The sequence below is a fragment of the Nocardia acidivorans NBRC 108247 genome (genome assembly GCF_001625085.1).
GTDB classification, from domain to species: domain Bacteria; phylum Actinomycetota; class Actinomycetes; order Mycobacteriales; family Mycobacteriaceae; genus Nocardia; species Nocardia acidivorans.
This window is the reverse complement of record NZ_BDAW01000046.1, coordinates 1-57,671: the sequence shown is the minus strand read 5'-3', so window position 1 is coordinate 57,671 and position 57,671 is coordinate 1. Positions and strand designations below refer to the sequence as shown.

At 65.5% G+C, this 57,671-nt stretch carries 42 protein-coding genes, 2 tRNA genes and 1 pseudogene (1 of these 45 running past the window's edge); 16 read left to right on the top strand and 29 right to left on the bottom strand.

Annotated features, from left to right (window positions below; all coding sequences use genetic code 11):
* Together NA10_RS23790 and NA10_RS23785 are read left to right on the top strand one after the other, a co-directional pair.
* A protein-coding gene (locus tag NA10_RS23790; protein ID WP_218021567.1) for a DUF445 domain-containing protein crosses the window boundary here: on the top strand, positions 1 to 1,196 show its 3' portion. It extends 19 nt beyond the left edge of the window; only the last 1,196 of its 1,215 coding nucleotides appear in the window; the start codon falls outside the window, past its left edge; it ends in the stop codon at positions 1,194 to 1,196.
* A 215-nt stretch (positions 1,197 to 1,411) separates the two neighbouring features.
* Positions 1,412 to 2,833, top strand: coding sequence for a short-chain fatty acyl-CoA regulator family protein (locus NA10_RS23785; RefSeq protein WP_067571648.1), 1,422 nt, complete (start codon positions 1,412 to 1,414; stop codon positions 2,831 to 2,833).
* 69 nt (positions 2,834 to 2,902) lie between these two features.
* On the opposite strand, the gene recG is transcribed toward NA10_RS23785, so the two are convergent.
* Positions 2,903 to 5,173 carry an ATP-dependent DNA helicase RecG gene (gene recG, locus NA10_RS23780; RefSeq protein ID WP_067571646.1) on the bottom strand — a complete coding sequence of 757 codons (2,271 nt, stop codon included), beginning with the start codon at positions 5,171 to 5,173 and terminating at the stop codon, positions 2,903 to 2,905.
* Positions 5,174 to 7,720, bottom strand: a complete 2,547-nt coding sequence (locus tag NA10_RS35885) for a DAK2 domain-containing protein (protein ID WP_245677715.1) — start codon at positions 7,718 to 7,720, stop codon at positions 5,174 to 5,176.
* 286 nt (positions 7,721 to 8,006) lie between these two features.
* Between NA10_RS35885 and rpmB the strand changes: the two genes are divergently transcribed.
* Both rpmB and NA10_RS23765 read left to right on the top strand, forming a co-directional pair.
* The gene (rpmB, locus tag NA10_RS23770; RefSeq protein WP_039799620.1) at positions 8,007 to 8,198 is read left to right on the top strand and encodes a 50S ribosomal protein L28; all 192 of its coding nucleotides are present in this window, start codon (positions 8,007 to 8,009) and stop codon (positions 8,196 to 8,198) included.
* A gap of 93 nt (positions 8,199 to 8,291) precedes the next feature.
* Positions 8,292 to 8,795: a GNAT family N-acetyltransferase gene (locus NA10_RS23765; protein ID WP_067571644.1), complete on the top strand. Its 504-nt coding sequence runs from the start codon at positions 8,292 to 8,294 to the stop codon at positions 8,793 to 8,795.
* Between the two features lies 1 nt (position 8,796).
* On the opposite strand, the gene NA10_RS23760 is transcribed toward NA10_RS23765, so the two are convergent.
* From NA10_RS23760 to NA10_RS23750, 3 genes are read right to left on the bottom strand one after another with little or no spacing between them, the layout of a single operon-like run.
* The gene (locus tag NA10_RS23760; RefSeq protein WP_067571641.1) at positions 8,797 to 9,060 is read right to left on the bottom strand and encodes a hypothetical protein; all 264 of its coding nucleotides are present in this window, start codon (positions 9,058 to 9,060) and stop codon (positions 8,797 to 8,799) included.
* 35 nt (positions 9,061 to 9,095) lie between these two features.
* On the bottom strand, positions 9,096 to 9,773 hold the full coding sequence (locus NA10_RS23755; protein WP_067571639.1) for a uracil-DNA glycosylase: 678 nt from the start codon (positions 9,771 to 9,773) through the stop codon (positions 9,096 to 9,098).
* A 47-nt stretch (positions 9,774 to 9,820) separates the two neighbouring features.
* Complete coding sequence (locus NA10_RS23750) at positions 9,821 to 10,783, bottom strand: thiamine-phosphate kinase (protein ID WP_067571637.1); 963 nt, start codon at positions 10,781 to 10,783, stop codon at positions 9,821 to 9,823.
* 212 nt (positions 10,784 to 10,995) lie between these two features.
* Between NA10_RS23750 and NA10_RS23745 the strand changes: the two genes are divergently transcribed.
* Positions 10,996 to 11,649: a DUF3515 domain-containing protein gene (locus NA10_RS23745; RefSeq protein ID WP_084515173.1), complete on the top strand. Its 654-nt coding sequence runs from the start codon at positions 10,996 to 10,998 to the stop codon at positions 11,647 to 11,649.
* 76 nt (positions 11,650 to 11,725) lie between these two features.
* On the opposite strand, the gene NA10_RS23740 is transcribed toward NA10_RS23745, so the two are convergent.
* The gene (locus NA10_RS23740; RefSeq protein ID WP_067571635.1) at positions 11,726 to 12,826 is read right to left on the bottom strand and encodes a D-alanine--D-alanine ligase family protein; all 1,101 of its coding nucleotides are present in this window, start codon (positions 12,824 to 12,826) and stop codon (positions 11,726 to 11,728) included.
* Positions 12,827 to 12,911: 85 nt separating this feature from the next.
* Complete coding sequence (locus NA10_RS23735; protein WP_067571632.1) at positions 12,912 to 13,907, bottom strand: NAD(P)H-dependent glycerol-3-phosphate dehydrogenase; 996 nt, start codon at positions 13,905 to 13,907, stop codon at positions 12,912 to 12,914.
* A 754-nt stretch (positions 13,908 to 14,661) separates the two neighbouring features.
* On the opposite strand from NA10_RS23735, the gene cofC reads away from it, so the two are divergent.
* The 3 genes from cofC to NA10_RS23720 all read left to right on the top strand — a co-directional run bounded on the left by cofC (position 14,662) and on the right by NA10_RS23720 (position 18,568).
* A complete protein-coding gene (cofC, locus tag NA10_RS23730; RefSeq protein WP_245677711.1) occupies positions 14,662 to 15,366 on the top strand; it encodes a 2-phospho-L-lactate guanylyltransferase in 705 nt (234 codons plus the stop codon).
* A gap of 62 nt (positions 15,367 to 15,428) precedes the next feature.
* The gene (locus tag NA10_RS23725; RefSeq protein ID WP_067571630.1) at positions 15,429 to 17,618 is read left to right on the top strand and encodes an RNA degradosome polyphosphate kinase; all 2,190 of its coding nucleotides are present in this window, start codon (positions 15,429 to 15,431) and stop codon (positions 17,616 to 17,618) included.
* Positions 17,615 to 18,568: an NUDIX hydrolase gene (locus tag NA10_RS23720; RefSeq protein ID WP_067571628.1), complete on the top strand. Its 954-nt coding sequence runs from the start codon at positions 17,615 to 17,617 to the stop codon at positions 18,566 to 18,568. Before NA10_RS23725 ends, NA10_RS23720 begins: the two co-directional genes overlap by 4 nt.
* 195 nt (positions 18,569 to 18,763) lie before the next feature.
* Here the strand turns inward: NA10_RS23720 and NA10_RS23715 are convergent, their stop codons facing one another.
* The 3 genes from NA10_RS23715 to leuC form a co-directional block, all read right to left on the bottom strand.
* Positions 18,764 to 19,399, bottom strand: coding sequence for an HU family DNA-binding protein (locus NA10_RS23715; RefSeq protein WP_067571625.1), 636 nt, complete (start codon positions 19,397 to 19,399; stop codon positions 18,764 to 18,766).
* 156 nt (positions 19,400 to 19,555) lie between these two features.
* On the bottom strand, positions 19,556 to 20,164 hold the full coding sequence (gene leuD, locus NA10_RS23710) for a 3-isopropylmalate dehydratase small subunit (RefSeq protein WP_067571623.1): 609 nt from the start codon (positions 20,162 to 20,164) through the stop codon (positions 19,556 to 19,558).
* 55 nt (positions 20,165 to 20,219) lie between these two features.
* Positions 20,220 to 21,644, bottom strand: coding sequence for a 3-isopropylmalate dehydratase large subunit (leuC, locus tag NA10_RS23705; protein ID WP_067571621.1), 1,425 nt, complete (start codon positions 21,642 to 21,644; stop codon positions 20,220 to 20,222).
* Between the two features lie 135 nt (positions 21,645 to 21,779).
* On the opposite strand from leuC, the gene NA10_RS23700 reads away from it, so the two are divergent.
* Together NA10_RS23700 and NA10_RS23695 are read left to right on the top strand one after the other, a co-directional pair.
* On the top strand, positions 21,780 to 22,481 hold the full coding sequence (locus NA10_RS23700; protein WP_067571619.1) for an IclR family transcriptional regulator: 702 nt from the start codon (positions 21,780 to 21,782) through the stop codon (positions 22,479 to 22,481).
* A 253-nt stretch (positions 22,482 to 22,734) separates the two neighbouring features.
* On the top strand, positions 22,735 to 23,235 hold the full coding sequence (locus NA10_RS23695) for a PPOX class F420-dependent oxidoreductase (protein ID WP_067571617.1): 501 nt from the start codon (positions 22,735 to 22,737) through the stop codon (positions 23,233 to 23,235).
* Positions 23,236 to 23,308: 73 nt separating this feature from the next.
* Here NA10_RS23695 and NA10_RS23690 read toward each other — a convergent pair.
* The 4 genes from NA10_RS23690 to NA10_RS23675 form a co-directional block, all read right to left on the bottom strand.
* Positions 23,309 to 23,381: transfer RNA gene (locus NA10_RS23690), tRNA-Glu, on the bottom strand.
* 75 nt (positions 23,382 to 23,456) lie between these two features.
* Positions 23,457 to 23,528: transfer RNA gene (locus tag NA10_RS23685), tRNA-Gln, on the bottom strand.
* Between the two features lie 167 nt (positions 23,529 to 23,695).
* Positions 23,696 to 25,156, bottom strand: a complete 1,461-nt coding sequence (gene gltX / locus NA10_RS23680; protein ID WP_067571615.1) for a glutamate--tRNA ligase — start codon at positions 25,154 to 25,156, stop codon at positions 23,696 to 23,698.
* Positions 25,157 to 25,169: 13 nt separating this feature from the next.
* The gene (locus NA10_RS23675) at positions 25,170 to 25,943 is read right to left on the bottom strand and encodes a fumarylacetoacetate hydrolase family protein (RefSeq protein ID WP_067571613.1); all 774 of its coding nucleotides are present in this window, start codon (positions 25,941 to 25,943) and stop codon (positions 25,170 to 25,172) included.
* A 326-nt stretch (positions 25,944 to 26,269) separates the two neighbouring features.
* On the opposite strand from NA10_RS23675, the gene NA10_RS23670 reads away from it, so the two are divergent.
* Positions 26,270 to 27,448 (top strand): MFS transporter, encoded by a 1,179-nt coding sequence (locus NA10_RS23670; RefSeq protein WP_067571611.1) that lies wholly within the window; start codon positions 26,270 to 26,272, stop codon positions 27,446 to 27,448.
* 241 nt (positions 27,449 to 27,689) lie between these two features.
* Here the strand turns inward: NA10_RS23670 and NA10_RS23665 are convergent, their stop codons facing one another.
* Both NA10_RS23665 and serA read right to left on the bottom strand, forming a co-directional pair.
* Positions 27,690 to 28,697, bottom strand: coding sequence for a 3-isopropylmalate dehydrogenase (locus tag NA10_RS23665; RefSeq protein ID WP_067571609.1), 1,008 nt, complete (start codon positions 28,695 to 28,697; stop codon positions 27,690 to 27,692).
* A 241-nt stretch (positions 28,698 to 28,938) separates the two neighbouring features.
* Positions 28,939 to 30,537: a phosphoglycerate dehydrogenase gene (gene serA / locus NA10_RS23660; RefSeq protein WP_067571607.1), complete on the bottom strand. Its 1,599-nt coding sequence runs from the start codon at positions 30,535 to 30,537 to the stop codon at positions 28,939 to 28,941.
* 218 nt (positions 30,538 to 30,755) lie between these two features.
* Between serA and NA10_RS23655 the strand changes: the two genes are divergently transcribed.
* Positions 30,756 to 31,838 carry an alkaline phosphatase family protein gene (locus tag NA10_RS23655; protein ID WP_067571604.1) on the top strand — a complete coding sequence of 361 codons (1,083 nt, stop codon included), beginning with the start codon at positions 30,756 to 30,758 and terminating at the stop codon, positions 31,836 to 31,838.
* A 167-nt stretch (positions 31,839 to 32,005) separates the two neighbouring features.
* Here NA10_RS23655 and NA10_RS23650 read toward each other — a convergent pair whose 3' ends face one another.
* From NA10_RS23650 to NA10_RS23640, 3 genes are all read right to left on the bottom strand, one after another.
* Complete coding sequence (locus tag NA10_RS23650; RefSeq protein ID WP_067571602.1) at positions 32,006 to 32,413, bottom strand: globin domain-containing protein; 408 nt, start codon at positions 32,411 to 32,413, stop codon at positions 32,006 to 32,008.
* 62 nt (positions 32,414 to 32,475) lie between these two features.
* Positions 32,476 to 33,177, bottom strand: coding sequence for a DivIVA domain-containing protein (locus NA10_RS23645; protein WP_067571600.1), 702 nt, complete (start codon positions 33,175 to 33,177; stop codon positions 32,476 to 32,478).
* A complete protein-coding gene (locus tag NA10_RS23640) occupies positions 33,168 to 34,403 on the bottom strand; it encodes an FAD-binding oxidoreductase (protein ID WP_218021566.1) in 1,236 nt (411 codons plus the stop codon). Before NA10_RS23640 ends, NA10_RS23645 begins: the two co-directional genes overlap by 10 nt.
* Positions 34,404 to 35,004: 601 nt before the next feature.
* Between NA10_RS23640 and NA10_RS23635 the strand changes: the two genes are divergently transcribed.
* The gene (locus tag NA10_RS23635; RefSeq protein ID WP_157556704.1) at positions 35,005 to 35,805 is read left to right on the top strand and encodes a nucleotidyltransferase domain-containing protein; all 801 of its coding nucleotides are present in this window, start codon (positions 35,005 to 35,007) and stop codon (positions 35,803 to 35,805) included.
* On the opposite strand, the gene NA10_RS23630 is transcribed toward NA10_RS23635, so the two are convergent.
* From NA10_RS23630 to NA10_RS23620, 3 genes are all read right to left on the bottom strand, one after another.
* The gene (locus tag NA10_RS23630) at positions 35,786 to 36,001 is read right to left on the bottom strand and encodes a cold-shock protein (RefSeq protein ID WP_067571596.1); all 216 of its coding nucleotides are present in this window, start codon (positions 35,999 to 36,001) and stop codon (positions 35,786 to 35,788) included. The two genes, NA10_RS23635 and NA10_RS23630, sit on opposite strands and share 20 nt — an antisense overlap.
* Before the next feature lie 498 nt (positions 36,002 to 36,499).
* A complete protein-coding gene (locus tag NA10_RS23625; RefSeq protein ID WP_067571594.1) occupies positions 36,500 to 38,536 on the bottom strand; it encodes an ATP-binding protein in 2,037 nt (678 codons plus the stop codon).
* Between the two features lie 169 nt (positions 38,537 to 38,705).
* On the bottom strand, positions 38,706 to 39,203 hold the full coding sequence (locus tag NA10_RS23620; protein WP_067571593.1) for a winged helix-turn-helix transcriptional regulator: 498 nt from the start codon (positions 39,201 to 39,203) through the stop codon (positions 38,706 to 38,708).
* A 102-nt stretch (positions 39,204 to 39,305) separates the two neighbouring features.
* On the opposite strand from NA10_RS23620, the gene NA10_RS23615 reads away from it, so the two are divergent.
* A complete protein-coding gene (locus tag NA10_RS23615) occupies positions 39,306 to 39,956 on the top strand; it encodes a dihydrofolate reductase family protein (protein ID WP_067571591.1) in 651 nt (216 codons plus the stop codon).
* Between the two features lie 486 nt (positions 39,957 to 40,442).
* On the top strand, positions 40,443 to 41,561 hold the full coding sequence (locus tag NA10_RS23610) for an MBL fold metallo-hydrolase (RefSeq protein ID WP_067571589.1): 1,119 nt from the start codon (positions 40,443 to 40,445) through the stop codon (positions 41,559 to 41,561).
* Here NA10_RS23610 and NA10_RS39550 read toward each other — a convergent pair.
* From NA10_RS39550 to NA10_RS23575, 7 genes are all read right to left on the bottom strand, one after another.
* Positions 41,522 to 41,980, bottom strand: a complete 459-nt coding sequence (locus NA10_RS39550) for a GNAT family N-acetyltransferase (protein ID WP_084515167.1) — start codon at positions 41,978 to 41,980, stop codon at positions 41,522 to 41,524. The two genes, NA10_RS23610 and NA10_RS39550, sit on opposite strands and share 40 nt — an antisense overlap.
* Positions 41,981 to 42,161: 181 nt before the next feature.
* Positions 42,162 to 44,366: a UvrD-helicase domain-containing protein gene (locus NA10_RS23600; protein WP_157556703.1), complete on the bottom strand. Its 2,205-nt coding sequence runs from the start codon at positions 44,364 to 44,366 to the stop codon at positions 42,162 to 42,164.
* 28 nt (positions 44,367 to 44,394) lie between these two features.
* Positions 44,395 to 46,119, bottom strand: coding sequence for an MrfA Zn-binding domain-containing protein (drmB, locus tag NA10_RS23595; protein ID WP_067571585.1), 1,725 nt, complete (start codon positions 46,117 to 46,119; stop codon positions 44,395 to 44,397).
* Positions 46,116 to 49,304, bottom strand: a complete 3,189-nt coding sequence (locus NA10_RS23590; RefSeq protein WP_067571583.1) for a helicase-related protein — start codon at positions 49,302 to 49,304, stop codon at positions 46,116 to 46,118. The genes drmB and NA10_RS23590 overlap by 4 nt, the downstream gene beginning before the upstream one ends.
* Before the next feature lie 8 nt (positions 49,305 to 49,312).
* Positions 49,313 to 51,121, bottom strand: a complete 1,809-nt coding sequence (locus NA10_RS23585) for an ATP-dependent helicase (RefSeq protein WP_067571581.1) — start codon at positions 51,119 to 51,121, stop codon at positions 49,313 to 49,315.
* A gap of 2 nt (positions 51,122 to 51,123) precedes the next feature.
* A complete protein-coding gene (locus tag NA10_RS23580) occupies positions 51,124 to 55,728 on the bottom strand; it encodes a DEAD/DEAH box helicase (RefSeq protein WP_084515165.1) in 4,605 nt (1,534 codons plus the stop codon).
* A gap of 248 nt (positions 55,729 to 55,976) precedes the next feature.
* The gene (locus tag NA10_RS23575; protein ID WP_084515164.1) at positions 55,977 to 57,176 is read right to left on the bottom strand and encodes a DNA cytosine methyltransferase; all 1,200 of its coding nucleotides are present in this window, start codon (positions 57,174 to 57,176) and stop codon (positions 55,977 to 55,979) included.
* Between the two features lie 183 nt (positions 57,177 to 57,359).
* Here NA10_RS23575 and NA10_RS38250 point away from each other — a divergent pair.
* Positions 57,360 to 57,671 (top strand): annotated as a pseudogene (locus NA10_RS38250) (hypothetical protein); the annotation flags it as partial.

The window sequence follows — 57,671 nt, the reverse complement described above, 5'->3', positions numbered from 1 at the left end:
ACCACTGGCTGCTCTACTGCTCGATTCCGGTGGTGGCCGCGCTCATCGGCTGGGGGACCAAGATCGTCGCGGTGCGCATGCTCATGTATCCGCTCGAATTCCGCGGCATCCCACCGTTTCTCGGCTGGCAGGGCGTGATCCCGCGCTCCGCGCCACGCATGGCCACCATCGCGGTGGACCTGATGTTCGGCAAGCTCATCGATCCGCAGGACATTATCGCCCGCCTCGATATCGCCGAGTTGACCACCCGATTGCGCGAACCACTCGACGCGGGCGTGGATTACATGGTCCGCGAGATGATGATGAAGCATCAGCCGCGGCTCTGGGTGAATATGCCCGTTGCGGCGCAGCGCGCGATCATCGAACGCGCACAACGGGATCTGCCGCGGTTGATCGAGGACATCGTCTTCGATCTGCGCACCAATATCGATCAGGTGATGGATCTGCGCGGTATGGCCATCAGCGCGCTGGTGGACGATAAGGCGCTGCTGGTGGAGATGGTGCGCCGGGTGGGCGCGAACGAACTGCGCTTCATCGTGCGCTCCGGTTTGATCTTCGGCACCGTGCTCGGATTCGTGCAGATGATCACCTGGGCGTTCACGCACTCCGCCTGGCTCATGCCCGCCTTCGGCGGTTTCACCGGGCTGGTGACGGATTGGCTTGCGCTGCAAATGATCTTCCGGCCGATCAAGTCGATCGGTATCGGCCCGCTGCGCTGGCAGGGGCTGTTCCACAAGCGGCGCGAACAGGTCTGCGCCGATTACGGCGATCTCATCGCCACCGAAATCCTCACCCCGGCACGGATTCTGGAGGCGGTGCTCAATGGTGAGCGTGCCGACCGGTTGGCATCACTGCTGAGTCATCACGTCGGCGAATTCCTCGACCTGCAGACCGGACCGGCGAAACCGCTCATGCTCATGGTCGCGCGCGACAGCTACACCGCCCTGGAACGCGATGCCGTGCGCTTCGTGCTGGATCACGTGCGCGCCGCCGCGCACTCGGGCCTCGACCGGCACGCCATGGCGGTGCTCGATGTGCGCAGTCTGGTGATCGAGAAGACCAAGCAGCTCAGCGATGACGCATACGAGGGCCTGCTGCGTCCGGCCTTCAAACAGGACGAGTGGAAGCTCGTCGCGATCGGCGCGGTGCTGGGATTCCTCGTCGGCGAACTTCAGGTTCACCTCATATTGGCCTGAGACGGCCGAGTGTCCGATCGATTGCCACCCCGGTTCGGCTCCCGCCGCGCGCGCTCCCGCGTACGATGAGGGCCTTGCGTCAAATCGCCCGAATCGCCGAATTCGCATGCTACGCAGACACGTCGCGACCGCGAAACGCCAAGCAGGAATAAGAAAAATTCGCGAGTCCCGCCAATTTGCGATGATTGCGAAGCGCGATCGGTAGCATCCTGCTCGTGCGCAAGATGTATGCGGGTGCCCGACTACGGCGGTTGCGCGAGGAACGGCGGATGACCCAGGCGGCCTTGGCCAAATCCCTGGATCTCTCACCCAGCTACCTCAACCAGCTGGAGCGAGATCAGCGGCCACTCACCATTCCCGTACTGCTGAAACTGAACTCGACATTCGATCTGGATGTGCAGTTCTTCGCCGCCGACTCCGATGCCCGCCTGGTCTCGGATCTGCACGAGATCCTGGTGGAGGCCGCGGGCGGTAATGCCGCGCCGGTCGCCGAGGTCGAAGACCTGGCCACCCGCATGCCGGAGGTCTCGAAAATCGTTGTGGCCATGCACCGCCGACTACGCGCGGCCACCGATCAACTCGATCTGCTCTCCTCCAAGGTGGCGACCCCGACGGGTGCGCCCGGCGTCCCCATGCCGTACGAGGATGTGCGGGACTTCTTCTACGACCACCACAATCACATCGCCCAACTCGACCTGGCCGCCGAGCGACTGTTCGAGGACTGCGGGCTCACGGTGGGATCGCTGGACCGCCAGCTCGCCCGCGTCGCGGAGGAACGCGCCGGGGTCACCGTCCTGGTGCGCGGCGACGGGGCCGATCCGAATGTGCCCAAGCGCCACTATGAACCGGAGACCCGCACGCTGACCCTCGCGCGGCGATTGCGCCCCGGGCAGCGCGCCTTCCAGATCGCCTCCACGCTGGCATTCCTGTTGCACGGCAATCTGCTCGACGAGGTGTTGGACGAAACGCCTTCCCTCGCAGGCGAATCCCGCACCCTGGCCCGGATCGGCCTGGCCAATTACTTCGCGGGCGCGCTCATCCTGCCGTACAGCAAATTCCTGCGCTCGGCGGAGGAACTACGCTACGACATCGATCTGCTCAGCCTGCGATTCGAGGTCGGCTTCGAAACCGTCTGCCATCGTCTGTCCACCCTGCAACGCCAAGGCCAGCGCGGCGTCCCCTTCTTCCTGATCCGCACCGACCGTGCCGGAAACATCTCGAAACGCCAGTCCGCCACCGCATTCCATTTTTCCAGAGTGGGCGGCAGCTGCCCGCTGTGGGTGGTGCACGAGGCGTTCGCCCATCCGGGCCGCATGCTCACCCAGGTCGCGGCCATGCCCGACGGCCGCCGCTACCTCTGGATAGCCCGCACCACCACCCCGACCCCCACCGGATTCGGCACGGGCGCAAAAGAATTCGCCATCGGCCTGGGCTGCGATATCGAATACGCCGACCGCCTCACCTACTCCCGCGGCCTGCATTACGACGATGCCGCCACCGCCACCCCGATCGGCGCGGGCTGCAAGGTCTGCGAGCGCTCCGACTGCGCCCAGCGCGCCTTCCCCCAAATAGGCCGCCCCCTGGCCATCACCGAAAGCACCAGCACCGACCTCCCCTACCCCCGCCTCCCGCACTAGCGACGTGCATGCGCTCACGCGGGTAAAGGTCGAGTGACCCCCTGCGTCAGTGCATGCACGTCCGAACTCTTACGACTTGGCGAGGTACTCGAGGCGTTCGCCGTCCACGGCGGCGTGCATCATGCTTGCCAGGCCGGGGTGGTTTTTCAGGCCGGGGTCGGATTCGGTGACCTCGCGGGCCAATTGCTGTGCGGCGGTGATGACTTCCAGGTCGTCCAGCAGGGAGAGCAGGCGCAGGCTGCGGGCGGTGCCGGACTGGGCCGAGCCCAGCACATCGCCTTCACGGCGCTGGCGCAGGTCCAGGACGGCGAGTTCGAAGCCGTCGGTGGTGGCGGCGACCGCCTCCAATCGCGCAATCGCCGTTCCGACCGGGCCGGATTCGGTGATGAGCAGGCACAGGCCGGGGTGCTTGCCCCGGCCCACGCGGCCGCGGAGCTGATGGAGTTGGCTCACGCCGAAACGATCGGCATCCATGATCGCCATGACCGTGGCATTGGGGACGTCCACGCCCACCTCGACGACCGTGGTGCAGACCAGCACGTCGATATCGGCCTCATTGAAAGCGCGCATGACGCGGTCTTTCTCATCGGAGGGCAGGCGGCCGTGCAGCAGTCCGACGCGCAGGTCCTTCAGCGGGCCGGTGGAGAGCATCTCGAAGACGTCGACCGCCGAATGCGTGGTCGGCCCCTCCTTCTCCTCCTCGGATTTCGCCTTGCGGCCCTTGGCTTTCGGATCGTCCTCCTGATCGCCGATGCGCGAGCACACCACGTACGCCTGACGGCCCGCCCCGACCTCCTCGTGAATGCGTTCCCAGGCGCGATCCACCCAGGACGGTTTCACCTTGGCGGGCACCACCTTCGAGGTGATGGGTGAGCGCCCGCGCGGGAGCTGGGTCAGGGTGGAGGTCTCCAGATCGCCGAGGGTGGTCATGGCGATGGTGCGCGGAATCGGGGTCGCGGTCATGACCAGCAGGTGCGGGCTGATCCCGTTCTTGGCCTTGGCGCGCAAGGCATCTCGCTGTTCGACGCCGAAGCGATGCTGTTCGTCGACGATCACCATGCCGAGATCGAAGAATTCGACATTGTCCTGGATGAGGGCGTGCGTGCCGATGAGGATGCCCGCCGCACCGGTCACCGCATCGAGCAGGGCCGCCTTCTTCTGCCCGGCCGACATGGATCCGGTCACCAGCACCACTTTGGTGGCATTGTCGGCCGCACCCAGTTCACCGGCGTCGCCGAGATCACCGAGCATGGCCTTCAGGGACCGATAGTGCTGTGCGGCAAGCACTTCGGTCGGGGCGAGCAGTGCGCACTGCTGACCGTTGTCGACCACTTGGAGCATGGCGTGCAGGGCGACGATGGTCTTACCGGAGCCGACCTCGCCCTGGAGCAGCCGGTGCATGGGATGGGTGCGGGTCAGATCGGCGGAGATCTCATCGATGACGGTGCGCTGGCCCTCGGTGAGTTCGAAGGGCAGCCGTTTGTCGAAGGCGGCGGCGATACCGTCGGTGCGCGGCGGACTGGATTTGGCGGTGCGGCCCTCGGTGCGGTGCCGACGTTCGGCCAGCACCAGTTGTAGTGCCAGCGCCTCGTCGAAACGCAGGCGACCGCGCGCCCGGTCGATATCGAGTTTGCTGTCGGGTAGGTGGATCAGGCGCAGCGCATCGGAGACCGGCATGAGCGAATGCTCGGTGCGCAGTTCCTCGGGCAGCGGATCGTCGATGGGGTCGAGCTGATCCAGGATCTGGCGCACGCAGCGCAGCAGATCCCAGCTCTGCACCTTCGCGGTCGCCGGGTAGACGGGGATGAATTCGCGTTCGAAGAACGAGATATCCACGCCGCCCGCGCCTTTCGCGCTCTGGGCGAGACCGCGCAGGGCGCCGCCGCCGCGCACCGAGGTGAGGTTCTCGATGGAACCGTCCCCTTTGCTGGGCAGGATCAGATAGTCCGGATGCGAGAGATTCCAGCGGTCCGGTCGCCACCAGTGCACGGTTCCGGACATCATGGCGCGTACGCCCTCCTTCACCAGGTGCCGCACCTTGTCGCCGTTGAAGAAGGTGACCTCGATGGGCTTGGACCCGCCGGTGTCCAGACTCACCTTGAGCAGACTGCCGCGCCGATTCTTCATGGGGCGCAGATCGGTTTTGGTGACCCGGCCCATCACGGTGATGTGCTGGCCCTCCTCCGGCGCTTCCTCGGTGAGCGGCTGCCCCTGGGTCGCGTAGCGCAGCGGGTAATGCCGTAGCAGGTCCTCGACGGTGTGCATGTCGAATGCCTCGGCCAGCGGTTCGGCGGCCTTCACGCCGAGCACATGGTCGAGCCGATCACCCAGTGTCGCCACCTATTCCACCCCGATCTGCACCAGATCACCGGCTTGTCCGCCGGGATACACCACCACCTCGACACCCGGGAACGAGGCGCCGACGTGCTCGGCCAACTCCTGCGAAAGTCCCCGCGGCGCTTCGGCACCGACCAGCATGGTCACCAATTCGCCACCGAGACCGAGCATTCGGTCCAGCAGTGTGCGGCCCGCCGCCCGCACATCGGGATCGATTACGACCACATCGTGTCCGACCAGGCCCAGACCGTCCCCGGCCTCACAGGTGCCGACAATGGTCAGCGCGCGTTCGGGGGCAATTCGCAAAGCGCCCCACCGGGTTCCGGCGGCGGCCTCGGACATGGCGAAGGCATCGTCCACCGCGATGCGGCCGCCGTCGTGCATGGACAGCGCCGCCAGGCCCTGCACCATGGAGGCGCTGGGCAGCATCAGCACATCCCGATTGCCGTCGCGCGCGGCCACACTCACCGCGACCAGCTCATGGGCGGGCAGTGCGCCATTGGGCAGCACCAGCACCTCCCGATGCGGTAGCCGTCTGATACCCGAGAGCAGCGCCTCGGCGGTGACCTCGCCCTCGAGCACCTGCGCCCCGGCGTCCTCGAACAAACGCACCGCACCCGCCCCGGCGGCCACCGCGAGAATGCCGCGCTCGACCGGCTCCTGCGGTGCGTGCGCCGAGACGGCCAGCGTCTCGATCCGAATCCCGCTCAGCGCACCGGCCGCCAGCCCCGCCTCGACCGCCGCCCCCGCATCCGCGCAGTGCACATGCGCCGACCAGGTCCCCTCCCCATCCCCCACCACCGCAACCGAATCCCCCAACCCCCCGAGCTTTTCCCGCAGCGCGTCCACACCCGCCTCATCGGCCCCGGTCAACAAGAACATGACCTCATAGTGCGGCACCCCACCGACAGCCATATGCCCCGAGACGTCCTCCTCCGCCAGCGCCCGCGTATTCACATGCCCCGCAACCGAATCGATCAGCCGCCCGCCCGCATCCCCACCCCGCCGCGCCGCCCTCCCGACCTCAGCGCCAGGGTTTCCGACCGCACCGCCGTCGTTTTCGGCCACACCGCCACCGCTTCCGGCCACACCGCCACCGCTTCCGGCCACACCGCCACCGCTTCCGGCCACACCGCCACGGCTTCCGGCCGCAGCGCCGTCGTTTTCGGCCACACCGCCACCGCTTCCAGCCACACCGCCACCGCTTCCGGCCGCAGCGCCGTCGTTTTCGGCCACACCGCCACCGTTTCCGGCCGCGCGGCCACCGCTTCCGGCCGTACCGCCGTCGTTTTCGGCCACACCACCACCGCGTCCAGCCGCACCGCCGCGGTTTTCGGCCGCGCTACTGCCGCTTCCAGCCGCGCCGCCACCGATTTCGTCCGCGGCGCTACTGTTTTCGGCCGCACCGCCGCGATCATCGAGAGCTGTGCCGACCGCGCCGCGCAATTCAGCACCCGGGCCGATCGTGTTGCCCGCTCCGCCCGCAGTGGCGGTTACCTCGCACCCGTGCCGTCGCACGTACTCGGGGCGGTGCGGTGCCTGGCCGCCCGCGGCGGCCACCAGTTCGTCGAGGAGCACCAACAGGCCGCGTGCGCCCGCGTCCACCACTCCCGCACGCGCGAGCACCCCCAATTGCGAGGGCGTCTCCCCCAAGGCTTTGGCAGCTCCATCGGCGGCGGCCAGTGCCACCGCGCGCAGGGTCTGATCCGAGCACTCCGCCGCGTGATCGGCCGCCCGATCCAGCACGGTGAGCATGGTCCCCTCCACCGGTGAACTCAGCGCCTCGCGCACCAGCCGCGCCGCCCGGTGCAGGGCCACCCGCAGCGATCCCGCATTGAGGTCCTCCTCACGCACCGCGTCCGCGATCCCGCGCAGCACCTGCGACAGGATGATCCCCGAATTCCCCCGCGCCCCGAGCGTCGACGCCCTCGCCATGGCACCGGCAATCGCATGCGCCGACACCGCGGCTGTCGGAGCCTCCGGGTTCATCGCCGCCGACGCGGGCAGCCGCCCCGCTTCCGCGGTCACCGAGGTGGCGGACTCCTCGGCGACAGCGCCCATGTGCGACGAATGTCCGTCATGCCGCGCTTCGGTGGTTGCGCCCACCCCGTCAACCGAGGTGAGAATCTCCTCGCCCCGACCACGCAGCGGTTTGCCCGATCCGCTCCGGACAGGGGAGACCGCCGGCGCGGCCACCGCGGCACCTTCAGCCGGGGAATGTCCGTCATGCCGCGCTTCGGTGGTCGCGCCCACCCCGTCAACCGAGGTGGGGATTCCATCGCGCCGACCGCGCCCGGGTTCGCTCCGGGCGGGTGGGCTCGGTGGTGCGGGGCGAGCGGCGGCGTTCTCGGCTCCGCGCACGGCGGCGCGCATGGTGCTCAGCAGGTTGGTTCCGGTATCGGAGTCGGCGACGGGGAACACATTGAGGGCGTTTATTTCGTCACGGTGGCGGGTGAGCGCCTGTAGGCAGGCGTGCGCCCATCGCAGCAGCGCTTCACCGTCGAGCTCATCCCCGACCCTGGGCACCGTCACCGTCCTCTCGCCGCGCATCAAGCCTCCCCAACCCCGCCCGCCAGCCTAGTCTCGACTACCGACACCCCGCCGTCACCTGCCGTTCGTTCGGGCCCACCGGGTGCCGAACCGGGGGCAATTGGACACGCCGGGTTGGAGGCGGTTACTCTTGTGCGGTTGCCCGACGCGGGCACTGATCCTTCTCAGGCATCAGAAACGCGTTCGCTAGCGATTCGCTGGCAGGCACGTCCCAAGACATTACGTTTCCGGACTCGCTGTTTATTCGAACAGCGCGTCCCAACATGACATGAAGGAGCTCGCGACTATGGCTGCCGTCTGCGACGTCTGCGCCAAGGGCCCCGGCTTCGGTAAGTCGGTTTCGCATTCGCACCGGCGCACCAACCGTCGTTGGAATCCGAACATCCAGACTGTGCGTGCGCAGGTTGCCCCCGGCAACACCCGCCGCATGAACGTGTGCACCTCCTGCCTCAAGGCCGGTAAGGTCGCGCGCGGCTGATCGCCCACTTTTCCGCAAACGCCCCGGCGCCCACAATGGGTGATCCGGGGCTTTTGTTGCGCCCGAGACATTTCGCGCGCACGGGGAGCGAGAATGAGTGAGTGGCAGGTGGTTCGGCTCGGAGCCGAACATGTGCGCAGCATGGCCGAATGCCATATCGCCTGCTGGCGTGAGGCCTATCGGGATTTGGTGCCCGCGCATGTGCTCGACGCATTCGACGTCGACCGGCGCGCCGCCGCCTGGGAGAAGATCCGGGAGAACTATCCGGGCCATATCGCGGTAGCCGTAATCGACGGCACCGTCATCGGATTCGCCAGTACCGGTCCCGCCCGCGACGAATCACCGGTCGCCGAACGCGAACTCAGCGCCATGTACATCCGGGCAGCCTGGTACGGCACCGGTGTCGCGCGCGAACTCATGGAAACGGTGCTGGCCCGGGACACGGACACCTCACTCTGGGTATTCCAGGAGAATCCGCGCGCCCGGGCCTTCTACAGAAAATACGGCTTCGAAGCCGACGGCACACATCGGGTCGAAGCCTTCACTCCCGCAGTCGAAATGCGCATGGTGCGCCGCGCCGACCGCGCGTCGAGCTGATTCAGCGATCGCCGGTGAAGCAGTCCAGGTTCTGGCTGATCGTCATCGGCAGGCAGGCGATCCGCGAGGTCACCTGCGAGCTCATGGTGGTGGCGCTATTGGTGTCGAACAGGCTGGCCACCTGGGTGCCACCCTCGGTCGCGGCGGCCGCGTCGGTAAAGGGCTCCAACGTCAGCGCATCGGCATTGGCCGCGGCCGGAGCGCCGGCGAGGGCCGCTCCCGCCACCAGCGCCACGAAAACACCACGGGCAGTCTTGTTCTGCATTCACATGCTCCTGAATCGGTTCAACGGATTCGCGCTTAGGGCAGACGCCAGTCCACCGGCGCGGCACCCAATGTACCCAGCAATTCATTGGTTCGGGAGAACGGGCGCGAACCGAAGAATCCGCGCGAGGCGGACAGCGGTGAGGGATGCGCGGATTCGATGTACGGGGTCGAACCCAGCATCGGCTTCAATGTCATGGCGTCGCGCCCCCACAGAATGGCGACCAGCGGCTGCTCACGGGCGACGAGCGCGCGAATTGCCTGCTCCGTCACCGCCTCCCAGCCCTTACCGCGATGCGAGGCCGCCTGGCCCGGCTGCACGGTGAGAACTCGGTTCAGCATGAGTACGCCCTGATCCGACCACGGCGAGAGGTCACCGCACGACGGCATCGGGAGTTCGAGATCCTTGGTCAGTTCGGAGAAGATATTGGCGAGACTGCGCGGGACCGGCTTCACATCCGGTTCCACCGAGAAACTCAACCCCATGGCATGGCCGGGGGTCGGGTACGGATCCTGGCCGACGATGAGAACCCGGACCTTGTCGAACGGACGCTGGAAGGCGCGCAGCACATTGTCTCCCTTGGGGAGATAGCCACGCCCGGCGGCGTTTTCGTTACGCAGGAATTCGCCCATCTCGGCAATGCGATCGGCCACCGGTTCCAGGGCCTCGGCCCACCCTGAATCGACGACCTCCGACAGCGGTTTGTTGCCCATGTCGGGAAAACTTATCGTGGCGAGTTTCACGTGGGAAGACCACCCACCTAAGCGAAGGATTCCCAACCGGTGGGCCCGGATCTGGCGGCACCGTCGACCGTCACGCCCGAACCCTCGAGCACTCGTCCGATGCGGACCCAACCCGCAGGCAGATCAACGGATTCCGGGAAAGTCGCGGCGAAGGCGTGATCCTCCCCGCCCGCCAGAATCCAGTCGAGCGCGTTCGTTTCGAGGGCTTGCGCGATGGGGTCCAGCATGGGATCGGCGAGGGCCGCGGAGTCGAGATCGACAGCCACACCGGATGATTCGGCAATATGCCCCAAATCGGCCAGCAGGCCGTCGGAGACATCGGTCAGCGCGGTGGGCTCGGAACCCGGCGGCAGATCCAGCACGGCGGCGTATGGCGGCTGCGGAACCTTGTGCACGGCAACGACTTCGGACCAGTAGCTGGTATCGACGCAGCGATAGTTCTCGGTGTCGTTGCCGTCGAGCAGCAGCCCCAGTCCCGCCGCGGACCAACCGAGCAGCCCGGCCACCGCCACCACATCACCCGGGCGCGCACCCGATTTGAGGATCGGCTCGCGCCCGGCCGGATCACCGAACGCGGTCACCGAGATCACCAGCAGCGGGGCGCGCACCACATCCCCGCCCGCGATGGAGGCGCCCGCCCGCTCGGCCTCGGCCCACATGCCGTCGGCGAGATCGGTGACGAAATCGACCGGGGTCTCCGGCGGGCACCCGAAGGAGACCACGAACGCGCTCGGCGTCGCTCCCATGGCGACGACATCCGCGGCATTCTGCGCTATGGCCTTGCGCCCGATGTCGTGTCCACCGGACCAGTCGAGCCGGAAATGCCGGTCTTGCACCAGCATGTCCGTCGTCACCACGAACCGGCCCTCCGGCGCGGCCACCACCGCCGCGTCGTCCCCCGGCCCGAGCAGCACCCCCGGCCCCTGCTCACGCCCCGCGTTGATCCGCGCGATCAACCCGAACTCCCCGAGCTCGCGCACGGTCCGCGCATCGGCGGGGTATCCGGGAAAGCGATCGACAGCGGCGCGGCTCTGCGAACCACGACGCCTGCTGCTGGCGGTGATGACGATCTCCTCGGCGTGAGTGGACTGCGGACCTCGGACCCCGAAACGGTACCCTCGGACACGAAATCGACGACCACCAGCCGGGACGCGCTGTGCCCGGCACGGCACGATCGGGGACCGACGACCGGATGAGCAACGACACCCGCGGCAGCGAACCGGAATCCCGCACGCCCGAAACCGGCGAACCCGGCGAACCCGGCACGGTGGATATCGCGAAGCAGCCCGCCGAGCCCGAGGAGCCGGAAGAGCGCCGCTCCCCCGCGCTGATCGCCACCGCCATCGCGCTGCCCGTCGCGCTGGTGGCGGGTGTGCTCGTCATGGGTGTGCTGGCGAATCGGCATCCGGCGCGGGAACCCCTGGTGCTGGGCGCGGTGCAGGCCCCCGCGGCGACCGGTCCGCAGTGTTCGGCGCTGCTGCCCGCACTGCCGGACAAGCTCGGCGACTACACGACCTCGGAGTTGGTGCAGCCCGCACCGGCGGGAGCCAAGGCATGGCAGCCGGCCGACGGCGGTGACGCGATCGTGCTGCGCTGTGGGCTGGACCGGCCGCTGGAATTCAATCGCGCCTCACCGCTACAGGTCGTGAACAACGTCAACTGGTTCGACGTGCGCGACCAGACCAGCGGCGCGGCCTCGGGCACCTACTGGGCGGTGGATCGCGGCACCTACATCGCGCTCACCATGCCCGACAACGCGGGACCGACTCCGCTGCAAGAGATTTCGGACGCCATTACCAAGGCGATCCCCCAGCAGCCACTCGACCCGGGACCGCTGCCCAACTGAGGCCGGTCGCCGACCGCGAACCGCGGTCACCGCCGTCGCCCTGAAGTCGGGAACGGCGGTCACCCATACGCGGGATTCAGCGCAGGCCGGTGCCGCGGGCGAGCGCCGTCTCCACCAAAGTGGTCACCAGTTCGCGGTGGCCAATGCCGGTCGCCTCCCACATGCGGGGGTACATGGAGATGGCGGTGAAACCGGGCATGGTGTTGATCTCGTTGATCACCGGTCCGTCGGCGGTGACGAAGAAGTCGACGCGGGCCAGGCCCTGGCAGTCCAGCGCACGAAACGCCTGTACCGCGAGATCCCGAATCTGTTGCGACACATCGTCGTCCAGTTTGGCGGGCACATCGAATTCGCAGACGTCGTCGAGGTATTTGGTGTCGAAGTCGTAGAACTCTGGCCCCTCGGGCGTCTCCTCGGGCATCCGAATCTCCGCCACCACACTGGCTTCCACCCGGCCGTCCGGGAATTCCAGTACGCCGCACTCGACTTCGCGACCCACGATCCCGGCCTCGATGATCACCTTCGGATCATGCTGGCGCGCAACGGCGATCGCGGCGTCGAGCGCATCCCAGCTGTCGACCTTGGTGATCCCGATGGAGGACCCGCCGCGCGCGGGCTTGACGAACACCGGCAGGCCGAGCCGATCCCGGTCCGCCGCCGACAACGCCGTGACACCGGGCCGCAGCACCACCTGGACGCCGATCGGAAGCCCTTCCGCGGCAAGGAGTTTCTTGGTGAACTCCTTGTCCATACCGGCGGCCGAGGCCAGCACGCCCGGACCGACATACGGCACCCCGGAGAGCTCGAGCAGGCCCTGCAGGGTGCCGTCCTCACCGAAGGGCCCGTGCAGCACCGGGAACACCAGATCCACGCTGCCGAGCACCGCGTCCGCGCTGCCCAGCGGAACCAGTCCACCGGCGCGACTGGGATCGGCGGCGAGGGTCAGCTCGGTGCCCGCGGCATCCACCGACGGCAGTTCCCGGCTCGCGTCGGCGGTGAGCGCCCGCGAATCCGCGGCGTTCAGCACCCAGGTGCCCTCGCGGGTGATGCCGATCGGAACCGCCTCGTACCGTTCGGGATCGAGGCTGCCCAAGACCGTACGGGCCGACACACACGAGACGCCATGCTCGTTGCTGCGCCCGCCGAACACCACCGCCACCCGGATCCTGTTGGTCATGCCCGGAACCATATCCGGCGGCGATACCGGCGCGGTGACGCGGTCACTCCAGGTCGAGTCGCCATCGCGCCGTGCGCGAACGCGATTACTCGGACTTGAGGCGGCGGCCCAGCAATTGCCCGACCGCATCGGCGGTGGGCAGCCCCTCGTGGCAGACCTGATGCATGGCATTGGTCAGCGGCATCTCGACACCGTGCGCCGCGGCCAGTGCCCGCACCGATGTGCAGGACTTCACACCCTCGGCGACCTGGCCATGAGTGGCCCGCTGCGCCGATTCGATGGTGCCGCCCGCACCGAGCGCATGCCCGAACGAGCGATTGCGCGACAGCGGTGAGGTGCAGGTGGCGACCAGATCGCCGACCCCGGCCAGCCCGGCCAGGGTCACCGGTTCGGCGCCGACCGCCACGCCCAGGCGAATGATCTCGGCCAGTCCGCGGGTGATCAGGCTGGCAATCGAGTTGTCGCCCAATCCCATTCCCGAGGCGATACCGCAGGCGAGCGCGATGACGTTCTTGCAGGCCCCGCCGATCTCACAGCCGATCACATCGCTGTTGGTGTACGGCCGGAAGTATCCGGTGGCGCTCGCGTGCTGCACCGCCTCGGCCCGCGCGGTATCGGTGCAGGCGACCACGGTCGCGGTCGGCTGCCGCGCCGCCACCTCATGCGCCAGGTTCGGCCCCGACAGCACCGCCACCCGACTCGGATCCGCCCCGCTGACTTCGGAGATGACCTGACTCATCCGCAGCAGCGTCCCGGTCTCGATGCCCTTGGCCAGACTCAGCAGCGTGGCCTCAGCCGGAATATCGGGCTGCCACTGCGCCAGATTGCCCCGCAGCGACTGCGACGGCACCGCCAGCACCACAATGTCCGCCCCCGCCAACGCGATCCGATGATCATCGGTCGCGCCGATCGGCGGCAATGTCACCTCCGGCAGATACCAGGGATTGCGATGCTCGCTCGCAAGGACTTTCGCCACCTCCGGCCGACGAGCCCACATGGTGACCTCGGTCCCCGCCTCCGCCAACACCTTCGCGAACGCGGTCCCCCAAGACCCCGCTCCCAACACCGCTGCCCTAGCCATCCGCCCAGCATATATTTGGCTGGAATCTCTGCCTTCGCTTCGCTTCGGCGTATCGCGGCCCTGTGACCCCGGTTCTTCCCTCCCTCCGCTCCCCCGCTTCGCTCCCCCGCTCCACTCAGTCCAGAACCGGGGGCGGGCCGCGATCTTCGGGCCGGAGTCGCCGATCCGAACACGCGCTCGCGAAACCGCTCAGCACGTCAGCCGACGCACGTCAGCCGCATCGCTCCGGCGCTCCACTCAGTCCAGAACCGGGGCGGGCCACGATCTTCGGGTCGGAGTCGCCGATCCGAACACGCGCGCGCGAAGCCGCTCAGCACGTCAGCCGCATCGCTCCGGCGTATCGCGGCCCCGTATCCCGGTTCTTCCCTCCCTCCGCTCCTCCGCTCCCCCGCTCCAAGGCGCAGGTCTATGGAGCCGCGGTCCAGAACCGGGGCGGGCCGCGATCTTCGGGCCGGAGTCGCCGATCCGAACACGCGCGCGAAGCCGCTCCGCGCGTCAGCCGAAGCGCGTCATAGTCGAGGGAAGGCACACGGTCGAGCGCGGGTTATCGCTGTGCGTGGGCGGGTGCTCATGCAGCCGTCATTTTGAAGTGGGAGGATTCGGGCATGCGCACGGTCAAGTGCATCCACACCGAGAGTTCGTGGCCGTCTCGGTTCTGGACTGACGGAGCGGGGGAGCGACGCGGAGGAGCGGAGGAGGGAAGAAGCGAGGCTCCCAGGCCGCGCACTCAGCCCGGAGCGAAGCGGAGGGCAAAGTGAACCGCGAGGGCACATTGAGCACCGTGCACGCCGTGATCGCGGTGAAGAATCTCGAGCTGGCCAAGAGTCGGCTCGCTGATCGGCTGCGACCGCAGGACCGGCCGAGACTGGTGCTGGCCATGCTGACCGACACGGTGAGTGCGGCGGTGGCCGCGGTGGGCATCGCCTCGGTGACGGTGGTGACGCCGGACCCGACGGTGAGCGAGCTGGTGCGTGGCCTCGGCGCGCGCGTACAACCCGAGCCGGCCGTTCCCGGTGGCCTCAATGCCGCGCTGGCGGCCGGGGCCGAGGCGATCCGGGCCGCGCACGGTCCGGTCGATCTGCTTGCCCTGCAAGCCGATCTGCCCGCACTGCGCGCACGGGAACTGACCGACATGCTGACCGTCGCCGGATATCGGCGTTCGGTGGTGGCCGATCACGAGGGCAGCGGCACCGTCGCCCTGCTGGTGCGTGATCCGGCCGCGGCGCTGAACCCGATGTTCGGCCCCGATTCGGCTCGCAGGCATATCGCTGCGGGCGCGGTGGAATTGCTCGGAGACTGGCCGGGATTGCGCCAGGACGTCGACACCGCCGCCGATCTGGACCGCGCCGCCGATCTCGGCGTCGGAGTTGCCACCGGCACGCTGCTCAGTGAAATCGGCGTGTCGCGGGCGTGTCAGGCAGCCGAACATGTCCACGTGGCGGGCTCCTCACGGTGCTGACCGGGCGTGATCTGCGCTGCAATGGACGGTGTCAGAGCGGCACCCCGCACACGACATAAGGAATGATCGTGAGAGTGAGCGATACGGATACCGTCAAGCAACCGCCGCTACTACCCGCGGCCCCGCCCGCGGCAACCCCACCGCCCACGGCCGCGACTGCCACACGTTTGCCAACCGACCGGTACCTGAACCGGGAACTCAGCTGGCTCGACTTCAACGCCCGGGTGCTCGCCCTCGCCGAGGACACCTCGCAGCCCCTGCTCGAGCGCGCGAAATTCCTCGCCATCTTCGCGTCGAATCTCGACGAGTTCTACATGGTTCGCGTCGCCGGTCTGAAAAGGCGCGCGGAGACCGGCCTGTCGGTCCGCTCCGCCGACGGGCTCTCCCCCACCGAACAGTTGGAGATGATCGCGGCCCGCACCCAGGATCTGGCGGCCCGGCACGCCCGGGTCTTCCTGGATCAGGTGCTGCCCGCGCTCACCGCCGAGCACATCGCCATCACCCGCTGGGCCGATCTCGACGACGGCGAAAAGCAGCGCCTGTCCGGATATTTCCAGGATCAGGTCTTCCCGGTGCTGACCCCGCTGGCCGTGGATCCGGCGCACCCGTTCCCGTACATCAGCGGCCTGAGTCTGAATCTCGCTGTCACGGTGAAGGATTCGGTCACCGGCGGGGAACACTTCGCCCGCGTCAAGGTGCCCGACAATGTGGACCGCTTTGTGCGCGTGCGGCGTTCGCCGCGCGAATCCGGCGCCGCGCAGTCCGCCACGCTGGCCCCCTTCCTGCCGATGGAAGAACTGATCGCCGCGCACCTGGATCAGCTCTTCCCGGGAATGGAAGTGGTGGAACATCATTCGTTCCGCATCACCCGCAATGCCGATCTCGAGGTCGAGGAGGATCGCGACGAGGACCTGCTGCAGGCCCTCGAGCGCGAACTCGCCCGCCGCCGCTTCGGCTCCCCGGTGCGGCTCGAGGTCTCGGACGATATGACCGAGCACATGCTGGATCTGCTGCTGCGCGAACTCGATGTGGATCCCGGCGATGTCATCCAGGTGCCCGGCCTGCTCGATCTGTCCTGCCTGTGGCAGGTGTACGGCGTGGACCGGCCCAATCTCAAGGACGCCCCGTACGTGCCCGCCACCCCGCCCGCCTTCGGCGAACGGGAAACGCCCCGAAACGTTTTCGCGGCGCTGCGCGAGGGCGATGTGCTGGTTCACCACCCGTACGACTCCTTCTCCACCAGCGTGCAGCGCTTCATCGAACAGGCCGCCGCCGATCCGCAGGTGCTGGCGATCAAACAGACCCTGTACCGCACCTCGGGCGACTCCCCCATCGTGAACGCGCTCATCGACGCCGCCGAAGCTGGTAAGCAGGTCGTGGCCCTGGTCGAGATCAAGGCCCGCTTCGACGAGCAGGCCAACATCAAATGGGCGCGCGCCCTGGAGCAGGCGGGCGTGCACGTCGTCTACGGCCTGGTCGGGTTGAAGACGCACTGCAAGACCTGCCTGGTGGTGCGGCGCGAGGGCGCGACCATCCGCCGCTACTGCCATATCGGCACCGGCAACTACAACCCCAAGACCGCGCGCCTGTACGAGGATGTCGGATTGCTCACTGCCGCACCGGAGATCGGCGCGGACCTGACCGACCTGTTCAACTCGCTCACCGGATACTCCCGAAAGGCGAGCTACCGCAACCTGCTCGTCGCCCCCAGCGGCGTGCGGCAGGGCATTGTGGAGCGCATCGAGCGCGAGGTCGAACTGGCCGCGCAGGGCAAGCACGCGCGAATCCGCTTGAAGGCCAACGCCCTGGTCGACGAGCAGATCATCGACGCGCTGTACCGCGCCTCCCAGGCGGGCGTGCCGGTGCAGGTGGTCGTCCGCGGCATCTGCGGTCTGCGCCCCGGCGTCCCCGGAATGAGCGAGAATATCGAGGTGCGCTCGATTCTCGGCCGCTACCTGGAACATTCGCGCATCCTGCACTTCGCCGCCCAGAACGAGTATTGGATCGGCAGCGCCGACATGATGCACCGGAATCTGGACCGGCGCGTGGAAGTACTGGCACAGGTGAAGGATCCGAAGCTGGCACAGCAGCTGGGCGAGGTCTTCGACTCCGCGCTCTACCCCACCACCCGCTGCTGGGTGCTGCGGCCCGACGGCAGCTGGGTCGCCCAGCCCGATCCCGATATCGCCGGTGAGGACATCCGCGACCATCAGGAGCACCTCATGCGACTGCGACGTCCGGATCGCCCATGACACCGTCGAATTCCCCCGCCGCCGATTTCCCGGACCCCAGGGTCACCGCGAACATTCCGGCCGCGGGGGCGGTGCTGTGGCGTTACGCGGCCGATGGGGCGGTGGAGATCGCCCTCGTGCACCGGCTCAAGTACGATGACTGGTCGCTTCCGAAGGGAAAACTCGATCCCGGTGAGACCCCGGTGGTCGCCGCGGTGCGCGAGGTGGCCGAGGAGACCGGGATCCGATCCCGGCTGGGCCGCTACCTCGGGCACGTCACCTATCCGGTGACCGGGCATCGCAAGATCAAGCGCGTGGACTATTGGGCCGCACAGATTCTCGACGGCCACTTCGAATCCAACGCCGAAGTCGATGTGCTCCAGTGGCATCGGGTGGACGGACTCATGGACGCGCTGTCGTACCCGATGGATCGCCACATCGTGCGCAATTTCCTTCGGCTGCCACCGGATACGGCCACCATGCTGCTGGTGCGGCATGCCAAGGCCGGTCGGCGTGAGCGTTTCTCGGGCCCGGACGACGAGCGCCCGCTCGAAAAGGCCGGGCGCGCACAGGCTGCCGGGCTGGTGCCGAATCTGATCGGCTTCGGCGCCACCGAAATCCATTCCGCCCCACCGCTGCGCTGTGTCCAAACCGTGACCCCGCTCGCCGAAAAACTGGGCGTGGACATCGAACTGGAGCCGCAGTTCTCCGAGGCCGGTTATGCGGCCGCCCCGGACGCCGCCCGGAAACGCATTCGTGATCTTGTTTCCGATCACGCCGTTCCGGTGATCTGCAGTCAGGGCAAGGTGATTCCGGATCTGCTGGCGTGGTGGGCGGAGAAGGACGGCGTCACGCTGCCCGCCGCGCGTAATCGCAAGGGCAGCGTCTGGGTGCTCTCGGTGCAGCAGGGCCGGTTGGTCGCGGCCGACCATCTGGACCGGGCATTGAACCCCACCGACATTCCGCGCTAGGGGATTTCGAGCCGCCGGGAGATTTGCCACTAGAGATTTGCGGCAATTACCCGGCGGCCGAACCATTTCCGGCCTCTGACGGGCCGAATGTACTAGAACAACTACCCCGGAACGTGCGAAACGGCCCGGCGATGCCGGGCCGTCTCACATGTTGTATTGCGCCGAAAACCCGTCTGTGACGGGCGGTTCGGTCCGTCAGCGACGGGCGGTGCGCTTCGCCGCGGTCTTCTTCGCCGCGGTCTTCTTGGCCGGAGCCTTCTTGGCGGTGGCCTTCTTGACCGCGGTGGCCTTGACGGCGGCCTTCTTGGCCGGAGCCTTCTTGACGGCCTTTGCCGGGGTCTTCTTGGCAGCGGCCTTGGTGGCGGTCTTCTTGGCCGTGGCCTTCTTGGCAGGAGCCTTGGTCGCGGCCTTCTTCGCCGTGGTCTTGGCCGGTGCCTTGGTGGCGGCCTTCTTGGCGGTCTTCTTGGCAGCGGCCTTCTTCGCGCCGGCCGGCTTGCCCGACACCGGAGCAGCCACACCACGTTTCACGGCCGGGCCGCTCGCGGTGATCTTCTGCTTACCGGCGATGATCGCCTTGAACTGCGCACCCGGACGGAAGGCAGGCACCGAAGTCGGCTTCACCTTGACGGTTTCACCGGTGCGCGGGTTCCGAGCAACGCGCGCTGCGCGCTTACGCTGTTCGAAGACACCGAATCCCGTGATGGTGACGCTCTGACCTTTGTTCACAGCACGCACGATCGTATCTACCATCTGCTCGACAGCAGCAGTAGCGGTGCGCCTGTCAGTACCCAACTTCTCGGTCAGAACATCGATCAGTTCCGCCTTGTTCATTGAATCCTCCGCAGACTAATGGCCCGTCGTCGGACCGACTAGGTACCACGGTAAACCTTCTTTGAGCAAGAGTCAATCTGCCACACCCATTTTGATGAGAGATGGCTTACGACCAGCTACCTCGTTTGGGGGCGTTCAGCTAACGCCCCCAAACGATTACGTCTGCGAAATACGGGCCGGAATGGTGGTGGGTTTCCATGTCGGCCTTGCGTTTTCGAACTGGCTGATCTGGTCACTGTGTCGCAGAGTGAGCCCGATGTCGTCCAAACCTTCCAGCAGACGCCACCGTGTGTAGTCGTCAATATCGAACGGCAACACGACCGTTCCGGCCGTCACGGTGCGCGCCTCGAGGTCCGTCACCAATTCCAAACCGGGCTGTTCCTCGAGCAACTTCCAGAGCAATTCCACATCGCTCTGCGCCATCCGAGCCGTCAGAAGCCCGTCCTTACCGGCGTTTCCGCGGAAGATGTCGGCGAAGCGCGACGAGATCACCACCCGGAACCCGTAGTCTTTCAGCGCCCAAACCGCATGCTCGCGGGAGGAACCGGTACCGAAATCCGGACCGGCGACCAGCACACTGCCGCGGTTGTAGGGCTCGGCGTTCAGAATGAAGTTCGGATCCGTTCGCCACGCCGCGAAGAGTCCGTCCTCGAAACCCGTTCGGGTGACGCGCTTCAGGTAGACGGCGGGGATGATCTGGTCGGTGTCGACGTTGGATCGGCGGAACGGAACGCCGATCCCCTTGTGGACCTTGAAGGCTTCCATCGTGATTCTCCTGATGTCTGTGAGGGCAGCGGATTACGGGCCTGGAGAGCCGAAATCAGTTGAGATCCGCCGGTGAGGACAGGGTTCCGCGCACCGCGGTGGCCGCCGCGACCAGCGGTGAGACCAGGTGCGTGCGGCCGCCCTTGCCCTGTCGCCCTTCGAAGTTCCGGTTCGAGGTGGAGGCGCAGCGCTGACCGGGAGAAAGCTGATCCAAATTCATGCCCAGGCACATCGAACAGCCCGCCTGCCGCCATTCCGCGCCCGCGGCGGTGAAAATCTCGCCCAGCCCTTCGTTTTCCGCCTGCAGCCGCACCCGCATGGAGCCGGGGACGATCAACATACGCACGCCGTCGGCGACCTTGCGGCCCTTCAGAACGTCCGCGACCGCGCGCAAATCCTCGATCCGGCCATTGGTGCAGGAGCCGACGAAAACAGTGTCCACGGTGACATCCCGCAGTGGCGTGCCCGGCTTCAGGTCCATGTACTGCAGCGCCTTCTCGGCCGCCTGACGCTCGTTCTCGTCGACGAGCTGCTCCGGGTCCGGGATCGAGTCCCCCAGCGGCAGGCCCTGTCCCGGGTTGGTGCCCCAGGTCACGAAGGGGGTCAGCGCGGAAGCGTCGATATGCACCTCGGCGTCGAAAGTCGCGCCCTCATCGGTGGTCAGCGCGTCCCACGAGGCAACGGCGGCATCCCAATCCGCGCCCTCGGGGGCGTGCGGACGGCCCTTGAGGAACTCATAGGTGATCGCGTCGGGGCCGACCATGCCCGCCCGCGCACCGGCCTCGATCGACATGTTGCACATGGTCATCCGGGCTTCCATGGACATCGAGCGCACGGCCTCGCCGCGGTACTCCAGCACATAGCCCTGGCCGCCGCCGGTGCCGATCTGCGCGATCACCGCCAGGATGACGTCCTTGGAGGTGACGCCGTCGGGCAGCGTGCCGTCGATATTGATGGCCATGGTCTTGAACGGGCGCAGCGACAATGTCTGCGTCGCCAGCACGTGTTCCACCTCGCTGGTGCCGATACCCATGGCGAGCGCGCCGAACGCGCCGTGCGTGGAGGTGTGCGAATCACCGCAGACGACGGTGGTGCCGGGCTGGGTCAGACCCAGCTGCGGGCCGACGACGTGCACGATGCCCTGGTCGAGATCGCCCATGGGGTGCAGGCGAACACCGAACTCCTCGCAGTTCTTGCGCAGGGTGTCGACCTGCAGGCGCGAGATCGGATCGGCGATCGGCTTGTCGATGTCGATCGTCGGGACATTGTGGTCCTCGGTCGCGATGGTGAGATCCGGGCGGCGCACCGGCCGACCCGCGGCGCGCAGACCGTCGAAGGCCTGCGGGCTGGTGACCTCGTGCACCAGGTGCAGATCGATGTAGATGAGGTCTGGTTCGCGGTTCGCGCCTTCACCTTCGCCGCGAACGACGACGTGCTGCTCCCAGACCTTCTCCGCCAGAGTGCGTGGCCGATCGGCCATAGCTCCATCACCTCTCGATAGGACATACCCGCGCCCGGGCTGGTGACGCGGGGATCGCGACGCGCGGGGCAGAAGTGCCCTGGTGTCGGGGAGCTGGTTTGCAATTCCCAACATGCGAGACGCTAATATCGTTCTATGAGACAGCATAGCGGTATCGGTGTTCTGGACAAAGCCATGGCGGTCCTGCACGCCGTAGCCGAGCAACCCTGCGGCCTCAATGAGTTGTGCACCCGCACCGGCCTGCCCCGCGCCACCGCGCATCGCCTGGCCGTGGGCCTGGAGACGCATCGCATGCTGGCCCGCGACAGTCAGGGCCTGTGGCGGCCCGGGCCCGCGCTCTCGGAGCTGGCTACCACCGCGAGCGATCCGCTGCTGGACGCCGCGGCGACCATTCTTCCGCGCCTGCGCGAGATCACCGGGGAGAGCGTGCAGCTCTATCGCCGGGACGGGAACGCGCGCGTCTGCGTGGCCTCGATGGAGCCCGCGTCCGGATTGCGGGACACCGTTCCGGTCGGCGCGCGCATGCCGATGACCGCCGGATCCGCCGCGAAAGTGCTGCTGGCCTGGTCGGATCTGGAATCGCAGCGCACCGTGCTGCCGGAGGCGGTCTTCGGTGAGCGCGCGCTGGCCGAGGTGCGCCGGCGCGGCTGGGCGCAGAGCGCGGCCGAGCGCGCCGCGGGAGTGGCCAGCGTTTCCGCGCCCGTGCGCGATGCGGCGGGCACGGTGATCGCGGCCGTCTCGGTCTCCGGACCCATCGATCGGATGGGGCGGCGGCCGGGCGCGCGCTGGGCCGCCGATCTCGTGGCGGCCGCGGACGCCTTGCACAAACGGCTCTGACGGGCCCGCACAGCCGTTTTCACGCCCCCGCCGGGAATCCGGTGGGGGCGTCGGCGTTTCCGGGCCGTACGAGCCCATCCGGCCGCACGCGTACCGGACGGTCGCGAATCCGGCGGTCCGCCGTACCGCGCACGCGCCTGCGGCCCAGCGGCATTCGCGCCGAACGGCAGCCTTCGCGCACCCTTGAATCCGGAGTTCGCGCAGTTCACAGCCGGTGTGATCCGCCTCATACGGCGTAAATTACAGTCGGCTGATGGGAGTTAACCAACGCGCTCAGATCACGATGTCCGAGCAGGAGATCGCGGACTTCATGCGGCGCAGCCGAATCGCCAACCTCGCCACCCTCGGCGCGACGGGCAATCCGCACCTGACCGCCATGTGGTACGCGCTGATCAACGGCGAAATCTGGTTCGAGACCAAGGCCAAATCGCAGAAGGCGGTGAATCTGCGCCGCGATCCGCGGGTGACCGTCCTGCTCGAGGCCGGCGATACCTACGACCAGCTGCGCGGGCTCTCCATCGAGGGCCGCGCCGAGATCGTGGATGACCCCGATGCGCTGTTCCAGGTCGGAATCAGCGTGTGGGAGCGGTACACCGGGCCCTACACCGAAGAGATGAAGCCGTTCGTGGAGCAGATGCTGAACAAGCGCATCGCGATTCGCATCGTGCCCGAGCGGGTGCGCAGCTGGGATCACCGCAAACTGGGATTGCCCGCCATGCCTTTGGGCGGCAGCACTCTCGCCGAACAGGATTGAGCAGTACCAATAGGCGGTAACCACCCGCGAAAAGCAAAGGCCCCCAGCCGATCGGCTGAGGGCCTTACCTTTGTAGTCCCGACGGGATTTGAACCCGCGCTACCGCCTTGAGAGGGCGGCGTCCTAGGCCGCTAGACGACGGGACCAGGATTGCTGTCGACTGCTCGATGGCCGGACCATCGAATCTCCAGCATTTCGAAAGCTTCGAAAAGCTCTCGGAGCTGGGGTACCAGGACTCGAACCTAGAATGGCTGAACCAGAATCAGCTGTGTTGCCAATTACACCATACCCCAATGACCTGGGCTTTCAGATTGCTCCCAGTGGGAACTCCCTGACCGCTTCCGGCCGAGAAGAAGATTAGCAGGAGTAGCCGGGTCAACTACAAATCGGCTGGTCAGAGGCCGGTTTTCGAACAGTTCGAGCGTTGTTCACCGGCAACTCCGCCAACCTCTTCGCGGGTTTACGCGGTGAGCGCGGCCCGCAACCGGTCCAGCGAGACCTCGCGGCCCAGCAGTTCCATCGACTCGTACAGCGGCGGGCTGATGTGCGATCCGGTCAGCGCGACGCGCACGGGCGCGAATGCCTTACGCGGTTTGAGGCCCAACTCGTCGATGAGCGCGGTCTTGAGCGCCTCCTCGAGTGCGCCCGCCGACCATTCCGAAACGCCGGTCACGGCGGTGATGGTCGCCTGCAATACCGGCAGTGCGTCCGGGCCGAGATTCTTTTCCTTCGCCGCCGGGTCGATCGAGAAATCCTCGGCGGGTACGAACAAGAACTTCAAGAGATCCCATGCGTCACCCAGAACCACGATGCGGGTCTGCACCAAATCTGCGGCCGTGGCGAAGAGCTTCTCATCGATCTCGGCGCCGATATGACCGTGTTCGGTGAGGTACTCCCGGAGTCGGTGAGCGAAATCACCCGACTCCAGCAACCGAATATGTTCGGCGTTCAGGGCGTCGGCCTTCTTCTGGTCGAAACGGGCCGGATTCGAATTAACTTTCGATATATCGAACGCCGCCACCATCTCCGCCATGGAGAAGACGTCATGATCATCGGCGATGCTCCAGCCGAGCAGCGCCAGATAATTCAGCAAACCCTCGGGAATGAAGCCCCGATCGCGGTGATGGAAGAGATTGGACTCCGGATCCCGCTTGGACAGCTTCTTGTTCCCCTGCCCCATCACGAACGGCAGATGACCGAACTCCGGGGTGCGCTCGGCGACGCCGATACGAATCATCGACTCATACAGCGCGAGCTGACGCGGGGTGGAAGACAAAAGGTCCTCGCCGCGCAATACGTGGGTGATCTTCATCATCGCGTCGTCGACGGGATTGACCAGCGTATAGAGCGGATCGCCATTGCCGCGGGTGAGCGCGAAGTCCGGGACCACACCGGCGCGGAAGGTGGTCTCACCGCGCACCAGATCGTTCCAGGACAGGTCGTGGTCGGGCATGCGCAGCCGGATCACCGCGGCACGGCCCTCGGCCTTGTAGGCGGCGATCTGCTCGGCGGTCAGGTCGCGGTCGAAGTTGTCGTAGCCGAGTTTGGGATCGCGTCCGGCGGCCCTGTGCCGGGCCTCGACTTCCTCTGGGGTGGAGAAGGATTCGTAGGCCTCCCCCGCCGCCAATAGCCGCCGCACCACATCGAGATGAATGTCACGACGCTGCGACTGCCGGTACGGACCGTAGTCGCCGCCGACCTCCGGACCCTCGTCCCAGGTGAGGCCGAGCCAGCGCAGCGCGTCCAGAATCGCCCGATACGACTCCTCGGAATCCCGTGCGGCATCGGTGTCTTCGATACGGAAGACGAATTTCCCGCCGGTGTGGCGGGCATAGGCCCAGTTGAAAAGTGCGGTCCGGACCAGGCCGACATGCGGTGTGCCGGTGGGGGACGGGCAGAATCGGACCCGAACGTCTGTCATGGCTCTCTCTCGATCAGCGTTTGGCGGCAACGGGATTGGTGAGGGTGCCGATACCTTCGACGGTCACCGACACGCTCTGACCGGCCTGCATCGGACCGACGCCCGCGGGGGTGCCGGTGAGGATGACATCACCGGGCAGCAGCGTCATCACGGTGGTCACCCACTCGATCATCTTCGGAATATCGTGCAGCAGAAGTGAAGTGCGGCTGCTCTGCTTCTGCTCGCCGTCCAGCTCGGTGGAGATCGCCAGATCCGAAGGGTCCAGCGAGGTCTCGATCCACGGGCCGAGCGGGCAGAAGGTGTCGTAGCCCTTGGCGCGGGTCCACTGGCCGTCGTGCCGCTGCTGGTCGCGGGCGGTGACGTCATTGGCCACGGTGTAGCCCAGGATCACCTGATACGCCTGGGCGGCCGGGACGTCCTTACAGGGGCGGCCGATGACGATCGCCAGCTCGCCCTCGTAGTCCACCTGAGAGGAACTGGGCGGCAACATGATCGGAACGTTCGGGCCGATGATGGAGGTGTTCGGCTTGATGAAGATGACCGGGTCGGCCGGTGCCGGACCGCCCATTTCGGCGGCGTGGTCGGCGTAGTTCTTCCCGATGCAGATCACCTTGCTGGCCAAAATCGGCGCGAGCAGGCGCACATCCGCGAGCGGCCAGCTGCGGCCGGTGAACGTCGGGGTGCCGAACGGGTGTTCGGCGATTTCGCGGGCGACGGCGTCGCCGCCGTCACCCTCGATGCTTACGAAAGCGACCCCATCTGGGCTGGCAACTCGACCTAGGCGCATGTTTCGCATCCTATCGACCGGCTTCCACCTGCCCTAATGCGCCCGACCACGCGACGCGGGCGCGATCGCGCGGGGCGATCGGCAGTCGTGTGGACACCTCCGGAACGGGGTGCGGCATGCCTGCCCGCATCGGGTCGCCGGAAATGTGGAATGCCCTTGTACGCAAGACAACTCGATGTGCCGTCGATCCTACGCGGCGCAGCCTTTCCGGTGTGAGCAAATCGACAGCTTGCCCCGGAAACAGTCGGCGGCCCCGGGTGTACCGTAGGGTCCGATGTTCACACAGTAAGACTGTAGTTCCACATAGTGAGATTTGAGGTGCGGCCATGGCCACCGAGACACAGATCGGATCAGCCAAACGGTGGAGCATGCTGGCCCTCGGCGTCTTCGCGCAGAGCTCCAGCGCGGTCTTCGTGCACGGCGCCCCCTTCCTGCTGCCCACCCTGACCGAGCGGGGATTATCGCTGGCCACGGCCGGTCTACTGGTCTCCATGCCCACCATCGGCCTGGTCTGCACACTGATCGCGTGGGGCTACGTGGTGGATCGGATCGGCGAGCACAAGGCGCTGGTGGCCGGTCCCGCGCTGATGTTGATCGCGGGCGTCGCAGCGGCGACGGTCACCAACTACGCGGTGCTGGGCGCGCTGCTGTTACTGGGCGGTATGGGCGCGGCGAGCACCAATGGCGCGAGCGGACGGGTCATCGTGGGCTGGTTTCCGCCCGATAAACGCGGGCTGGCCATGGGAATTCGGCAAACCGCGCAGCCGCTGGGCGTCGGCATCGGCGCGCTGAGCATTCCGGCCATCGCTGCGGCACAGGGTTTCTCGACCGCCATCCTGGTGCCCGCGCTGATGGCGGGCGCGGCCGCGGTCGCCTGCCTGTTCGGCATCGTCGATCCGCCCCGCCCCCAATCCGGCGGCGAGACAGGGCGTCCCGTGAATCCGTATCGCGGTGACTCCACGCTGTGGCGCATTCACGCGGTGTCGGTGCTGCTGTGCATCCCCCAGGGGACGCTGTGGACCTTCGCGCTGCTGTGGTTGCACCGCGATGTGGGCTGGTCACTGGCGGCGGCGGGCGCACTGGTGACGATCACCCAAATCCTGGGCGCGGGAGGGCGAATCGGCGCGGGCGTCTGGTCCGATCGGGTGGCGAGCCGGTTGGGACCGCTGCGCACGGTGGCCGTCGCGGCGGCAATCTCCATGGCCGCCTTGGCCTTCGCGTCCTGGGCGCACTGGTGGTGGGCGGCGATTCCGGTGCTGATCGCGGCCTCGGTCATCACCGTCACCGACAATGGGCTGGCCTTCACCGCGGTCGCGGAGATCGCGGGCCCGTACTGGTCGGGGCGCGGTCTGGGGATTCAGAACACCGGCCAGAATCTGGCCATGGCGGCGGTGGCCCCCGGGTTCGGCGCTTTGATCACGGCGGCGGGTTTTCCGGTCACCTACGCGCTGGCGGCGGTGGTCGCGGCGGTCGCAGTCCCGTTGGTGCCCAGGGCTTCCCGATGATCTCGCGGGCGCCGCGCTGATCTCCGGCAAATCCGGAAGACCTGCGCCCGTTACGTTTTCGCATCCGAATGCATGAATGCGATATGTCTCACTGCCGCATCAGGTTTCGATTTCGACCCAGTTGGAAAGCCGCGAAACGGATCCTACTCGGCGGTAATCACCTGTGCGACTCAGGGATTGGGACAGCGAACGGCCCCGCCTCGAAAACCGGGGCGGGGCCGTGCCGGGTCGATTCGCCGAATCAGACGGCGGCGGCGATCCGATCGCCGACCTCGACCGTGGAGGCCGGGGCGGTGCGCGAGGCCAGATCCTTGGCCACCGCGGCCTCGATGCGGGCGGCAGCCTCGGCATTGCCGAGGTGGTTCAGCAGCAGCGACACCGACAGGATCGCGGCGGTCGGATCGGCCTTGGACTGGCCCGCGATATCGGGGGCGCTCCCGTGCACCGGTTCGAACATGGACGGATTGGTGCCCGAGGCATCGATATTGCCCGAGGCGGCCAGGCCGATACCACCGGAGACGGCGGCGGCCAGATCGGTGATGATGTCGCCGAACAGGTTGTCGGTGACGATCACATCGAAGCGGCCCGGATCGGTGACCATATGAATGGTGGCGGCATCGATGTGCTGGTACGCGGTCCGCACATCCGGGTATTCCGCGGCGATCTCCTCGACCGTGCGGGTCCACAGCGAACCGGCGAAGGCCAGCACATTGTTCTTGTGCACCAGGGTCAGATGCTTGCGCCGGGTGCGCGCCTTCTCGAAGGCGTAGCGGACCACGCGCTCCACGCCGAAGCGGGTGTTGGTGGAGACCTCGGTCGCCACCTCGTGCGGGGTGTTCACGCGGATCGCACCGCCGGTGCCGGTGTACGGACCCTCGGTTCCCTCGCGCACGACCACGAAATCAATGTCCGGATTGCCGGCGAGCGGGCTGGTGACACCCGCGTACAGCCGCGACGGCCGCAGATTCACATGGTGATCGAGCTCGAAGCGGGTGCGCAGCAGCAGACCGCGCTCGAGCACACCGCTCTGCACCGACGGGTCGCCGATAGCGCCCAGCAGGATGGCGTCGTGCTGCTTCAGCTCCGGAATCACGGTGTCCGGCAGGATCTCACCGGTGGCATGGAACCGCTTCGCGCCGAGGTCGTATTCGGTCTTCTCCACACCGGGGACCACCACATCGAGCACCTTGAGGGCTTCGGCAATGACCTCGGGACCGATTCCGTCGCCCGGGATGACAGCGAGTTTCATGAAAACAATGCTCCGATCGGATATATGCGCCCGTGAACAACGGTCACGATAGCGGGTGCCGCCGCGACCCCCGTCACCAGGGCGAACCGCTCCCACACACTGAGATTCGGGTCCCCGACCGGCATCCCGGCATGCTTTCGGCCGGGATCCACACCGAGCGCCTGCGCACAGCACTGCGCCCCCGCCGCGAAGAGGGCGGGGGCGCAGTGGCGATGACTTTCGGGCAGTCGTGCCCGTCGGACTAGTCGAGGTTGACCTGGGCGACCTTCGCGGCGCCGACGGCCTCGGCGATGGCGGCCTGGACGTCCGCGGGGACCTCCTTGTTGACGCGCAGGATGACGGTCGCGCCCTCCTGGTCGAGGTCCTGGGTCAGCTGGGCGGCCAGGATGTCGATACCGGCTTCGCCGAGCTTGGTGGCGAGGCGGCCGAGCTGACCCGGCTTGTCCTCGTACGCCAGCACGGCCAGGTTCAGGCCCTCGGCGCGCATATCGTAGTTGCGGCCATTGATATTGACGATCTTCTGGACCTGGTGCGGCTCGGTCAGGGTGCCCGCCACGTTGAGGGTGCTGCCGTCGCCGAATACGGCGCGCAGATCGACCAGGCTGCGGTGGGTGGGGCTCTCCGACACGGTGGTGACGGTGGCCTCGAGGCCGCGATCCTTGGCCAGCGACGGGGCGTTGACGAAAGTGACCGAATCCTCGATGAGGGCCGAGAAGACGCCGCGCAGAGCCGAGAGCTCCAGTACCGCAACATCATTCGCGCTCAGCTCACCGCGCACCTGAACCTCCAGGCTGACCGGCAGCTCGGAGGACAGCGCGCCCAGCAGCGCGCCCTGCTTGCGGACGATCTCCAGCCACGGGGCGACCTCCTCGGAGACCGAACCACCGGTGACGTTCACCGCGCCGGGGACGAACTCGCCCGCGAGCGCCAGCTTGACCGACTTGGCGACATCGGTGCCCGCGCGATCCTGCGCCTCGGCGGTGGAGGCGCCCAGGTGCGGGGTGACCACGACCTGCGGCAGCTCGAAAAGCGGGCTGTCCGTGCAGGGTTCGGTCTCGAACACGTCGAGACCGGCGGCGCGCACATGGCCGGACTTGATGGCATCGGCCAGCGCCTGCTCATCAATGAGACCGCCGCGGGCGGCATTGACGATGATGACGCCCTTCTTGGTCTTGGCCAGGGTCTCCGCGTTCAGCATGCCCTTGGTCTCGGGAGTCTTGGGCAGGTGAATGGAGATGAAGTCGGCGGCCGCGAGCACCTCGTCGAGGGACATGAGCTCGATGCCGAGCTGGGCGGCGCGGGCCGGGGAGGTGTAGGGGTCGTACGCGACGATCTTGGTCTCGAAGGCGGCGAGGCGCTGCGCGAACAGCTGGCCGATACGGCCCAGGCCGATGACGCCGACGGTCTTGCCCAGGATCTCGACACCGTTGAACTTGCTGCGCTGCCAGGTGTGCTCCCGCAGCGTGGCATCGGCGGCCGGGATCTGGCGCGCGGCCGAAAGCAGCAGCGTCACAGCGTGTTCGGCGGCGGTGTGGATATTCGAGGTGGGCGCGTTGACGACCATGACACCGCGTTCGGTGGCGGCCGGCACGTCGACATTGTCGAGGCCGACGCCCGCGCGGGCGACGATCTTCAGATTCTTACCGGCCTCGAGCACCTCGGCGTCGACGGTGGTCGCGGAACGGACCAGCAGTGCGTCGGCCTCGGGCACGGCGGCGAGCAGCTCGGGCCGGTTGGGGCCGTCGACCCAGCGAACCTCGACGGCGTCACCGAGTGCGTCGACGGTCGACTGGGCGAGCTTGTCGGCGATCAGAACTACAGGACGGCCTGCTTGGCTCACTGTGGGGTACTCCTGCGGGAAGGGATCCGGGATTTACGGGCGCTAGCTTAGTGGGCCGGATTTGATCTCGGCTTACCGCCCGGTAGACGGCCGCCATCACACCGGTGACATGGGTCTTTTCCCACGCGCCGGAACTATCGTGGTCAATTGTCCAGTTTTGCCCGCGTGAGCGGACGCGAGGCACTAGGTTGCGCGGCATGTCTCGAAGGTTGTCCCGCATGAGTCGGGTCCTCGCCGCCGCCACACTCGCCACCCTGCCGCTCACCACCGCCATCCCCGCCGCCGCCGCACCGACCGTGAACAAGGTCGTGGTGATCGGTATCGACGGCACGCTCTACAGCGAGGTGGTGGCCGCCAACGCGCCGAACCTCGGACTGCTGGCCGCGCAGGGGACGCTCGCGCGCACCTCGATCGCACCGCACACCACCATGTCCTGCGTGTCCTGGGCGACCGCGCTGACCGGAGTGTGGGATACCAAGCACAGCATCAAGGACAACGACGCCACCTGCACCCCAGCGGCTTTCGTGCCGTACCCGACCGTTTTCACCCGGTTGGAGCAGGCGCGGCCCGGGCTCACCACCGAATCGCTGGGCACCTGGGACAAGATCGGGATGATCGCGCGCACCGGAAATCCGCACGCGGACAAGGTCTCGGTGACGCAGATCGATCCCACCGGCTCGGGAGTCTGTGAGACGACGGCGGATTCGAACGCGGCGGCACAGGTGGTCTCGGCGGTCACCGACGACGGGGCGGATCTGGTGTTCACGCATCTGGATCAGGTGGACATCACCGGGCATACGTTGCGCGGGATCTGGCCGCAGGCGTATCGCGATGCCATCCAGCGGGTGGACACCCTGGTCGGGAAGATCACCCGGGCGGTCGACGCGCGCCAGGCGGCGCATACCAACGAACGCTGGACCATCCTGGTCACCACCGATCACGGGCATAAGCCCGAGGGCGGGCACGGCGGTCAGAGCGCCTATGAGACAGCCAGTTTCGTGATCGCGCGCGGACCGGACTTCGCCGCCGGGGCACAGCAGAACGGCTACACCCTCGCCGATATCACCCCGACGGTGCTGGACCTGCTGGGCGTCCCCGTCCCGGCCAACCTCGACGGACGTTCGATGCGCGACGGCGGATCGGGTGATCCGGCCGCGCCGGCGCCGAACACCCCCGCCATCGATTCCGCGGTCACCGGCTCCTCCTCCGGCTCGGCCGAAGCGTTGATGGTGAACAACCCGCTCTGCATTCTGGGCACCGGATCCGGCAGCGGTTCGGCCAGCGGCTCTTTCGGCAAATAGCCCCGCCACCGAACCGGCAGATCCGGCACCCCGCCGCCTCCTGGTCATCCCGGCATGGTTTTGGCCGGGATCCACACCCGCTGTGTTCCAACAGATATAAATTCCTACCAAGAAGCGCGCCGGGATGACGGTCGCGATGACCGGGATTCGCCGATAACGGCGGGCCGCTACGCGGCGTTCTCCTCCTCCGCCGAGAGCATGAGCTCGACCACCGCACCGTAGGCAGCGGTCCAGGTGGCGGCCAGCTCCGGCGTCCACTCCTCGCCCAGGAAATGCTCGAGGGTGGCGAGCAGCGAGGCCCCGGCCACCGGGTAGTGATCCGCGATCACGCCGAGCCGGGCATGCTGCCGCCCCAGTTGCTGGACGAAAGACGGGTCGTCGCCGAGGGTTTGGACATTGGTGACAATCCGGCCGAGTCCGGCCAGGAAGCGCTCGCGCTGCGGGCTCAGATCATCGGCGAACATGCCGCGGACCTCGGGATGGGCCTGGAAGAGATGCGCGTAGAAGTACTCGACCGCCTCGGGCCCGACCGCGCCGACCCGGCCCCAGCTCTGCTGCAATGCTTCGATATTCATGGGTGTCCCCCACTTCCCTTTCGTGCGTAGGTAATTCGGATTTCGGTGGTTCAGTTCTCGGACTAGAGTCCGGCGTTCGGCAGATCATGCGAATGCGCCGCGCCACCGGTGATCTCCTCGATGGCGTCGGCGCCGCCGGGCAGCAGCGCCAGCTTGTCGACCTCGACCGAGAGGGTCATGATCATCGCCTGGAGCTGGTTGCGCAGTAGCCCGGAGTACGCGCGCAACTGCTCCGCGGATTCGGGATCGGCCTTCCCGTTCGCCCGACCGAGCCCGGATTCCCTTGCCCGGTACAGCATTTCGCGCTGCTGCTCGCGCGCCACCCGCATCAGGTCGCGGGCGTGCTCCTCAGCCTGCTCGACAATGGAGTCCGCCGACAGCTGTGCGCGATTGAGAATGTCGACCGCCTGCGCGCTGATACCGAGCGCGTCCTTGGCCATCTCCTCCTGCAATCGGGCGATCTCCCAATTGGCATTGGCGAGTTGACGTTGCAGTTCGGCCTGTTCCCCGGCGGACGCCATGGTCTGCATCTGCATTTGCAGGGCATCGCTTTTCGTGGCGAGCTGCCGGTTCTCGCGCTGCAACCGGGCCAACTCCTCGGAGTTGCTGGTCAGCGTCAACTGCCGGTTCTCGCGCGCCAATTTGGCCATGGCGCCGCGTATCTGGGTGAGGAAGAGATCGACCTCGTCGGCGTCGTATCCCCGGCGTCCCAGTCGCGCGCCCCGGAATCGAACGGATTGAATGTCTTCGGGTGTCACATCCATTGGCCAACCTTGTCGAGATCACGCGCGGCGTTATCGGGCTCCGGCCCCTGGCCGAAGGTCTCGAATCTGATTGCGTGCCGCGGCATTCCGGCTCCGGTGAGCGCGGAGACGGTGGCGGCGACCATGGCGGGCGAACCGCAGACCAGGGCGGTGGCGCCGCCGGTCAGATCCCGGCCGCGCGCAGCGACAGCGCCGACCGTGCCCTGCACGCCCGCGAATCCCGGATCCTCGGAGACCACGGGGGTATAGGTGAACCACGGATTGTCGGTGCGCGCGGTGAGCGCCTCGTGGTCGTAGAGGTTCCACGCGGTGCGGACGCCGTGGAACAGATGCACGCGCGGCGCGAATCCGGTGCTGTGCGAATCCTGTTCGACCCGGTCCAGCACCGCGCGCAGCGGCGCCAGTCCGGAACCGCCCGCGATGAGCAGCAGACTGTCCACGGCATCGGGCGGGAAAACGAAGGCGGTACCGACCGGAGCGCCGAGGCGAATCCGGTCGCCGGGCCGCACCGACCTGGCGAAGGCCGCACTGACCTCGCCGCCGTCGACCACCTGGACGTGGAAATCGAAGGTGCCATCGGCACGCGGCGCGTTGGCGGGTGAGTAGTAGCGCCACAGTCGCGGACGCTGCGGAATCTCGACCGCCAGCGACTGGCCCGCCTCGTACCGATAGGGCTGGAGCGGGCGCACCGTATGCACGGTGACATCGATACTGCGCTTCTCGGTGGCGATGATCTCCGCCTCCCACCAGGCGGGCTGACCGTCGACCTGTTCGGCCCGTTCGGCGGCGTTGATCATGATGCCGGCCACGGCCTCATAGGCGTCGGTCCAGGTCTGCGCCAGTTCATTGGTCCAGCGCGGGCCGTGGAAGTGCGCGAGGGTGGCCAGCAGGGAACCGCCCGCGGCGGGATAGTGCGCGGCGACCGCGCCGAAGCGACGGTGGTCCCGCCCGAGCTGGGCGACGAATTCCGGGTCCGCGGCGAGGGTTTCGACATTGCTGACAATGCGGCCGAGGGCGGCGAAGAATCTGCCGCGCTGGGTGGTCATCCGGATCGGGAACATATCCCGGACCTCGGGATGGGCGAGGAACAGATGCGCGTAGAAGTACTGGATGGCCTCGTCGCCGGCGCGTTCGACCAGCCGCCAGCTGGCCTTGAGCGCGTCGACGTTCACCGCGCCCGCACGGGTAGCGGGCCGTCGTCGCCTGACAGTTGCTGGTGCATCCATACCCCACAATCCTTGGACGGTCGTCCGAGCATCGGCCAACTTAGGGCATGAAATGGGGGCTGTCTAAACGAGCGAAACGTCGTTTGACAGGCTAATTATTAGCAATCGGAGCCCGCTGGGACGTGGGCCACATTCGACGCCGAGCGGGCATGGCACACTATCTCGGTTCGATAAATACGACGAAAGGCCGACCTCAGGGCTGCGAAACCCGAGGTCGGCCTTTTCGGCTTGTGCGGCGCTAGTTAGCGGCCGAAGGAGCCGGTCCACAGGGTGCTCAGGATGCCATGCAGCGCGGCGGAGCCGGTGTCGAGCAGGCCATTGAGAGCAGCGGAACCGGTGTCGATGATAACGGGGATCATTTTATACCTTTCGGTGAATCTCGATCGAACTAACGACAGCCAGCATATCGGCGCTCATTTCGGGCTCGTTACCGGGCATTAGCGTTGTGTGATGGGCGTCACCCATTCCGAACCGTGTGACCCGAGTCATATTCTCATCGAATTCTCAGCTATAACGGTCAAATCACGCCCCTATTTCCTTGGGCAATGGCTGCGCGAAATCGCGTGGACCAGCACGGCTTCGGACGCTAGCGTCACCGTCCATGACACTGCGCTCGATCCCCTCCTCGATGGACCCGGCGGTGGTCGCCACCATCGACGGCGAACTGGCCAGAATCGGCCGTGAGCAGGGCGTCACGGTACCTCTCGCCATCGAAAGCGGCAGTCGGGCCTGGGGTTTCCCGTCACCGGACTCCGATTACGACTGCCGGTTCGTCTACCTGCGCCCGCTGGACGACTATCTGACGCCGTGGCCGCCGCGCGATGTCATCGAGACGCCGCTGGTGGGGCTGCTCGATGTCGGCGGCTGGGATCTGGTGAAGGCGCTGCGGCTGCTGGTCCGCGGGAACGCGGTGCTCATCGAATGGGTGATGTCACCGATCATCTATACCGCGGATGACCGATTCCGCACCGAATTGCGGGAACTCGCCGAGCAGGTGGCGGATCGCGATCGGGTGGCCCGGCATTATCTGCACCTGGGCGCCAGGCAGTGGCGACTTTTCGACACCAGCCGATCACTGAAGAAGGTGTTCTATTCACTGCGCCCGGCAATGGCATTGCGCTGGTTGCACGACCATCCGGATACAGCGGTGGCGCCGATGCATTTACCGACCCTGCTCGCGGAATGCGAACTGCCGTCGGCCTTCGTCGAATCGGTCGCCGAGCTCACCGAATTGAAGTCGCGCACCCGGGAAATGGGCAGCGGCGAGGTGCCCGCGCCGATCGCCGCGTTCATCGCGGGCGAGTTCGAGCGGGCCGCGGTGGAATTCACCGGCGACGAACCGGCATCCGCGGAGCGGGCCCGCGCCCTGGCGACGGAGTTCTTCAGAAACCAGCTGCGATGACCCGCACGATGACGGCCTCGGGACCCGGCTTGGTGCGCCGCACCTCGAACTCCACCCGCTGACCCTCGGCCAGCGAACGGAAACCCTCACCCTCGATGGCGGTGTACTCCACGAACACATCAGGACCGCCGCCATCGGGGCTGATGAAGCCGAAGCCCTTCTCGCTGTCGAACCATTTCACAGTGCCGTGCACCATCAACCGAACCTTCTCGAACGCCTGGACCTTTGGGCTGCGTCCCCACGCGCGCCGCGGTCCATGGTTGCACGCGGGCGGATGTGATGTGCGCGCACCCGGAATCGATGCCCGGGTCGTCCGGTCTGGTACGGGAAGCGATGCGACACCCACGCCGTTGGGGGTGCCGCATCGCGCTGGGGGTGATCACACGGGCGGTGGGCTCCTAGCCCGCGCGGGCTCGGCACCACCGGCATGCTCGCCGAACTCGCCGATCGCGCCCGCCAACCCCCACCGAGCGCAGGGAACGGCCGAAGCATTCGGCGCGGACCCGTCGTGCAGCCCGGGACCAGGCATATCGCCTTCGCGGGCATGCTGCTCTCGGTGGCTCTCTGGCAAGGGGATTCGACGGGCCCTGCAACCCCTAGCCCGCGCGGGCTGTGCAACCCCTAGCCCGCGCGGGCTGTGCAACCCCTAGCCCGCGCGGGCTGTGCCCTCCTAGCCCGCGCGGGCTGTGCCCTCCTAGCCCGCGCGGGCTGTGCCCTCCTCCTCGTCGTTACCGCGCATGGAGTAGACGCGGTCGAGGAAATCGCGGTGAGCGCGCAAGGTGGCGTCCAGCAGCTCCCGCCAGGTGCGGCGGTCCACCCGCTGATCGCTCATCAGCGAGGAGAGCGAGGCGGGACCCAGGCGGTCGATATGGTCGACGATGAAAGTCAGTCTGCGGCGCGGGAATTGCGCGCCGATGCGCGGATTCTCATCGAGGAAGCGATCGAGTTCGTAGAGGTAGTTGACCGCGCGGTTGTACTCCTCGTCGGTGAGGTGGTAGTCCATCCGCTTGATCTCCACGATCCACAGCTCGCCCGAATCGTGCAGCAGGACGAAGTCGGGCTCGCGTTTGGGGCTGCCGATGGCGGTGGTGAGCAGGGTGGTGCCGAATTTGTGTGTGTACCAACGCTCGAAGCTGGCGCGCACGCGTTTGAGCGATTCGTTCATGCCCAGCGGCGTCCACTCCGGGGCCAGCAGCCAGGGCGCGCTCTCGATGAGCTCCTGCAGCGGGCGTTCGAGGGAGCGGCGGTCGTCGATGAGCGCGCGCAGCCGATCCACCACGGCGACGCGTTCACTGGCGATCTGCCCGAGTGAGTAGATCTCCGCGACCCGGGCCCGTTCGAACAGTGCTACAACGACATCCATCTCGGGTTCGGCGTCTTCGGCTATCTCCTTGAGGGTTTCGAGCAGACTGCGCTGCGGGCCGAGCGAGAGCGCCAGCCGGACCATGTTCTCGATATGCGCGGGATCGTCGAGTGAGGCCCTGTCCTTGTGCGCCACCAGTATTCGCGCGGCGTCGATCACCGAATCGCGGAACAGGCGATCCCCCGGTGCGATCGCCTCCAGGGTTTCGCGGAGCCGAGAGCGGTCCACGAACTCCTCCCAGACCCGGCGGCGAATGGATTTCTCGCCGACGCGGCCGATCTCCTTGATCAGCGCCTGTCCCCACTGGGCGAGCGCCTCACCGCGCGGGGAGTTCCACATGATGTCCTGGCGGTCGGAGCGGACCAGGTCCTCCTCATCGTCGAGCCAGTCCACGTGCACCGCCCCGACCAGGTAGGAACGCAGTTTGAACTCACCGGTGAAACCGGCTGGAATGCCGAAATCCCTTGTCTGCGCGACGATCTTGCCGCGTGCGTAGATGCGCACGCCCGCCATGGCGTCGTCACGGTACGGCTGTTTCGAGTACGCGATCCAGCCGCTCACCGGAAGGAACTTGTGCCCGAAGCGCACCGGCACCCGGCTCACGTCGATGCGGGTGTCCTCCATGACGTCGATGGGCAGATCGCTGAGCGTGAAGCTCTCCGCGCCGATGCAATTGCGCACCCGCACCTGCCAGTCCGAGCGTTCGATGCCGAAGCGCGAGGCCAGTTGGCGGCTGAGTTCGGTACCGCTGTTCACCCGCTTGCGGAAGAAGTCCCGCAGGATGATGGTGGTGCCGCGTGCGGCGGCGTAGGTGCCGTCCAGCGGACCCGGCCGCGGGTAGTAGTCGCGTTCGGTGTCGGAGAGCATATCGCCCAGGTCCATCACGATATGCGATACAGGCCAACCTGATTCGTGCTCGTCACCGGAATGACTGCCCGCGGTGACGACCTCGATGGTGCGGCAGATGCCGAAGGCGGCGAGCTTGCCGATTCCCTTGCGCCCCATGACCGGTCGACCGCGCTCCCGGGACAGATCGGTCCCGGTGCGAATGCGCCGATCGGAGCCGACCATCAGATAGTGCTCGTTGATCTCCTCGGTGGTCATGCCATGTCCGTTGTCGGACACCACGATTCGATATGCGGGCTCGTCGGCCGAGCGCACCGTCCCGGCGAGGGTGACGCCCCACGGTAGTGAGACCTCCACCTCGGTGGCGTCGGCATCATAGGAGTTCGCGATGAGTTCGGCGAGTACCGCCGAAACCCGGTCGTAGAGGCGGATTCCGAGCTTGTCTATGGCCAGCCGGCTGATCCGCATCGTGTACTTGTGGTCGTCGCATCCCTGCGTGGCCGCATGCACGTCGTTGTACATGGTGGGCCCCCAATTGCCCTCTCGACAGCCTTCGTTCAGCTATCCCTGATATCGATGCAACGCGAACCGGTTAACAAAGGGCTGAACATTCACCTACCAGTTCGTCACGGTCGTGTTCCGAGATTCACCGGCGGGTAGCCCGATGCAACGGCAAGGTCTCGGTTACCGATTACCGGCCCGAATTCTGTTCCAGGGCGGCCTGGTACGCGGCGGCGAGGCGTTCGGTGGCGCGGGGTCCGGAGCGCTCGGGCAGCGGTGTGCCGAGGTGCGATTCGCGGAGTTCGTCCATGAAATCCGCCCAGAGTTCCGGACCGCCCTCCTCGAGCAGTTCGGCGCGCACGCGCAGGGTGTGCGTGGTCGGGCGATGCCGCAGCCCCCACGCGCCCAGGTGCGCCATGACCGGCACGAGTTGGATGGCGGGTTCGGTGAGCCGGTATTCGGCCTTCTGCCCCGGGCGCACATCATCGCGGCTGAGCAGTCCGGCGGCGGTGAGCCGCTTGAGCCGATCGGACAGGATGTTCGAGGCGATGCCCTCCTCGGAGTTGTTCAGCAGCTCCCGGAAGTGCCTGCGATCGCCGAACATGATGTCGCGCAGCACGAGCAGGCTCCACCTGTCGCCGATGACCTCGATGGTCGCATTGATCGGGCATCCCGAGCGAGCGTCCATGCCTGCCTCCCACGTTTTTCCACCAAACCGATTGCAGATCGCAACTGGTTGCTTCTATGATAGTGACTGATTGCAAACCACAACCAGTTAATGAGGTGCGTTATGCCGAAACTTCGAGTCCACAACCTGTCGATCTCCCTGGACGGCTACATCGCCGGGCCGAATCAGGGACCCGACCATCCCCTCGGCGTCGGCGGAATGGACCTGCACACCTGGGTCTTCGACACCGACTTCGGACGTGCGATGTCCGGCGAAGCACCGACCGGAGCGGGCGGACTCGACGAGAAATACGCGGCCGCGGGTGAGGTGAATATCGGCGCAACCATCATGGGCCGCAATATGTTCGGACCCATCCGCGGTGAATGGCCGGACCACTCCTGGACCGGCTGGTGGGGTCCGAACCCGCCCTACCACCACGACACCTTCGTCCTCACCCACCACCCGCGCCCCTCCCTGGAGATGGAGGGCGGCACCGTCTTCCACTTCGTCGACGACACCCCCGAAGCGGTACTGAAGCGCGCCTTCGAATCCGCGGGCGGACAGGATGTGCGCCTCGGCGGCGGCGCGAGCGCGGTCCGGCAGTTCCTGCGCGCGGGTTTGGTCGACGAACTGCACCTGGCACAGGTCCCGATCCTGCTGGGCGGCGGCGAGAAGATCTACGACGATCCGGCCACGTTCGCGGGGTATGAGTGCACCCGGCTCGAATCGTCGGACAAGGTCACCCATATGACGTTCACGCGCCAGGGGCGGTGAACGCCATCGGAGTTCCGGTTGCGAACTCTGCGCAGCGGCATCGACCCGGGGGGCGAGACCTGGGCTATTGAGCCCGGACATAGGGCCCCGGGCTCAGCATTCTGCCCGGATCGACTGTCGCTGTCGGTGTGCACGGGCCCCGCGATCTCCGAAATGTCGATGCCGACGGGCGCCCGCATGCGCCCGAGACCCGATGCAACGGCAAGGTCTCGGTTACCGATTACCGGCCCGAATCCTGTTCCAGGGCGGCCTGGTACGCGGCGGCGAGGCGTTCGGTGGCGCGACGTGGCACGGCCGATGGGTCCCGAGTCCGCGAATTGCCGCGAGTCGAATGTCCATGGGCCCGGCGTGATACCCGGGTGCGGTTTACCCGCGTCACGGGAATTCGGCGCTCCCAACGCGTACTCCGAAGCTGCGGGCCGTGGGCGGCGGCATTCCGGCAGAATGCGGTCTGGACCGGTGGTCCCGCGGGCGAGAGGAATACAGGTGGCGCGCAGTCCTATTCAAGGCGGTCTGGCGGGGTTGGCCCGGCGCGGGCTCGCGGGGCCCGTCCAGCGCGGCCTGCGCACATTGGCGCAGCGGATCGCGACCCCGCCCATTCCGGTGCCGACGATCGCGGAGACGATCGCCGCACGACAGCGCTTCTTCGGGGTCGATGCCGTCAACGCCGAAACCGGCTCCGTGCGTTCGGACCAGGTGATCCTGAGCTGGTTCGGCTGCGCCAGTTTCGCTGTGGCACTGGGTGGTTCGGTATTCCTGCTCGACGCCTGGGTCCCCCGCGGCGCGACCTCGGGATACGTCCCGACCACGCCCGCCGAGGTAGCGGCGCTCCGCCCCGCCGCGATCTTCATCGGCCACGGGCACTTCGACCACGCCGCCGACGCCGGGCCGATCGCGCAGGCCAGCGGCGCGGTGGTGCACGGCACCGCCGAACACTGCGCGACCGCACGCGAACAGGTGGGCGGCGAACCCGAATTCGCTTGCGTGGAACTGGGTTCCAGCACCTCCCTACCGGGTGATCGCTACGAGTTCGAACTCGAATCCGGCATCTCAATAACAGCCGTCCGACACATCCACTCGGCGCGCACCGCACGCTACGAGGGCGCGGACGCCTGCGACCCCGTCAAACCACTCCCCGCCCTCCGCGATCTGCGTTCCTACCCACCCACTCTCACCGACACGGCCCACCTCCTACGCCGCCTCACCGATCCGGAGGGCGGCGTACTCCTCTACCAATTCCGCACCGAAACCTTCACCCTGACCTGGCACGATTCCTCGGGCCCCCTCCTGGACAAAGCGCCCCGGGTACTCGAAACCCTCCGCGCCCTCCCCGAATCCGACGTCCACATCGGCGCGGTCCAGGGCTACAACCAGTTCACCAACGGCCTACGAGACCCCCGCACCTACATAACGGCCCTACGCCCCAAGGTCTTCGTCCCCAACCACCACGACAACTGGCTCCCCCTGATAACCGCCCGCGGCGAGGCCTTCCGAGCACCGCTGGAAGCCGAATTAGCCCGCCTCCCAAAGGCTCCCACCCTCCGCATGGTCCTGGACCCCGCCGACTACATAGCCCCCGGCCGCCTGTCCTTCCCCGCGCAGTAACTCACCGAAACCGCAACACCCCCGTCATGCGCCAACTCGGTATCGGGCACCACCACGAACCCAAACCTCTCATACAACCGAAACGCCGAATTATCCACCCGCACACTCAAACTCACCCCATCATGCCTCCCCCGAGCAATATCGAGCACCCCTTTCATCAACGCGGTCCCCAACCCACTCCCCCGAAGCCCCGGCGCAACAGCAATAGCCAACTCCGGCGTCCGCTCATCAACAAACCCATAAGCGGCATTCTCGGCAGTGAATACCCTCGCCCAACCCACCACCCCGAAATCCCCAGGCACACCCCACCCTTCGACATACCGAGCCAGCGCAAGAACATCCCGCAACTCATCCGCCGACCCCCGCTCTCTCCCGAGAGTACGAAGCCTCGAACAACATCTCCCACAAGAACTTCTCATCCGACGCCTCGGCCGGCCGCACGATCACGCTGCCCATCTCACCGACTATCGGGACGCGGCGCGTTTCGAACTCCGGGCGGCTCCCAGGTCCAATCTCCGGTGGGATATCGCACAGTGAGTACCGCCGAATAGTGCCTGCCGGCCAACCGATCACAATATGGACGGATTCCGTACCACACGTTCAGACCGCACGACTACGACCATCTGACTCGACAACCGATTCCAGAGCAGCCGAGAGAAGCTCGGAGGGCACTCCGGTCCAGTAGACACCCAGCCCCTCCCGCGCGCGTGACCCTGCCACATATAGCAAACATCGAAGTTTGGTTTCCTCTTGCCGACGTTCGTACTCGGCGAGCCCACGCAGATACGGGGGCGGAAAGGAGTCGGCCCCGAGCTGCGCGAGGATCACCGCCCGAAACTCCAAGCCCTTCGCTCGATGCATCGTCATCACTCGCACGCAGTCCCCGGCGGCATGGTCATCGGAACGCTCGTCGATCTCGACCGCGGGAATACCGTGATTGGTGAGGGCTTCATGGATTCGACCGGCATTTCTGCGCTCGAAGGTGAGCACGGCGATGTCTGCGAGGGCGAAGTTCGCTGCGTTCCAAGCGAATAGCGTCTCGGCGATACCGTCGAATTCGGCCTCGTTCGTGCTGAAGCGATGCGCCAGCAGCGCGGGGCCGTCGAACACCGACCTCGCCCCGCGAAAGGTGTCCGAGTCGAGGTCGAGATCGTCGGCCTTGTGCTCGACGACCCCGAGGCACCACTGATGAATCTGCTTCGACGTTCGGTAGTTGATGGTCAGCCGTCGTGATCGCCCGCGCGTATCGATGCCGCATCGCGACAGCGGTACCGGCTTCCCATAGATTCGCTGATGCGCATCACCGACGATGAACAAGTCGTCGATACCGGGGGGCACGAGGGCTCGGATCAAGCGCCAGTGCGCCGGGTGTAGATCCTGAGCCTCGTCGATCACCGCATGCTGATACGAGAACCGTTGTCGCAGAGTCGGATCCACCGCCAGGTTCGCCGCGGCGCGGGCCGCGAGCTGGGTGAAGGTCATCAAACCCTGAGCGCTCATGAGTCGTTCGAACTGCTCCATCACATGCCAGACATCGCAACGCTGAGCTCGCGTGAGCCTTTCGACGCGTCCGGTACGCGGAACCCTCAGGTAGCCGGTCTCATCGGAGATTCCGTTACCCAACACCACTTGGGACCACTCGTCAGCCAAGAAGGCCGGAGTCCACGAACCGACGGCAACGAGCACCGCCTGCGACCAGAGTTCCTTTGCCTTGGAGTCGTTCTCGGCGATAAACGTAGCCGACTTCACCGCCAAGCGCCCGATATCGGTGGTCGACACAACTCGCCGCGCCAGCGCATCAATGTTCACGACGTCAACGATGTCCAGCAGTTCCCGACCGGCGAGCTGCATCAGCTGGTCTTCAATCGCGCGCGCCAAATTCTTGGTGAAGGTCGTGAACAGTACCCGTTGCCGGGACCCACGCAGATGGTGACCGAGAAAACGGGCCCGGTGCACAGCCGTGACCGTCTTGCCCGTGCCGGCCCCTCCAGTGACCCGGAACGGGCCATTCCATCCCGTGTGAGTCGCAAGTTTCCGTTGCAGTGGGTGCAGCCATACCCGCCATTTCGCGAAGTCCCCCTCGAGCATGGCACGCAGTTCATCGGCGTTATCGGTATCAACGGCGATGAAACTCAGTCGCGACAGGGGCCGACGCAGTGCCGCCTCGATGTCATCGACGTCGACAGTGCCGGGGTCATCGACCACCAGATCTCGCCATACCTCGTCCGCGGTCTTGCCGTAGACGAGATCCAGGACAGCATTGCCCTGCGGACTGGGTAACGCGGTGACAATACGTTCCAGGGCATCTTCATCGGTCACCGCCTTCAGTTCCGCCGCCAACGCAGGATCGATCCCGAATCTTTCGAGGTCTTTCTGCCGGACCGACTCGAGTAGCAGCCGCTCCATCGGCTTGCCCCCGCCGACGTACTGGCGAGCGCTGTCGACAGCCTGATCCAGCGCTGACGCGTCGAATAGCTCGACGGCGCCAGTTTTGGCATTCACCTGCAAGGTCAATGATGCGGCGTAATCATACGCCGCATCATGTTTCTTTATCGCCACGAGGAACAAGATGCGGGTGTCACAGTCACCGCCGGCCGCGAGCAGCACGGCGCGGTATTGGTCATTGATCCGAGCAGTACGAACGTTCTTGTTGCGTGCGGACTTCGGCTGCTTGAGATCGAGTCCGGGGGCGTCCGGATCTTGCTGCAGCTTGAGCATGAAGGGCACCACGCGCGTCGTAATGCTCTTGTCCAGCGCGTCATACGATCGCTGAAACAACTCGTGCATCAAGACCTGGGTCTGCACCGTCACTCCTGTCGTCGGCGGTGATCGCCTAGTTGTTCAGGTAGTCGCTGAACAGTCCTTCGGATTCCTCGCCCAGGTCATGAGTTCCGAACAGCAGCGCCCGGTCGAGGAAGGTGTTGTTCAGCTCGCAGGACGTTTCGGGCACGAGCACGCAGGCGTGGCAGGCGGCCAGATTCAGGGCATCCACCCCCGACCCGGTCGACTCGATGCACACCGGATCGGCCGAGCACCAGGACAACCGCGTCAGACCCTCGCGGAGGGCACTCGCGAATCGATCCGGATCAGCTTGCGACGCAACGCCACCCAGGCTGCCAGCGGAGTCGGAACTGGCTGTATATACCAGGATTCCCGCACTGTCGGACCCCACATACAGGCGCTCACGCAGTGACGCGGCGGGATAACCAGCGTCGAGAGACAACTGGTCGATGATTACATGCGCGAGAGTGTGCATTGCAACTCGCACGATATCGACCGTAAGCGGCTCCGGCCGCCGGGTCTCCGCGGCCATGCGTTTCGCGGCCTTGTCGAGCATCATCCGTCGGTGTTGCGCAAACGGCTTCTCGGCCCAGGAGGCCAGCGCATGATGATCGAAGGCGACGAAGATGCCCTCGCCGATCACCTCCACTGCGGGTAGCCAGTGCTCCACCGAATGCGAAAGCGCACAGAGGGTTTCGGTACCGTCATCGCCAGTACCTTCCAAGCGCGAGAATCCGCGTAGGGCTCGAACCTCCCGCAACCGCGTGACCTTGCGCACTTCGGTAACGAGTTTCGGCAGATCACCCGCCAACTCCATGGGGATACAGACGAAATCAGAATCCAGCACGTCGTCGACGCGGCCTTCTACGAGTGCGTTGAATTCCTGTCGGCGCAGTGCCGCCTCGTCGAGCGGCGATCCGTGGGTCTCACCGAGGCGCCGATCGACCTCATGTTTGATGTCCACCACGGAGAAACGGCCTTTCGAGGATCCGGCGAGATTATCCAGTCCCTTGTCAGTGATCGCCTCCGGATCTTTCAGAACGACCCAATGCCGATCGACGAACTTCGCCAGAGCCTCGGAGTAGGGCGGGATGGAAATCGCCGACCGCACTGCGGGAAACCACACATTGGACGCGCCACGCTGCAGAACCTTGGGTATCTCGGTGCAGTCCTGCTTATGGTCCGGTCCCAGCCAGGGCCGGTCGCCACGGCAAAATCCGAACTCCGCCAACGCTTTCGGCGTGGTCGAACCCTCCAGGGAGCGGGGCGCCACACCGCACGAGCACTTGAGCACGAGGTCCGCCAGCGATGACGTCCGCCCGAGCGCGGTCAGCGTCATCAAGTGCTTGTCATCGCCCGTCGACGGTCGGCCGTGCAGCCAGCGCCAGTAGGGGAATTCGCCGACATGTCCGCGCGTACAGGCGACGATCAATCGAAACGGTGTGAGGTCGTCCTTGGAAGGGCAACTCGCACACGTCGCGACATTCCAGTCCTTCGACAAGTCGTAGACCGATCCGATCCGACGACAGGCGGGGCACACCTGAGTGACCGGAAAACGGATTACCGGGATGTCGTTCTTCCCACCCGCGGGAGGGGATTTCAGCTCCTGAACTCCAAGGGACCGCGCCAGCCGAGGCTCGCTGATGACCGGCGCGCGACCGACTCTCCACTCGTCCAACCCGACGATCATGTAGCTGGTCGACTCAGAAGGGAACAAACCGCCGATGCCATAGGTGCTCAATAGTTGGCTGCGGCGGGCCTTCGGACCGTATTTCATCGCGACCTCCTCATATTGAGCTGATAGAGGCTGCTTTCGGCATCGACATCACGCATGCTCATCAACGTCGGCCAAGGCGTCTGCTGCTGGGAGTAGTCGATGCCCTCCTCGGTCAACGCGCTCGCGGGCGGGACGAGCAAGGCAGCCTCTTTGTTCTTGTCGTTGCTGTACCGCATCTTCGGTTTGGAGGCTCCATCGTCGGCCCAGACCTCGATCAACGCATCAACCTCATCGACAGTGGCATCGATCTCATCCGGTGCGACCGCTGTCACGCGCTGCTTGATAAGCCCGGCGATCTCGCGTAGCTCATCCCAGTGTTGATCCGCCAAATGCGCGGCCTCATCGCCGGCGAGTGCGGGCACCAATAGGCGAGCAAGCGAGACCAACACACCGTGCAGGCCGCGGTCGCGCGCACGCGCTGCGAATGGAGTTGCGCTGGTAGCCTCGACGGCCCGATACAGGGCTTGGTGGTAGGGGATGAAGTTCTCGTAGTGCGACCGGTCTCGAGAACGAGCTCCATTGAAGATCACGACAACCAAACCCGGATGTTTTCGCCCGACGCGGGAAGTCGCCTGGATGTACTCGGCACTCGATTGTGGTTGCCCCATAACAGTCATAAGGCCGAGGCGATCGATATCGACGCCGACCGAAATCATGTTGGTAGCCAACACGACATCATCGGGCGCACCGTCAGCGAGAGTCCTCTCAATCTGCTTGAGGCGGCGCGGAATCTCGGACGATGCCACTCGGCTCGTCAGCTCGTTCGGCGTCCCGAGCGGGCGAGGCACCGTACCCTTCCGATTGGCGACCAGCCCCAGTCGCTCCCGAACATCACCCTCCACTTGCAGATTAGCGCTGCCGAGCACCCGCAGACTGTTGAAGTACCCGAGCAGGGTCCAATAAGGATCGCGGGTGGAGTCGTCTCCCTCGACGTCCTTCGCGGCTTGCAATAACGCGGTATAGACTCGTACCAACAGCGTCGCATGGCTGGCACCCGGCGCCATGATGCCGACGTATTGCCGGGTGCCCAAGACCTCACTCGGCGCGGGCTCGGCGAAGAAGGACTTGTCCGGATCGATACCGGGCGGCGGGAATTGAGCGGCAGTCCGCGCGAATACCGAGGTGATCTGCCGCTGTGCCCGTCTGATGGTGGCCGTGGAAGCAATCACCTTCGGAAGTCCTTTAGCGGTGCCATCGACCAGCGAATCCACCGAACACGCGGCGTCAATGGCCGCCTCATAAAGGCCGACCATCGAACCGAGTGGACCCGAAATGAGGTGCAGCTCATCTTGAATGATCAGCTCGGGTGGCAGTCCGATACCATCTCGGGCAAACAATTTGCCTACCTCGGCGTTCCACGCCATCATCGCGAATTTGTCGACGGTGCCGAGTACCAGTTCCGGGCGCGCCGCATAGATGTCCTGGTCGACGACGTGCACCGGAAGGCCTTCGGCGAAGTCGCACTCCGGTTGCTCGCATGCGATACGCAGATGCCGTTCCTGCTTACCGACGATCGAGTAGTTGTCATGATCTAATTCCATTCCACACCATGGACATTCGGTGAGCTGAACCGGATTTTTATCAGTGAGCTCGCCACCCGACGCAAGAGTATTCAGCGACTTGCGCGCATCGTTGATTGTGTTCGGCGTACCTCCGTATCCCACCCACAGCCCGATCGAGAAAGCTCGTGTGCCAAGCAGGGTCTCGTCGTTCCGACGCACCATCTCCAGCGAGCACATCAACATCGACGCCCGCTCGAACTGCTGAATAGTGAGCAATCGCAACGTATATCGCATGATGGTGGCTACGCCGGTGGCGTCTCGGTCGACCAACCGCCTACGGAGGATGGTGAAGGCGATCAAACCCAGGTACGCCTCGGTCTTACCGCCGCCGGTGGGGAACCAGAGCAAGTCTGCGATCTTTCGATCCGGATGGTTGCGGTCGCTGAGCCCGGGCAGATTCAGCAGGATGAACGCGATCTGGAATGGATGCCAGCGATCGTTCACACCACTGCCAACCTGACCCGTGGCACCACCGCGAATCCAATCCTGGCGGGCACGCTGCAGCTGCATCGCATTGTTGGCCAGGCGGAATGCCCGCATCGATTTCGAGTCATCCTCGAGATTCCTGATGCCGGCGGCGACACGATCGGCCGCGCCACGTGCTTGAACCAGGTGCCGCTGGGCGGTCTCCAACAAGCCGTCGGCGACCTGTGCGGTCCCGTCGGCGATTTCACCCTCCAGCTGGTCGATCCAGGCACGGTAGTGCTGTACCAGCCTCTCCAAGCTTCCTAGGACCTCGGCATCACTTGCCTCCGAGAGGAAGGACATGCGCAGATCAACGGAGCTGTCCAACTGTCCCGGCCGGGCCCGCGGTACGTCGTAGGCTGGCACAAATGTAGTCGAGACGCCGTCGACCATGCCGTCGACGATGGCCGAAGGTTCCCAGGTCGCAGCACATCCGTGACCGACGGCGAACGTACGCATATTGCGATAAAGCAGTGCAGCACTGTCCAAATCATCGTCGTTCCCGATGCTGTGGTGCTGCGCCCGGTCGACGATGGCAGGCGCGTCGGTTCCGACCGATATGCCGACTTGGAACCATGCCTTGGGGTCGCGCAGCACACCTTTGGTCGCGATCTGTGTGTTGCGGAGGCTGACCGAAACAGTGACCACACCATCACGCTCCGGGCGAATGTAGCGATAGAGCTCCAGCCCGTCCGTAAGCGGATCGGAGAAAATGCCAGGTTTTGTGAGTTCCTGAACGATAACCGGAAGTTCCATCGGAATCCGGCTCCATCGACCACCACGCAGACCGGCGGCGGGCTGCACGGGCGCACCGCCGTCATCGAGCTGAATGTATCGCGCCACCCGGACCGCCAGTAAGATCGTCGACTTGACCGATATCCGCACCGACAGCGTCAATCCCATAGACGACGGGTATCGCATCCGAGCCTGCGAAACCGGTGTGTCCTCGATGACGTCGTCCTGATCGGATTCCCCGTCGGGTTCTCCGACCTCCTGCAGCGCTTCGTCGATCGGCCACAGCACCCCGACGACATATCGATCGAGGGGAGCCTCGTCCAATGTCTCCGGTTCGTCGGTGTCGGGTCCGACAACGTCGCGCGCGAGTTCCTCGACCATCTCCCGGCGGAAGCGGTACTGCTCTGCGAGTTTCGACTCCATTGACGAGCTCATTTATCGCCCTTTCTGGACTGCCAATCCGGCTGCAACATGCCGACCAGCCGGGGCGCCAGCCAGATGCCCACCGCTCCCATACCCAGCCCTGCCGTCGCCCGAGGATCGCCCGCGACCGACTCCACCGCACTGACCGAGAGTCCGAACAGCCTGTTGGGCAACACCTTCGGATTTCCGAACGCGGTGCGGAAGGTCGCGTCGAAAGTCGGACTGGATCGCCCGATCGTTCGACCGTCCTCGGTGACGAAAAGATATGACGCTTGATTCTCGGATTCGCGCTGCGGATCCAAGAACCCCTCGACGCTCAAACGCCCGATTCCCCTGGCGAACTCACGCTGCAGCGCAACCGCGGTACTTCGATCACCGAAGGGCGCGTCCAACGCGAGGTCTGCGTTGAGAAACTCCATCGAACGGGTTCGTCTGGTCTTTCCGACCCGCTCCAAGATCCGTTCGGGAAGCCTCCGGTCCTCTTCGAACCGTTCACGCGGAGGTGGGATTTGGCAGCGATGGACCTTGTCGCGAGCACGGCTGAGACCGACATAGCGGGTGCGAATCGACGGCCACTCATCCTCCTCGCCATCACGCCGGGCCACGGGATCCACCAGGAAGACCCGATCGAACTCGAGACCCTTCGCACGGTGCACAGTCGAAACAACAACGTCCGCGGTGTCCTGCGAAACCAGTGTCAACGGAATCGCGCCCGATCTGATCAACCGGTTGAGGCGAAGGAGGTTCAGCGAGTTGCGATTTCGAGAAACCCCCTCGGCTTCCTTCAGGAGGTACCACGCACCATCCGGCGCAGCTCCGACCGGCAGCGAGGCCAGCGCCGCTTCCACCTCGTCACGCGTGACATCAATGCGCTGGAAGCTGGCCACTGCCTGGGCAATCCATGCCGCCGCCCCGAGTTCACCGGCTGAGCGCCGTACCACGTGGTCCACCGCGGCCGCCCGCAGGCTGCGCGCGGACCGCAGCACCTCCGCATTGGACATGCACAGCACGGCGGTTGGGCCCTGTCCCGCCAACAGTCCCGCCCAGCTGTTCACACTGCCCAGATCGAGCAGGTCCGAGTCGAACTCGCCGAGTATGGTCCTGGCCCGCACCGCGTCCGGCTCCGAGCGCAGGCGCTCACCCAGTTCGATCACGCGCTTCGGGTCCCGTCCACGCGCCCGGTAGTTGACACCGAGAGCCGTCTTCGTCGCACCGTACTCTACGCGAAGAGCCTCGAAAACCTCGTCGAATGTGGTTTTGCTCCGGCTCTTTCGGGAGTTCAGCTGAAAGTTGTAGATGCCCTGCAGCGGGTCACCCAGTGCGGTGATGCCGACCGATTCGTCAAGCAGGCGAAGAAGCGTGAGTACGAAATCCGCACGATCGCCGACCAGGTCCTGTATCTCGTCGATCACGACATGACGCAGATCCTCGAGCTCCGGCGGCAGTTCGTCGAGATCCTTCAAATACGCTGTGGCCTGTCGTATTCGGGCATCATACGAACCAACCGGCTCGATGCCGGCATCGACGAGCACGGAGTTGGCGAACGAATCGAAGGTGCGAATGTTCGCCTGAGCGACCTCCCGAAGCTCCAGACGCCGCCGCACCGCGTCCACGGCGGCACGGGAAAAGCTCAGGACGAGAACCTCAGCCGACGCCGAGAGAGCTTCCTCGCGTATGAGGTAGTCGATCCGGCCGGCTACCACTTCCGTCTTCCCTTGACCGGCGGCCGCGATGACGAGCAGTCGATCATCTATCGGCGCAGCCACAACCACCTGCTGTGCGACGTCGAACTCGATGGGGTGAACAGCTTGTGCCACTTCTACTTCCACAGATGATCGAAATGATGGAACGCGAGCTCGAGACCGAAGGCCTCGATGTTGTCGCGTACGTTCACTATCAGGACTTCCTCGGAGCCCCCGTTCCGTGGACCACGCAGGCCACGCCCGATCATCTGCTGATATCGGTTGGGGCTGAAGGTCGGGCGAGCGACATACACCGCGCCGACCTTCGGCGCGTCGAAGCCCTGCGACAGCACGTTGTAGTTGGTCAACACCCGGATCTCGCCGGCACGAAACCTGGAGATGAGTCGACGACGTTCGCTCGGGGGCGTATGTCCGGCGACAGAAGCCGACGCGACCCGGTAATGCGAAAGGATGGCCGCCAATTTCTCGGCATGTTCCACCGAAGCAGTGAAGACCAACGCCGTCATATCGTCGGGCAGGCCCACAATCGACTCGATGATCCGATCATTGCGTTTCTCGTTGAGCGCCACCGAATTCAGATCGATCCGGTAGTCGTTCAACTGCGAAGTCTCGATCTCCGATTGACTACCAACCACCGCCCGGTTCAAGGTCATGCCCTCGAGCTCGAGGTGACGAACCTTCGCGAGGATGCCCAAGCGCTGTAGCTCCGCGTACGGATCGTCACCCAGCACACCATCGGTCAGCAAATTCGAGTCGTACCGGTTGATGAGGCCTCGAGTCTGCTCCTCGTTGTGGCCACGATATGGACTGGCGGATAAGCCGATCAGGACACGATCTCGCTCCTGGGCTCCACGCTTGAGCCAATTGAACAGCTGAGTGTAAGTCGGCGAGATCGAGGTGTGCGCTTCATCGACGAGTACGACGTCGGCATCGGTCAACCACTCGTGTCCGCCCTTGTCGCTGACGGACTTCAGTTTGTCATCGGTTGCTACGACAAGGTGCGTGCCATCCTCCACGGGTGTCGTATCGTTCGAGCCCCACAGGCGGCTTACCGTGAGCTTCGCCCCCGGAGGCGCGATCGCCGTCCAGGTGTAGGACCAGGTGTCCACCGCCTGCTCACACAGCTCATTGGTCTGGGCGATCCAGATGATCAGCGGCTCGGTGTCAGACTCCCGAATATGTTGGATCAAAGCCTCGACCGCGACCCGTGTCTTGCCGGACCCGGTGGGAAGCGCGACAATCCCGCGATTCTTACCTCCCGGCCGCACAACGTACAGCAGGTTCTCCACCACCGACTTTTGAAAGTCATGTAGGGGCGGCAGGGCTACCGGACCGATTACCTCGAATCGCGGTGCGGGATTCACTTCCCGGCTGCCCGCGAACTCCTGGGCCAGACCAAGCTCCTGAATACTCCGCCGGGCCTGAAAGCCACCACCGAGCTTGGGGAGGTCGACCCCGCGGTCCTGGATTACGGGCTTGAGCCGCTCCAACAGCGCGGCCCCCTTCGCCGCGTGCGCCAACTCCGCGACCTCCTCACCGCGCAACTTGCGTCCGTCGCGGCGCTCAATGAAATCAATTGCCCCCGAAGGAACTTCCTTACGCAGAGCATCCTCGCCTGCCAGCAACACGAGCTTGCGATTCTGGTTCTTCTCCAGCCGCACCTGTTCTTGCAGCTTGTTCTTCTCGCGCCGCGCCCCGATGGCCAGCGCGTCCGCGATGGCAGCGGGTGAGAGTCCAAGGCGCAGTTCGGAGTTCACGGCCGCCAGCAGAGCCGCGTTGTCCAGACTGTCGAGGTGGTAGATGGTGCCGTCCTGGCGCACGACCGCATGATCGGTCTGGAATGAAGCGGGTGCGTCACGCAGCGCCACCTCGATCGCGAGATCTGAGCAAGGGACCAGCTCGGCGGCTGATTCTTCCGGGAGAACTGCTCGTAGACCCGGGAATCGGTCCATCAACGGTGTCGCCTCACCTGAAACAGTCGGCAATACCGATCGGTGAATCAGGCTATGCGCGTCTATCAGCTCCCAAACCTTGATCAGTGCCGACATCTGCTCACGGGTATCCACCAACAGCGCCGGGTGTCCGGCTGCCTGCAGCAGCTTGAAGTCCGAGACCACGGTGGTCACGGCCGCCTCCGAAGGGCACACCAGCGTTTTCTTCGCCCCGACCTCGACGCCGAGTTCATCCGGTGCCGCAGCGCCCGCCACCGCGGCGAAGCCGTAAAGCTGTGACAACCGTTCGTCTGCAAGGAAATGCCAAGGGTGAGTTAGGATCTGCTTCCAATCGTGAGGTGTCAAACGATCTCGCAGTCCCAGCGCGACAGCCTGTTCCGCAGTGACCTTGCCGACGGGTATCAGGTCGGCTGGCAAACCGCGAGCCGGCGCGAAGCAGTCCCGGACCGGGCGCGGACCATAGGACGTTGCCAAGTAACCGTGACGGGTTACCCACCAGATCGCAGGATTGGCGAAAGGCATCCCGGGGCCACCGGTGGCATCCACGGTCCACGGCGCGGTTCGCCCACGCAAGACCGCCTGCGTCAGCGCCAGCCGTCCCTCTGGCGAAAGTTCTTGAAGGACGTCTAGACCCCAGCTCGTCTCGCCCGATTGGATCCGGATTCGCGCGGTGGGAATCGTCTGCCCCCTGGCGGCCAACCAGTCGCGATATGCGGTGCGCGCGGCCGCTTCCCATGCTTCGAACCACTCTTCGGGACACCGATCCCGCCTGGGCCGTAATTCGCCGCTGGCGCCCAGCAGGCGCAACAGCGGCAGATCGTCGGCATGGAACACGGGGTCGAGTGTCACGACCGCGTCGCGACTAGCGTCGGCCGGGACGATAACGCCCGGAAGCAGCACCTTCCGCAACGGCACGACACGCTCGGCCAACGATCGCACCGGAACGGTCCGATCGGGAAACGACCTGGTCAAGATTTCCGCGGCTTCGCGCGGCGGCAGGCTTCTGGTCAGGTCCCATAGCTGCGCCACCATAGGCCCGGATACCTGCTCTGCCTGGATCATTCGAGCGAGATGAGTTTTGAGCCGGCCGAACTGGTCCATTCGTTTGATGCCCAGCGCGATGAGCGCGTCGACCACATCCACGTCGGCAACGACCTCACGATCAACGAACTGCGCAGTGTCCTCGCTTGCGGAGTCGGGCAGAAAGATTCGGCCTACCTGCGGAGTCTGCAACGAGTTGTCCGCAGCGAGCACGAATGCGGCTCGACGCATGATCTGGGAATGATCCGCCGCGTCACGATCCACGAGAGCGGCCAACTTGATGGCCTCCTGGGAACCCGCAACGCCCGCCGATTGAGCCAGCGCACGCAGCCACTCGCCGATGGTTCGGGGTTGCACACGCGCTAGTGCGGCAATTCGGTCAACCTTCGCTCGACGTTCTTGCGTCCGACCGGCAGAGTCGTGCAGCCAGTTACTCGGCCGTCCCGCCACTGCCGCCCAGCGCGGCTTCCAGGAGTCGAAGTCGGACAAGAAAGTCGGAGGCAGATTGATGCCGGCAGGGCGCAGCAGGCGACCATCCATATCCGGTAGGCACGCGGTACGGGTGACGGCCACGAGGATCGGTTCGTTGATATCTCGATCCGCCCACGACCGGGACTCGCGCCCACGAGCGGGGATGATATCCAGGACCGAGCCGGGATCCGATGCGTCGACGAGCTTCGCCAGATTCGCGCTCACCAGGTCGGGCAGCACGGTCAGCAGGATCTCTCGGTTGTACTCGCCTTCGAGAATGTCGTGCCGATCCTCGTTGGTCTTGAACGGGGCGTTGATGATTCCGGCGAGCGTCGTCTGTGAATTGGTGGGAAAGTATGACCAGAACTGACCGATCCGAGTCCGATCCCGTTCCGGGACAGCCCAACTCACATCGATGGATTCGCGACCGGTGATCGCCCCCGCTTCGGCGCGCGCGAGCTCTGAGGGCTGATGTTGCGCCCGAAAGACTCGCCACCCGAAACGCGCATCGCCCGAACATAATTCGACACGATCACCCTCGCGTTCAGCCCGCCAAGACCGAGATCGGTCGCCGACTTCATCGCGCAGATCGATTTGAGTGATGTGCGGAGCGAAGAGCAGGAACTCGGCGGGAAATTCGAAGAGCTTGTCGCCAAGCCAGTCCACACCTGACACCAGCGGCAATCGCACAATTGTCGAGGCCCACTCCATCAGCGTCGCCAGGGTCTGATCCTGCGTGGCGAGCTCGAGCGGGTCGAACGCGGTTCCGATGCGCAGTACCGGAGTCCGGGGCACGTTCGGCGAGATGGCGCGCACGGCCGACTCGGCCGCCAGGCGGTCGAACCGAAACGATCCGGTGCGGCTGATGACTTCGGGGCGATCGCTTATCCCGAGGACCGACTTGAAGCCAAGTCCGAAACGCCCGATCTGATTGTTCTGTTTCCTGGACAAGTGGGAGGCCATAAGGGTTTCGACGCCGTTCGGCGTCATCGGACGCCCTTCGTTGGCGCAATAGAGATGCCCCGCATCGAGTACGAGTGCGATTCGACCGTGATCGTCTATCAGTGCATCAGCGGCGTTCTGAACCAACTCATATAACTGCTTCCGGCCATACCCGCCGGTAACATTTGACAGCTCGATACCTGCATCCTGTTCGATCAGGTTCGGCTTGACCCGATACGCCTCAAGACACTGTTCGGTTTGTTTTCGTACATGTGCCGCAAGCTCACCATCGACACCGACCCACCCAGAGATCATTTCCACCCCATGACAATTGGACACGCGTCATACGGCCGATGCCGGCGCCGTTCTGGCCGTCTCATCGGCATGCAATCCTGGGTCGTTACCCACCCAGGAACGTCCCGATATTTAATGATGGCAGATACCACCGACATTGGCGCGGCAAATCGAGCCTCACCCGCCCCGACGTGACCGAATCCGGGACGAACAGCGCTCCCGAGAGCTCAGCCCACCCCACTCAGGACGCTGCAATGCTTGCGCACCCACTAAACCGAAATCGCATCCAGGTCAACCATGTACGGCCTCCCGTTGCCGTCCAGCAAACCAACCACCTGGTCTGGTTTTTCCAATGGGATGAGCGTCAAAATGTACTCGTGATTACGCACTGCCGCCCACGTGCCCGCTACGGCTGCATTCAAAGACTCTTCGGTGGGCCGTTTTGCAGATATGGCGGCAGCGAGAATATGAGCACCGACTCTCGGCGGAATCGCGTTGCCAATTTGTTGATACTGGTCCAAGCCAGCCCATGGGTAATCCACCGGAAAGGTTTGCAAGCGACCTGCTTCCGACGGTTCCAGTCGGTCACGGTCCTTGCCGTCAGACACAATTCGGTTGCGTCGAACCTTTCCGGTTACCGTCGCCGAGGGCTCATTCGACCCACGCCTGCCGCGCAACTTGGGATTTCCCCCGGTACCGTAATTGGAGACAATGTCGAAGCTGTACGGGCGCGTCTCCGACAACGCCTCACCTGCCGTTGTCCACGGCAAGATCTTTTCGTCACCGGCCTCACGGGCGACCCGCTTGTTGTATCGGCGATGGGTGGCGTTGGGGAAGTTGGCAGGGCGATCGAGGCACGCGATGAGAATCGCCCGGCGGCGAGTCTGTGGAACACCGAATTCCTCGGTGTGAACAATGTCAACCCGTACGTCATAGCGATGCTTCCGCAATTCGACGGCAACCGCATCCCACACCGGCTTCACCGTTGGCACCTGCTCGAGGATGATCGTCTCGAACGGGCGCTTCTTCTTTATCGCCTCCAATGCCCATCGGAGTGGCTGCAATACGAGCCCCGTCCGCTCATCATCGAGAGACGACAATTCCTCATCAATATCCTTGTCGGCGGCCATCTCCCTCATCAACCGGCAGACCTGTTCCAGCGCCTTGCGCCCAGCGCCGGCTCCCGCCACTGAGTAGGTCTGGCATGGCGGCCCTCCGGTCAGAACCTTGGCATTCGGAAACTCATCGAGGAGGTCCAAATTTCGCGCATCAGCCTGACGAGTCCCCAGCCCAGCGGCGATCCGGGTGCGGCACGCATCCTCGTCCAATTCGATACCGACACAAGGTATCTGCAGCCATGCAGCCGCTACGTCCAATCCTCCTGGGCCCGCGAACAAGTCGATCATCACGACATCCGAAGGATCCACAGCGTTGTGTGACAGATCGGCATTCACGGTGTCGACGGGCATGTGGTCAGATCCTAGACGGGTCGCTGATCCTTGATCACCAACTGTCTCACTGCTGCGAGGTCTCGCTCCGGTAACCCGTTCACCTGCGATGTAGTACACAACTCGGCTGTCACCGGATCTTGGCATTGCAATCCCGTTCGTCCGATTTGCCGGTGGGTCTCGCTAAGGCGGCTCAGGCCTCTGGTGCTGGTCGGCTACATGGCCCGCGAGAACGACGTCCTATCCATTGCCGCGCGCCGGGTGACACCAGAGTTCACGTCGATCGAAGTCTGGGCGGGCGCGGGCGGCCAGGCCGTCGGATTGCATCAGGACGAATGGCCCTCGGCCACATACGAGAAGCCCGTCAGCGTCGCTGAAGCCTTGGGGCCATCGATGCTTGCTCGATTCGCACCATATTTCGAAGGCGATCACGCAGAACGAGCTCACGTAGCCATCGAACGATGGCAGACGATGTCTCACGGACTAGGGCCTGTGTCGACGCTCTTCGAATTCCGG

Coding starts and splice junctions, on each gene's coding strand:
- NA10_RS23695 (WP_067571617.1), top strand. CDS start 22,735: ATGGGAGTTAACCAACGCGCTCAGATCACGATGTCCGAGCAGGAGATC.
- NA10_RS23620 (WP_067571593.1), bottom strand. CDS start 39,203: ATGGACGCTCGCTCGGGATGCCCGATCAATGCGACCATCGAGGTCATC.
- drmB (WP_067571585.1), bottom strand. CDS start 46,119: ATGAAATACGGTCCGAAGGCCCGCCGCAGCCAACTATTGAGCACCTAT.
- NA10_RS23715 (WP_067571625.1), bottom strand. CDS start 19,399: ATGAACAAGGCGGAACTGATCGATGTTCTGACCGAGAAGTTGGGTACT.
- NA10_RS39550 (WP_084515167.1), bottom strand. CDS start 41,980: ATGAGAAGTTCTTGTGGGAGATGTTGTTCGAGGCTTCGTACTCTCGGG.
- NA10_RS23580 (WP_084515165.1), bottom strand. CDS start 55,728: ATGATCTCTGGGTGGGTCGGTGTCGATGGTGAGCTTGCGGCACATGTA.
- NA10_RS23740 (WP_067571635.1), bottom strand. CDS start 12,826: ATGACCAACAGGATCCGGGTGGCGGTGGTGTTCGGCGGGCGCAGCAAC.
- NA10_RS23655 (WP_067571604.1), top strand. CDS start 30,756: ATGAGTCGGGTCCTCGCCGCCGCCACACTCGCCACCCTGCCGCTCACC.
- NA10_RS23635 (WP_157556704.1), top strand. CDS start 35,005: ATGACACTGCGCTCGATCCCCTCCTCGATGGACCCGGCGGTGGTCGCC.
- NA10_RS35885 (WP_245677715.1), bottom strand. CDS start 7,720: ATGCGCGGCGAGAGGACGGTGACGGTGCCCAGGGTCGGGGATGAGCTC.
- NA10_RS23650 (WP_067571602.1), bottom strand. CDS start 32,413: ATGAATATCGAAGCATTGCAGCAGAGCTGGGGCCGGGTCGGCGCGGTC.
- gltX (WP_067571615.1), bottom strand. CDS start 25,156: ATGACAGACGTTCGGGTCCGATTCTGCCCGTCCCCCACCGGCACACCG.
- NA10_RS23665 (WP_067571609.1), bottom strand. CDS start 28,697: ATGAAACTCGCTGTCATCCCGGGCGACGGAATCGGTCCCGAGGTCATT.
- NA10_RS23575 (WP_084515164.1), bottom strand. CDS start 57,176: ATGCCCGTCGACACCGTGAATGCCGATCTGTCACACAACGCTGTGGAT.
- NA10_RS23670 (WP_067571611.1), top strand. CDS start 26,270: ATGGCCACCGAGACACAGATCGGATCAGCCAAACGGTGGAGCATGCTG.
- NA10_RS23720 (WP_067571628.1), top strand. CDS start 17,615: ATGACACCGTCGAATTCCCCCGCCGCCGATTTCCCGGACCCCAGGGTC.
- NA10_RS23625 (WP_067571594.1), bottom strand. CDS start 38,536: ATGTACAACGACGTGCATGCGGCCACGCAGGGATGCGACGACCACAAG.
- NA10_RS23675 (WP_067571613.1), bottom strand. CDS start 25,943: ATGCGCCTAGGTCGAGTTGCCAGCCCAGATGGGGTCGCTTTCGTAAGC.
- NA10_RS23700 (WP_067571619.1), top strand. CDS start 21,780: ATGAGACAGCATAGCGGTATCGGTGTTCTGGACAAAGCCATGGCGGTC.
- rpmB (WP_039799620.1), top strand. CDS start 8,007: ATGGCTGCCGTCTGCGACGTCTGCGCCAAGGGCCCCGGCTTCGGTAAG.
- NA10_RS23630 (WP_067571596.1), bottom strand. CDS start 36,001: ATGGTGCACGGCACTGTGAAATGGTTCGACAGCGAGAAGGGCTTCGGC.
- NA10_RS23640 (WP_218021566.1), bottom strand. CDS start 34,403: ATGGATGCACCAGCAACTGTCAGGCGACGACGGCCCGCTACCCGTGCG.
- NA10_RS23765 (WP_067571644.1), top strand. CDS start 8,292: ATGAGTGAGTGGCAGGTGGTTCGGCTCGGAGCCGAACATGTGCGCAGC.
- NA10_RS23760 (WP_067571641.1), bottom strand. CDS start 9,060: ATGCAGAACAAGACTGCCCGTGGTGTTTTCGTGGCGCTGGTGGCGGGA.
- leuD (WP_067571623.1), bottom strand. CDS start 20,164: ATGGAAGCCTTCAAGGTCCACAAGGGGATCGGCGTTCCGTTCCGCCGA.
- NA10_RS23735 (WP_067571632.1), bottom strand. CDS start 13,907: ATGGCTAGGGCAGCGGTGTTGGGAGCGGGGTCTTGGGGGACCGCGTTC.
- leuC (WP_067571621.1), bottom strand. CDS start 21,644: ATGGCCGATCGGCCACGCACTCTGGCGGAGAAGGTCTGGGAGCAGCAC.
- NA10_RS23590 (WP_067571583.1), bottom strand. CDS start 49,304: ATGGAGTCGAAACTCGCAGAGCAGTACCGCTTCCGCCGGGAGATGGTC.
- NA10_RS23645 (WP_067571600.1), bottom strand. CDS start 33,177: ATGGATGTGACACCCGAAGACATTCAATCCGTTCGATTCCGGGGCGCG.
- NA10_RS23745 (WP_084515173.1), top strand. CDS start 10,996: ATGAGCAACGACACCCGCGGCAGCGAACCGGAATCCCGCACGCCCGAA.
- NA10_RS23725 (WP_067571630.1), top strand. CDS start 15,429: ATGATCGTGAGAGTGAGCGATACGGATACCGTCAAGCAACCGCCGCTA.
- NA10_RS23755 (WP_067571639.1), bottom strand. CDS start 9,773: ATGGGCAACAAACCGCTGTCGGAGGTCGTCGATTCAGGGTGGGCCGAG.
- NA10_RS23615 (WP_067571591.1), top strand. CDS start 39,306: ATGCCGAAACTTCGAGTCCACAACCTGTCGATCTCCCTGGACGGCTAC.